General features: G+C 70.7%; 52 protein-coding genes, 1 pseudogene and 1 riboswitch (2 of these 54 running past the window's edge). Of the genes and pseudogenes, 31 read left to right on the top strand and 22 right to left on the bottom strand.

Annotated elements, in window-relative coordinates; all coding sequences use genetic code 11:
* Positions 1–830 carry the 3' portion of a histidine kinase N-terminal domain-containing protein gene (locus tag FHS07_RS01940; RefSeq protein ID WP_183418230.1) on the top strand. 667 nt of this gene lie to the left of the window's left edge, so only the last 830 of its 1497 coding nucleotides appear in the window; the start codon falls outside the window, past its left edge; the stop codon is at positions 828–830.
* Between the two features lie 317 nt (positions 831–1147).
* On the opposite strand, the gene FHS07_RS01935 is transcribed toward FHS07_RS01940, so the two are convergent.
* On the bottom strand, positions 1148–1396 hold the full coding sequence (locus tag FHS07_RS01935) for a WhiB family transcriptional regulator (RefSeq protein WP_013583608.1): 249 nt from the start codon (positions 1394–1396) through the stop codon (positions 1148–1150).
* A 210-nt stretch (positions 1397–1606) separates the two neighbouring features.
* Between FHS07_RS01935 and FHS07_RS01930 the strand changes: the two genes are divergently transcribed.
* Positions 1607–1987, top strand: coding sequence for a histidine kinase (locus FHS07_RS01930; protein ID WP_183418229.1), 381 nt, complete (start codon positions 1607–1609; stop codon positions 1985–1987).
* A 333-nt stretch (positions 1988–2320) separates the two neighbouring features.
* On the opposite strand, the gene bcp is transcribed toward FHS07_RS01930, so the two are convergent.
* From bcp to aroA, 3 genes are read right to left on the bottom strand one after another with little or no spacing between them, the layout of a single operon-like run.
* The gene (gene bcp / locus FHS07_RS01925) at positions 2321–2794 is read right to left on the bottom strand and encodes a thioredoxin-dependent thiol peroxidase (RefSeq protein ID WP_183418228.1); all 474 of its coding nucleotides are present in this window, start codon (positions 2792–2794) and stop codon (positions 2321–2323) included.
* Positions 2791–3849: a ribosome small subunit-dependent GTPase A gene (gene rsgA / locus FHS07_RS01920; RefSeq protein ID WP_183418227.1), complete on the bottom strand. Its 1059-nt coding sequence runs from the start codon at positions 3847–3849 to the stop codon at positions 2791–2793. The genes bcp and rsgA overlap by 4 nt, the downstream gene beginning before the upstream one ends.
* A 13-nt stretch (positions 3850–3862) precedes the next feature.
* Entirely contained in the window at positions 3863–5209 is a 1347-nt protein-coding gene (gene aroA, locus FHS07_RS01915; protein WP_183418226.1) for a 3-phosphoshikimate 1-carboxyvinyltransferase, read from the bottom strand.
* A gap of 88 nt (positions 5210–5297) precedes the next feature.
* On the opposite strand from aroA, the gene FHS07_RS01910 reads away from it, so the two are divergent.
* The 5 genes from FHS07_RS01910 to FHS07_RS01890 are packed head-to-tail and all read left to right on the top strand — an operon-like array spanning position 5298 to position 11368.
* The gene (locus FHS07_RS01910; protein WP_183419364.1) at positions 5298–5924 is read left to right on the top strand and encodes a sigma-70 family RNA polymerase sigma factor; all 627 of its coding nucleotides are present in this window, start codon (positions 5298–5300) and stop codon (positions 5922–5924) included.
* The gene (locus FHS07_RS01905; protein ID WP_183418225.1) at positions 5921–6163 is read left to right on the top strand and encodes a zf-HC2 domain-containing protein; all 243 of its coding nucleotides are present in this window, start codon (positions 5921–5923) and stop codon (positions 6161–6163) included. The genes FHS07_RS01910 and FHS07_RS01905 overlap by 4 nt, the downstream gene beginning before the upstream one ends.
* A gap of 52 nt (positions 6164–6215) precedes the next feature.
* On the top strand, positions 6216–7520 hold the full coding sequence (locus FHS07_RS01900; protein WP_183418224.1) for a GNAT family N-acetyltransferase: 1305 nt from the start codon (positions 6216–6218) through the stop codon (positions 7518–7520).
* 36 nt (positions 7521–7556) lie between these two features.
* Positions 7557–10070, top strand: coding sequence for a bifunctional lysylphosphatidylglycerol flippase/synthetase MprF (locus tag FHS07_RS01895; protein WP_183418223.1), 2514 nt, complete (start codon positions 7557–7559; stop codon positions 10068–10070).
* Positions 10067–11368: an alpha/beta hydrolase gene (locus tag FHS07_RS01890; protein WP_183418222.1), complete on the top strand. Its 1302-nt coding sequence runs from the start codon at positions 10067–10069 to the stop codon at positions 11366–11368. The genes FHS07_RS01895 and FHS07_RS01890 overlap by 4 nt, the downstream gene beginning before the upstream one ends.
* A gap of 120 nt (positions 11369–11488) precedes the next feature.
* Here the strand turns inward: FHS07_RS01890 and FHS07_RS01885 are convergent, their stop codons facing one another.
* Positions 11489–15181: a multifunctional oxoglutarate decarboxylase/oxoglutarate dehydrogenase thiamine pyrophosphate-binding subunit/dihydrolipoyllysine-residue succinyltransferase subunit gene (locus tag FHS07_RS01885; RefSeq protein ID WP_183418221.1), complete on the bottom strand. Its 3693-nt coding sequence runs from the start codon at positions 15179–15181 to the stop codon at positions 11489–11491.
* Positions 15182–15350: 169 nt separating this feature from the next.
* Between FHS07_RS01885 and guaB1 the strand changes: the two genes are divergently transcribed.
* Positions 15351–16811 (top strand): GMP reductase, encoded by a 1461-nt coding sequence (guaB1, locus tag FHS07_RS01880; protein WP_183418220.1) that lies wholly within the window; start codon positions 15351–15353, stop codon positions 16809–16811.
* On the opposite strand, the gene FHS07_RS01875 is transcribed toward guaB1, so the two are convergent.
* The gene (locus FHS07_RS01875) at positions 16801–17835 is read right to left on the bottom strand and encodes a glycoside hydrolase family 76 protein (RefSeq protein ID WP_183418219.1); all 1035 of its coding nucleotides are present in this window, start codon (positions 17833–17835) and stop codon (positions 16801–16803) included. The genes guaB1 and FHS07_RS01875 overlap by 11 nt on opposite strands.
* A gap of 156 nt (positions 17836–17991) precedes the next feature.
* Between FHS07_RS01875 and FHS07_RS01870 the strand changes: the two genes are divergently transcribed.
* Positions 17992–19332, top strand: coding sequence for a hemolysin family protein (locus tag FHS07_RS01870; RefSeq protein ID WP_183418218.1), 1341 nt, complete (start codon positions 17992–17994; stop codon positions 19330–19332).
* Positions 19332–20387: a hemolysin family protein gene (locus FHS07_RS01865; protein WP_183418217.1), complete on the top strand. Its 1056-nt coding sequence runs from the start codon at positions 19332–19334 to the stop codon at positions 20385–20387. The genes FHS07_RS01870 and FHS07_RS01865 overlap by 1 nt, the downstream gene beginning before the upstream one ends.
* 218 nt (positions 20388–20605) lie before the next feature.
* On the opposite strand, the gene FHS07_RS01860 is transcribed toward FHS07_RS01865, so the two are convergent.
* Positions 20606–21664, bottom strand: a complete 1059-nt coding sequence (locus FHS07_RS01860; RefSeq protein ID WP_183418216.1) for an oxidoreductase — start codon at positions 21662–21664, stop codon at positions 20606–20608.
* A 29-nt stretch (positions 21665–21693) separates the two neighbouring features.
* Between FHS07_RS01860 and FHS07_RS01855 the strand changes: the two genes are divergently transcribed.
* From FHS07_RS01855 to FHS07_RS01840, 4 genes are all read left to right on the top strand, one after another.
* Positions 21694–22551, top strand: coding sequence for an ADP-dependent NAD(P)H-hydrate dehydratase (locus FHS07_RS01855; RefSeq protein ID WP_183418215.1), 858 nt, complete (start codon positions 21694–21696; stop codon positions 22549–22551).
* Positions 22552–22636: 85 nt separating this feature from the next.
* On the top strand, positions 22637–23944 hold the full coding sequence (locus FHS07_RS01850) for a glycosyltransferase family 87 protein (RefSeq protein WP_183418214.1): 1308 nt from the start codon (positions 22637–22639) through the stop codon (positions 23942–23944).
* A 152-nt stretch (positions 23945–24096) separates the two neighbouring features.
* Entirely contained in the window at positions 24097–24423 is a 327-nt protein-coding gene (locus tag FHS07_RS01845; protein ID WP_183418213.1) for a thiamine-binding protein, read from the top strand.
* Positions 24424–24761: 338 nt separating this feature from the next.
* Positions 24762–26009, top strand: coding sequence for an MFS transporter (locus tag FHS07_RS01840; RefSeq protein WP_183419363.1), 1248 nt, complete (start codon positions 24762–24764; stop codon positions 26007–26009).
* Between the two features lie 370 nt (positions 26010–26379).
* On the opposite strand, the gene metX is transcribed toward FHS07_RS01840, so the two are convergent.
* Complete coding sequence (gene metX, locus FHS07_RS01835; RefSeq protein WP_183418212.1) at positions 26380–27585, bottom strand: homoserine O-acetyltransferase MetX; 1206 nt, start codon at positions 27583–27585, stop codon at positions 26380–26382.
* Positions 27586–27793: 208 nt separating this feature from the next.
* Between metX and FHS07_RS01830 the strand changes: the two genes are divergently transcribed.
* Positions 27794–28492: an SDR family NAD(P)-dependent oxidoreductase gene (locus FHS07_RS01830; RefSeq protein WP_183418211.1), complete on the top strand. Its 699-nt coding sequence runs from the start codon at positions 27794–27796 to the stop codon at positions 28490–28492.
* 223 nt (positions 28493–28715) lie between these two features.
* Here the strand turns inward: FHS07_RS01830 and FHS07_RS01825 are convergent, their stop codons facing one another.
* Positions 28716–30038 (bottom strand): bifunctional o-acetylhomoserine/o-acetylserine sulfhydrylase, encoded by a 1323-nt coding sequence (locus tag FHS07_RS01825; RefSeq protein WP_183418210.1) that lies wholly within the window; start codon positions 30036–30038, stop codon positions 28716–28718.
* Between the two features lie 280 nt (positions 30039–30318).
* Here FHS07_RS01825 and FHS07_RS01820 point away from each other — a divergent pair, with 280 nt between their 5' ends.
* The 4 genes from FHS07_RS01820 to FHS07_RS01805 all read left to right on the top strand — a co-directional run bounded on the left by FHS07_RS01820 (position 30319) and on the right by FHS07_RS01805 (position 33016).
* Positions 30319–31089, top strand: coding sequence for an SDR family oxidoreductase (locus tag FHS07_RS01820; RefSeq protein WP_183418209.1), 771 nt, complete (start codon positions 30319–30321; stop codon positions 31087–31089).
* A 72-nt stretch (positions 31090–31161) separates the two neighbouring features.
* Complete coding sequence (locus FHS07_RS01815) at positions 31162–31647, top strand: phosphoribosyltransferase (RefSeq protein ID WP_183418208.1); 486 nt, start codon at positions 31162–31164, stop codon at positions 31645–31647.
* Positions 31644–32330 carry a uracil-DNA glycosylase gene (locus tag FHS07_RS01810; protein WP_183418207.1) on the top strand — a complete coding sequence of 229 codons (687 nt, stop codon included), beginning with the start codon at positions 31644–31646 and terminating at the stop codon, positions 32328–32330. The genes FHS07_RS01815 and FHS07_RS01810 overlap by 4 nt, the downstream gene beginning before the upstream one ends.
* A gap of 74 nt (positions 32331–32404) precedes the next feature.
* The gene (locus FHS07_RS01805) at positions 32405–33016 is read left to right on the top strand and encodes a GNAT family N-acetyltransferase (RefSeq protein WP_183418206.1); all 612 of its coding nucleotides are present in this window, start codon (positions 32405–32407) and stop codon (positions 33014–33016) included.
* Positions 33017–33087: 71 nt separating this feature from the next.
* Here the strand turns inward: FHS07_RS01805 and FHS07_RS01800 are convergent, their stop codons facing one another.
* The 8 genes and pseudogenes from FHS07_RS01800 to FHS07_RS01765 all read right to left on the bottom strand — a co-directional run bounded on the left by FHS07_RS01800 (position 33088) and on the right by FHS07_RS01765 (position 40745).
* Positions 33088–33414, bottom strand: coding sequence for a protealysin inhibitor emfourin (locus FHS07_RS01800; RefSeq protein WP_183418205.1), 327 nt, complete (start codon positions 33412–33414; stop codon positions 33088–33090).
* Positions 33401–34459 (bottom strand): M4 family metallopeptidase, encoded by a 1059-nt coding sequence (locus tag FHS07_RS01795; protein WP_183418204.1) that lies wholly within the window; start codon positions 34457–34459, stop codon positions 33401–33403. Before FHS07_RS01795 ends, FHS07_RS01800 begins: the two co-directional genes overlap by 14 nt.
* 147 nt (positions 34460–34606) lie before the next feature.
* Positions 34607–35398 (bottom strand): ABC transporter ATP-binding protein, encoded by a 792-nt coding sequence (locus tag FHS07_RS01790; protein WP_183418203.1) that lies wholly within the window; start codon positions 35396–35398, stop codon positions 34607–34609.
* 170 nt (positions 35399–35568) lie between these two features.
* A pseudogene (locus FHS07_RS01785) lies at positions 35569–36342 on the bottom strand (ATP-binding cassette domain-containing protein); the annotation flags it as partial.
* Complete coding sequence (locus FHS07_RS01780; RefSeq protein WP_183418201.1) at positions 36339–37208, bottom strand: ABC transporter permease; 870 nt, start codon at positions 37206–37208, stop codon at positions 36339–36341. The gene FHS07_RS01780 and the pseudogene FHS07_RS01785, both read right to left, overlap by 4 nt.
* Entirely contained in the window at positions 37205–38155 is a 951-nt protein-coding gene (locus FHS07_RS01775; RefSeq protein WP_183418200.1) for an ABC transporter permease subunit, read from the bottom strand. The genes FHS07_RS01780 and FHS07_RS01775 overlap by 4 nt, the downstream gene beginning before the upstream one ends.
* Complete coding sequence (locus FHS07_RS01770; protein ID WP_183418199.1) at positions 38152–39663, bottom strand: ABC transporter substrate-binding protein; 1512 nt, start codon at positions 39661–39663, stop codon at positions 38152–38154. The genes FHS07_RS01775 and FHS07_RS01770 overlap by 4 nt, the downstream gene beginning before the upstream one ends.
* A gap of 146 nt (positions 39664–39809) precedes the next feature.
* Positions 39810–40745, bottom strand: a complete 936-nt coding sequence (locus FHS07_RS01765) for an alpha/beta fold hydrolase (protein WP_183418198.1) — start codon at positions 40743–40745, stop codon at positions 39810–39812.
* A 107-nt stretch (positions 40746–40852) separates the two neighbouring features.
* Here FHS07_RS01765 and FHS07_RS01760 point away from each other — a divergent pair, with 107 nt between their 5' ends.
* The 3 genes from FHS07_RS01760 to FHS07_RS01750 all read left to right on the top strand — a co-directional run bounded on the left by FHS07_RS01760 (position 40853) and on the right by FHS07_RS01750 (position 42727).
* Positions 40853–41362, top strand: coding sequence for a carboxymuconolactone decarboxylase family protein (locus FHS07_RS01760; RefSeq protein WP_183418197.1), 510 nt, complete (start codon positions 40853–40855; stop codon positions 41360–41362).
* Entirely contained in the window at positions 41359–42072 is a 714-nt protein-coding gene (locus FHS07_RS01755) for a tyrosine-protein phosphatase (RefSeq protein WP_183418196.1), read from the top strand. Before FHS07_RS01760 ends, FHS07_RS01755 begins: the two co-directional genes overlap by 4 nt.
* A gap of 190 nt (positions 42073–42262) precedes the next feature.
* Positions 42263–42727 (top strand): SIP domain-containing protein, encoded by a 465-nt coding sequence (locus tag FHS07_RS01750; protein WP_183418195.1) that lies wholly within the window; start codon positions 42263–42265, stop codon positions 42725–42727.
* Between the two features lie 167 nt (positions 42728–42894).
* On the opposite strand, the gene FHS07_RS01745 is transcribed toward FHS07_RS01750, so the two are convergent.
* The 4 genes from FHS07_RS01745 to FHS07_RS01730 form a co-directional block, all read right to left on the bottom strand.
* Positions 42895–43350, bottom strand: coding sequence for a Fe-S oxidoreductase (locus FHS07_RS01745; protein ID WP_183418194.1), 456 nt, complete (start codon positions 43348–43350; stop codon positions 42895–42897).
* Positions 43347–44159: an arginase family protein gene (locus FHS07_RS01740; RefSeq protein WP_183418193.1), complete on the bottom strand. Its 813-nt coding sequence runs from the start codon at positions 44157–44159 to the stop codon at positions 43347–43349. The genes FHS07_RS01745 and FHS07_RS01740 overlap by 4 nt, the downstream gene beginning before the upstream one ends.
* 66 nt (positions 44160–44225) lie before the next feature.
* Positions 44226–44981: a PspA/IM30 family protein gene (locus FHS07_RS01735; protein WP_183418192.1), complete on the bottom strand. Its 756-nt coding sequence runs from the start codon at positions 44979–44981 to the stop codon at positions 44226–44228.
* Between the two features lie 92 nt (positions 44982–45073).
* Complete coding sequence (locus FHS07_RS01730; RefSeq protein WP_183418191.1) at positions 45074–47176, bottom strand: TPM domain-containing protein; 2103 nt, start codon at positions 47174–47176, stop codon at positions 45074–45076.
* A 135-nt stretch (positions 47177–47311) separates the two neighbouring features.
* Here FHS07_RS01730 and FHS07_RS01725 point away from each other — a divergent pair, with 135 nt between their 5' ends.
* From FHS07_RS01725 to FHS07_RS01705, 5 genes are all read left to right on the top strand, one after another.
* Positions 47312–48145: a DUF3097 domain-containing protein gene (locus tag FHS07_RS01725; protein WP_183418190.1), complete on the top strand. Its 834-nt coding sequence runs from the start codon at positions 47312–47314 to the stop codon at positions 48143–48145.
* Between the two features lie 104 nt (positions 48146–48249).
* Positions 48250–48972, top strand: coding sequence for a tRNA (guanosine(46)-N7)-methyltransferase TrmB (gene trmB / locus FHS07_RS01720; RefSeq protein ID WP_183418189.1), 723 nt, complete (start codon positions 48250–48252; stop codon positions 48970–48972).
* Positions 48969–49829 carry a CPBP family glutamic-type intramembrane protease gene (locus FHS07_RS01715; protein WP_183418188.1) on the top strand — a complete coding sequence of 287 codons (861 nt, stop codon included), beginning with the start codon at positions 48969–48971 and terminating at the stop codon, positions 49827–49829. Before trmB ends, FHS07_RS01715 begins: the two co-directional genes overlap by 4 nt.
* A gap of 65 nt (positions 49830–49894) precedes the next feature.
* A riboswitch (guanidine-III (ykkC-III) riboswitch) is annotated at positions 49895–49957 on the top strand.
* A gap of 11 nt (positions 49958–49968) precedes the next feature.
* Positions 49969–50292 carry a DMT family transporter gene (locus tag FHS07_RS01710; protein WP_183418187.1) on the top strand — a complete coding sequence of 108 codons (324 nt, stop codon included), beginning with the start codon at positions 49969–49971 and terminating at the stop codon, positions 50290–50292.
* 129 nt (positions 50293–50421) lie between these two features.
* On the top strand, positions 50422–51735 hold the full coding sequence (locus FHS07_RS01705) for a hypothetical protein (protein WP_183418186.1): 1314 nt from the start codon (positions 50422–50424) through the stop codon (positions 51733–51735).
* A 64-nt stretch (positions 51736–51799) separates the two neighbouring features.
* Here the strand turns inward: FHS07_RS01705 and FHS07_RS01700 are convergent, their stop codons facing one another.
* Positions 51800–52084, bottom strand: a complete 285-nt coding sequence (locus FHS07_RS01700; RefSeq protein ID WP_183418185.1) for a hypothetical protein — start codon at positions 52082–52084, stop codon at positions 51800–51802.
* A gap of 108 nt (positions 52085–52192) precedes the next feature.
* Between FHS07_RS01700 and FHS07_RS16765 the strand changes: the two genes are divergently transcribed.
* The 4 genes from FHS07_RS16765 to FHS07_RS01680 all read left to right on the top strand — a co-directional run.
* The gene (locus FHS07_RS16765; protein WP_183418184.1) at positions 52193–53368 is read left to right on the top strand and encodes an ATP-binding protein; all 1176 of its coding nucleotides are present in this window, start codon (positions 52193–52195) and stop codon (positions 53366–53368) included.
* A 141-nt stretch (positions 53369–53509) separates the two neighbouring features.
* The gene (locus FHS07_RS01690) at positions 53510–54013 is read left to right on the top strand and encodes an SRPBCC family protein (RefSeq protein WP_183418183.1); all 504 of its coding nucleotides are present in this window, start codon (positions 53510–53512) and stop codon (positions 54011–54013) included.
* A complete protein-coding gene (locus FHS07_RS01685; RefSeq protein WP_183418182.1) occupies positions 54010–55491 on the top strand; it encodes a phytoene desaturase family protein in 1482 nt (493 codons plus the stop codon). The genes FHS07_RS01690 and FHS07_RS01685 overlap by 4 nt, the downstream gene beginning before the upstream one ends.
* A gap of 2 nt (positions 55492–55493) precedes the next feature.
* Positions 55494–56199, top strand: the 5' portion of a protein-coding gene (locus tag FHS07_RS01680; RefSeq protein ID WP_183418181.1) for a DNA-formamidopyrimidine glycosylase family protein. It continues 116 nt past the right edge of the window; the window shows 706 of its 822 coding nt (coding positions 1–706); the start codon lies at positions 55494–55496; its stop codon lies beyond the right edge, outside the window.

Here is a 56199-nt window from a genome sequence, read left to right as displayed (position 1 = left end):
CGGCGCGCATCCTCCCCGCCAAGCGCCAGGACGTCGACGAGTCGCTCCCCGTCGTCGTCAGCGGCCGCGCACCCTGGCGCGCCGACATGGAGGCGCGGGGCGTGCAGGTGTCTCTGCGCACGATCCCCCTGCGCGATCGCGGAAACCGCATCGGCGCCATCGTGCTGAGCCGCGACGTCACCGAGATTCGTCATCAGGAGCAGGAACTCATCACCAAGGACGCGACGATCCGCGAGATCCACCACCGCGTCAAGAACAACCTCCAGACGGTCGCCTCGCTGCTGCGTATCCAGGCGCGCCGCACGCACTCCGACGAGGCCCGCGACGCCCTCACGCAGGCCATGCGTCGCGTGTCGGCCATCGCCGTGGTCCACGACACCCTGTCGGAGGGTCTCGCGCAGAACGTCGACTTCGACGACGTCTTCGCCCGTGTGCTGAAGCTCGTCGCCGAGGTGGCGGCGGCCCCGAACACCCGCGCGCGCACGCGCTCGACGGGCCAATTCGGCACCCTGCCGAGTCAGTTCGCCACCCCGCTCGCCCTCGCCCTCACCGAGCTCGTCACCAATGCCGTCGAGCACGGACTCGCCGGGCAAGAGGGCGACGTCGAGATCGCGGCGGAGCGCACGGGCGAGATGCTCGAGGTCAGCGTCCGCGACACCGGCGTGGGCCTGCCCGAGGGTCAGGTCGGGCGCGGCCTCGGCACGCAGATCGTGCGAACGCTGATCCAGGGCGAGCTCGGCGGCACGATCGACTGGCACACCCTCATGGGGAGCGGGACCGAGGTCACCATCGAGATCCCGTTGCGCTACATCGGCGGTGCGTCGGCCTGAGCCGGAGCTCTTCGGGCCCGGGCGCGAGAAACGGCATCCGCAGGCAGAAACGCGACGTCGAGGCGTTTACGCCCGCCGATCGCGTTTCTCGCCGCATGGCCGGGGGCAGACCGCGGTTCTTGCGGCATGGCCGGGCAGATCGCCGGCCTCGCGGCATGACCGCGCCGGTCGCCTTTGTCGCCGCGTGCCCGCAGATCGCGTCGGTCGCGGCGCGCGAAGCTCTCCGGGCTCGCGCGGTCCTCGAGCCGGGCGTCACGGCACGCGAAGAAGCCCACCCCCGTAGGGATGGGCTTCTTCGAACGACGGATGCCGCGGTGTCAGGAGGCGCGGCGTGCGCGGGCGGCGCGGCGCTTCAGGGCGCGACGCTCGTCTTCGCTCAGACCGCCCCATACGCCCGAATCCTGGCCGGACTCGAGGGCGTACTGCAGGCAGACCTCGGTGACGGTGCAGCGTGCGCAGACCGACTTGGCCTTCTCGATCTGGTCGACCGCGGGGCCGGTGTTGCCGACGGGGAAGAACAGCTCGGGGTCGACTGTCAGGCAGGCTGCTTTGTCGCGCCAATCCATAGGGGTGCTCCTTGTTACAGAAATTTTGGTCGATTCGGCACCGGCTATCGGGTCCGGTACCCTGGTGGGAACGCGAGCGATTGCTCGCCCCACTTCGCTGTGGGAGCACACGGCTTGTTCCATGCTCCCATAGCGATTCCGCCTGATCAAGAGGTAACCGGTAGGTTTCCGGATCGTAACGGGCCAGCGGCGCCCTTCGGAGGGTTTCGGATGCCGGTTCGATTCGCGGCCGCAGTGCTCCTCGGACTCGAGGCCCTCGGCATCCTGGCGCTCGCCGGATGGCAGGTCGTCGCGCTGATCGGCGGAGACACCGACTCGGTGGTGAGCTCGATCGCCCTCATCGTCCTGACGATCATCGGCGCGGCCATCGTCGGAGCGTTCGGTGTCGGGACGGCGCGCGACGCCTCCGCGGCGCGCTCGGGCGGCATCGTGACGCAGCTGCTGATCCTGTCGGTCGCCATCGGCGCGATCACCGGGGAGTGGGCGGCCCCCACCGCCGCCCTGCTCATCGCCCTCCCGGCCGTCATCGGGCTGGTTCTGCTCGTGCTGGCCGTGCGCCGTGCCGCACCGCAGCGTCGCGACGACGACTGACCGTTCTCCAACGCCCCGCGAGCCCAGCTTCGCCTCGGCCCCGGGATTCACGTCGTCTGCCGCGCATCCCCGGCGCGCTGTGCCCGTCGTTCGCGGTGCCCTTCCTCGGCGGTCGGCGTCTCTGCCGACACGGTCCCATCCGCCCTCGAGCACTCCGCGACACAACGCAGGAGATCCGGTGCCTCGGAGGGCGGCACCCCGTGCGGGAACGGCGTGGGCCCGGAGGACCGCGACGGATCTCCTGCGTTGTGTCCGCCGCTGGGCTGTGGCCGTGCCCCCGCGACAAACCCCGCCGATCGCGAGGGCGATGGCGGGGTTCGAGGTGGATCGGGTTCAGGCGGCGGCGAGGCCGAGAGTCTTGCGCAGACGCGCGACGTGGCCGGTCGCCTTGACGTTGTAGAGCGCCTCGACGATGTTGCCGTCTTCGTCGATGACGAAGGTCGAGCGCAGCACGCCGGTCACGGTCTTGCCGTAGTTCTGCTTCTCACCCCAGGCGCCGTACGCCTCGTGCACCGTGTGCTCGGGATCGCTGAGCAAGGGGAAGGTGAGGCCGTCGCTGTCGCGGAACGCCCGAAGCTTCTCGGGGATGTCGCGAGAGAGACCGAGAACCGTGTACCCGGCTCCCTGCAGCGACGCGAGGCTGTCGCGGAAGTCGCACGCTTGCGTCGTGCAGCCGGGCGTCTGGGCGGCCGGGTAGAAATACAGGATCACGCGGCGGCCACGGAAGTCGCTGAGCGAGACGGGGTGCTCGTCTTGGTCGAGCAGGGTGAAGTCGGGGGCGGTGTCGCCCTTGTCGAGGTTCGTCACCCCTCCAGCCTAGAACGCTCGATCGCTTGGAACGTCGTCAACAGGCGGTGCAGCGAGTCGAGGCGCGCCTCGGCTCCGGAGCCCAGACGACCGGATGCCACGGCCTCGGCGATCGCGCAATCCGGTGCATCGGGGAGGTGGGTGCAGCCGCGGGGACAGTCCTCCGCCGCCTCAGCGAGGTCGGTGAAGGCGCCGAGCACGTGGGCGGGGTCGACGTGGCCGAGACCGAACGAGCGCACGCCCGGGGTGTCGATGACCCAGCCGGATCCGGCAGGTCCCCGATACCGCAGGGACACGGCAGACGATGACGTGTGCCGTCCTCGACCGGTGACGACGTTGACGTGCCCGATCGCACGCTCCGAGCCGGTCAGCGCGTTGACGAGCGTGGACTTGCCGACGCCGGAGTGTCCGACGAAGACGGTCGAGTGCCCGGCGATCGCCTCCCCGATCTCGTCCAACGGCATGGCGCCCTGTGCGCTGGTGAAGACGCGCAAGTCGATGCCGGTGAAGTGCGCCAGGAACTCGGTGGGGTCGGCCAGGTCGGTCTTCGTCACTACGAGCAGTGGACGGATGCCGGCGTCGAGCGCGGCGACGAGATATCGATCGACGAGCCGTTCGCGGGGCTCGGGGTCGGCCGCGGCGACCACGATCAGCATCTGGTCGGCGTTGGCGACGATCACCCGCTCGACCTGATCGGTGTCGTCGGCGCTGCGGCGGAGGAGAGAGGTGCGCTCCTCGATGCCGACGATGCGGCCGAGCGTGCCCTCGCCGCCGGTCAGGTCGCCGACGACCCGTGCGCGGTCTCCGTTGACGATCGGCTGCTTGCGCAGTTCGCGGGCGCGGGTCGCGAGCATGCGGCGCTCGTCGGGTCCGTCCTCGTCGACGAGCACGGTGTAACGGCCGCGGTCGACGCCCAGGACCCGGGCGATCTGCGCGTCGGCGTGGGCCGGGCGACGCTTGGTGCGGGGCCGGTTCGCCTTGGGGTTCGGTCGCGATCGGATGGACGACTCGTCGTAGGTGAGATCGTCGTCGTCGTCATCGGTGAGCCAGCTCACGCGTGCGTCCTGTTCACGCGTCGACCGAGGCGTCCGTGCCGAGCATGGCGTGCCAGAGCGCGACGAACTGGGGGAGGGTCTTGGCCGTCGTCCCGATGTCGTCGACCTGCACGCCGGGGACGCGGAGTCCGATGAGGGCGCCCGTCGTGGCCAGACGATGATCGTGGTGAGCCTTCCACTCGCCGCCGACCAGGGTGCGAGGGACGATGCGGATGCCGTCTTCGAGCTCGTGGGCCTCGCCGCCGAGCGCACGCAGATTGCCGACGAGGGCGGCGATGCGGTCGGTCTCGTGCCCGCGGATGTGACCGATGCCGTGCAGCGTCGTGGGACCGTCGGCGAAAGCCGCCAGGCCGAAGAGCGTCGGGGCGAGTTCACCCGCCGCGGAGAGGTCGAGGTCGACACCCAGGATGCCGTGGTCGCCGGCGGCGACGGTGAGGGCGCCGCCGCGGCGGCTGACGCGCGCACCCATCTCGGCGAGGATGTCGACGAGCAGAGCGCCGGGCTGTGTGCTGTGGAGCGGCCAGCCCGTGACCGTGACCGAGCCGCCCGCCACCATCGCCGCGGCCAGGAAGGGCGAGGCGTTCGAGAGGTCGGGCTCGATCGCGACGTCTTTGGCGCGGACCGGCCCCGCGGGGACGATCCACTCGCCCGGAGCCGGACGCTCCACGTGGACGGCGCGGTGGGCGAGCGCCTCGACGGTCATGTCGATGTGCGGGACGCTCGGAAGCCGCGAGCCGACGTGGCGCAGCCGCAGGCCCACATCGAAGCGCGGCGCGGCCAGGAGCAGGCCCGAGACGAACTGACTCGACTGGCTCGCATCGATCTCGACCTCGCCGCCGCGAACGTGACCGTGTCCGCGGACCGAGAAGGGCAACGCCCAGTGGCCGCCGTCGTCGATGTCGACACCCACGTCGCGGAGCGCGCGTATCATCGCGCCCATCGGGCGGTGCAGGGCGCTCTCGTGCGCCGTGACGTGCACGTCACCTCGTGCGAATCCCGCCAGCGGGGTGACGAAGCGCATGACGGTGCCGGCTTGACCGCAGTCGATCGTGGTACCGCCGAGGAAAGAGGATGGGGGAGTGATCAGCAGGTCGGGTCCGAAGGGCGAGTCGGTGTCGATCTCGTCGATCCCCACGCCCAGCGCCCTCAGGGCGTCGATCATGCGCGCCGAGTCGTCGGAGTGCAGAGGGGCGTGCAGCGTGCCCGGGCCGTCGGCGATCGCGGCGAGCACGAGTTCGCGATTGGTCAGCGACTTCGAACCCGGCACGGTGACCGCGGCATCCACGGGACCGGTGGCGACAGGCGCGTCCCACGCGCCGCGAGGCGTGGCGGCGGAAGGGGAATACCCGAGTGGATTCATCGGTTCCTAGCCTACTGAAAGGGGACGACACGTGACCGCACTTCTCGAGCGAGACAGCCCGCCGGCGAGCATCCCGGCGGCCTTCGACATGCCCGACGTAGACTGGCGCGCGATGGACGACACCGCAGAAGCGGGCTCGCAGGCCGAGCCGCGCGCACAGTTCGAAGAGCAGGCTCTGCCCTTCATGGACCAGCTCTACGCCGCGGCGATGCGCATGACGCGCAATCCCGCCGACGCGGCCGACCTCGTACAGGAGACCTTCGTGAAGGCCTTCGGTTCGTGGGCGTCGTTCACGCAGGGTACGAATCTCAAGGCGTGGCTGTACCGCATCCTGACGAACACGTACATCAACACGTATCGCAAGAAGCAGCGCGAGCCGTACCAGAGCGCCATCGACGACCTCGAGGACTGGCAGCTCGGCGGCGCCGAGTCGACCACCGCGAGCAGCGCACGTTCAGCCGAAGCCGAAGCGATCGACCACATGCCGGCATCCGTCGTCAAAGACGCCCTGCAGTCGATTCCCGAAGATTTCCGGATGGCGGTGTACCTCGCCGACGTCGAGGGGTTCGCCTATCAGGAGATCGCCGACATCATGAAGACTCCGATCGGCACGGTCATGAGCCGTCTGCACCGCGGACGACGCCTCCTGCGCGACCTGCTGTCGGACTACGCCAAGGAGCGCGGCATCAAGGCCGCGACGGGAGAGAAGAAATGAGCGACTGCGGCTGCGACAAGGCACGGCGCGATCTGGAGGAGTACCTCCGCAACGAGGTCTGCAAGACCGAGGCGAATGACATCCGTCAGCACCTCGAGAACTGTCCCGGATGCCAGGACGAAGCCCTCGTGGCCCGCACCCTGACCGACGTGGTCGCGCGGGCGTGCAAAGAGACCGCCCCCGACGAGCTGCGCGATCAGGTGCTCGCGCGCCTGCGGGCGATCCAAGCCACCCACTGACGCCGCGCGGCGCCCCCCGGTGGGTGTCGGAGGGGGTCCGTAGGCTGGGGTCATGGCATCCATCGACCCCCTGACGCTGCCCCTCGACCAGACCTCCGCCGATGACCTCGCGGCCGCCGGGCTCGAATACGCCCGGGTGGATGCCGATGGCGACGCGTATCGGCCGTTCCAACGGGCCGTGGCGCGAGGTTTCCTCGGCGGTGAGTCCACCGACGATGAGGCCGAGAACGCCCGCCTGACCCTGCGCACCCGCCGACTCACCGCCGTCTACGACCGCGACGGGGTGGAGGCCGGGGTGCCCGTAGGCACCGTCGACTCCTGGGCGACCGAGCTCACCACCTCGCCGGGGCGACAGACCGACCTCTGGGCCATCAGCGCCGTGACGGTGGCACCGACCCACCGGCGTCGGGGGATCGCCCGGGCGATGCTGGGTGGCGAGCTGCGCACGGCGGCGGCGGCCGGTTTCGCCCTCGCGGGCCTGACCGTGACCGAGGCGACCATCTACGGCCGCTGGGGCTTCTCGCCGGCCACGTGGGCCTCCGATGTCGAGATCGACACCACCCGTGCCCGATGGACGGGTCCGACCCCCGCCGGTCGCCTCGACTTCGTGCCGCGCGACGGCCTCGCCGACAGGATCGGTGCCGTCCACGATCGCGTGCGTCGGCAGCGCCCCGGATCGGTGCCCGGGTGGGATGGACGCTGGCGAGGGGTCGCGGGTGTCGCCCCCGGAGACAAGCAGGGCGAGAAGGTGCGCGCCGTGGTGTACCGCGACACAGAGGGAGTCGACCGCGGCATCGTCGTGTACACGATCGCCGATCGCGATGATTTCGCGGCGCACGACCTCGACGTGCGGGCGCTGTTCGCTGAGTCGCCCGACGCCTATGCCGCCCTGTGGAGGTTCGTGCTCGAGCATGACCTGGTCGGCACGGTGAAGGCCTGGCTGCAGGCGCCCGTGCCACCCGTGCAGTGGATGGTCGCCGACCGCCGCGCGGTCACCGCGACCCTGACCGACCACCAGTGGCTGCGGATCCTCGACGTGCCCCGTGCCCTCGCCTCGCGCGCGTACACCGCGCCGCTGCGGGTGGCGATGCGCGTGACCGATCCGCTCGGGTTCGCCGACGGCGCGTGGCACGTGGTCATCGCCGACGACGGCGAGGCTGTGGTCGAACCCGTCGCCGACGGCGACGCGATCGACGTCGAGATGACCGTCAACGCCCTCGGATCCATCCTGCTCGGCGGCACGCGCGTCACCGAGCTGGCCGCGGCGGGGATCGCCTCGGGGCAACCCGGCGCCCTCGCGGCGATCGACCGTTCCTTTGCACCGTCTATGACTCCGCTTCTCGACATCTGGTACTGATGCCCGCCCCGCTGCTTAGCTCGTAGGCTTTCGCCGATGTCCGAAACAGCCACAGCCGCGCCCGGCGCGCGCACGCCCTCTCGCCTGCGGGCGGTGGGTCCCTACCTCCGCAGGTATCTCGCCCGCAATCCCGTCGCCGTCAGCGCTGCCGTGATCGTGATCGCCGCGGCGGCGGCGACCGGATCGCTGTGGAACGACGGGGGAGCCCTCGTCTGGGGCGCAGGTCCCCTGGCCACGTTCGCGAGCGGTCGTTGGTGGACGGTGCTCACCGCGCTCGTCGTGCCGGATTCGGCCGTGGACGCGGCGGCGTCCGTGCTGCTCGCCCTGACGGTCCTCGCCTACGGTGAACGTCTGCTGGGGGCACGCCGCACGGCGCTGCTCCTGGCGGTGACGGGGCTCGCGGGCCTGCTTCTGGGCATCGGCCTGCACGCCGTGGCCTGGACGGTGACAGACCTGCGACCCGTCGTGGCCGCTGAAGTCCCCGTGCTCGACCCGACGACGCCCATCGCGGGCGCGGTCATGGCGGCCTCGGCGTTCGCGACCACGCTGTGGCGGCGCCGACTGCGGCTGGTCGGCTTCGCGCTGCTCGCGCTCTTCGCCCTGTACGCCGGCGATGCCGACTCCTGGTACCGGCTCACCGCCGCCGCGATCGGCCTCGCCGTCGGCGCGGTCCTGGCGCGGGGTCGCGAGCGGCGGTCGTGGCACCGCAGTTCCACGAGGGAGAGCCGCACGCTGCTGGCGCTGCTGGTCGCCGTGGTCGGCAGCGGGCCGATCGTCGCGTTGGTCAGCGGCGGCGGTCGTGGCCCGCTGTCCCTGGTCGTCGATGCGTACACCCAGTACGACGACGAGGTGCTCGCGCAGTGCGGAACGGTTGCCGCGTCGGTGTGCGATGAGCAGGTCGCCCTCCTCATGACGCGCGGCGCGGGGCCGGCACTGCTGGCCATCACCCCGCTCGTCCTGCTGCTGGTCGCGGCGTGGGGGTTGCGGCAGGGTCGCCGCGCGGCATGGGTCGTCGCGGTGTTCGTGCTCGTGGCATCCGCGGTCCTTCCCCTCGTCTCGCTCGCCGACGGTCGCCTGCGCATCGACCCCTGGGTCGACGGCAGCGGCGCGGAGTACGTCCTGTGGGCGATCGCGAGCGTGGTCATCCCGCTCGTGCTCGCAGCGGCGCTGGTCATCGCCCGCGCGCGGTTCTCGGTGCGCGCGACGCCGAAGGCCGCGAAAGCCGTGGCGGTCGTGCTCACGGGGGCATTCCTCGCCTGCGCGACGACGCTCTTCGCCGTCGAAGCCATCGGAAAACGCGCGTTCGATCGTGAGGTCTCCTTCTTCGACCTCCTCTCGGTGACATTGCGACGTTTCCTGCCACCCGCGTTCACCCACCCGGGAGGCTCGACCGCGTTCCCCCACAGCGGCCCCGCCCTCTTCGCCTACCAGTGGATCGGCGTGCTGTTCTGGATCATCGTGGTGGCATCGATCCTGTGGCTCTACCGCCGGGTGCAGCGCCCCGACGCGGGCGACGACGGCCGGTACCGCGATCTGCTCCGTCGCGGTAGCGACACCCTCGGATTCCTGGGCACCTGGTCGGGCAATCGTCACTGGTACTCCGAGGACGGAGAGTGCGCGGTCGCCTATCGGCTCTCCGGCGATGTCGCCCTCGCCGTCGCCGATCCCCTCGCGCCGGCGGGGCGGCGCCCCGAGGCGCTGAGAGGGTTCACCGACTATTGCGTCGAGCACGGGTGGATCCCCGCGTTCTACAGCGTGCACGCCGACACCCTGCGCGACCTCGTCGACCTGGGATGGCGCCACGTGCCGGTCGGCGTCGAGACCGTGATGGATCTGCCGGGGCTCACTTTCGCCGGCAAGGCCTGGCAGAAGGTCCGCCAACCCCTCACCCGCGCCGAGCGGGAGGGCTACACGGCCGTCTGGTCGCGTTGGCACGAGCTCACCGTGTCGCAGGCGTCGCAGGTCGTCGCCATCGACGAGGAGTGGGTCGCCGATCGGGCGCTTCCCGAGATGGGCTTCACGCTCGGGTCGCTCGACGAGCTGCGCGACCGAGACGTGCGGCTCCTGCTCGCCGTCGGTCCCGATGAGCGCATCGAGGCGGTCACGAGCTGGATGCCGAGCTGGACCGACGGTGAGATCACGGGGTGGACCCTCGATTTCATGCGACGCCGCACGGACGGTCCCAACGGGATGATGGAGTTCCTCATCGCCAAGGCCGCCCTGCAGCTGCAGGAGGAGGGTGCGACGCTGCTGAGCCTGTCGGGTGCCCCGCTCGCGGACGACCCGGAAGAGGCGGTCGAGGGTGACCCGGCCCCGCTCCGCGCTCTGCTGCGCTGGCTCGCCGAGGTGCTGGAGCCGGCGTACGGCTTCGCCTCGTTGTTCCGCTTCAAGGGCAAGTTCCGCCCGCGCTACCGTCCGCTCGCCCTCGCCTACCGCGACCCGCTGCAGTTGCCGGGCATCGGGGCAGCAGTAGGACGCGCGTACCTGCCCGACGCCTCACGACGTGAGATGGTCGCGCTCGCGCGGACGGCGTGGGAGGGGCGTCGGTGAACAGATTCATCCTCTCGCTCGAGCTGATCGACTCTCCGCTCCTGCTCGTCAGCGCCGCCGTCGCCGTTCTCGGACTGATCGCGGTGATCGTGTGGCCGCACCGACGCCTCGTCCTCACGCTGTCGATCGGGGTCGCTGCGGGGATCGTGATGTTCGTGATCGCGAAGATCCTCGAAGCGATGGACACCTTCCAGGGCCCGCTGCCGGGCGCGGCGATCTGGTGGGCGTCCGGAGCGGTCGCCGCCATCGCCGTCGGCATCGTCGGGATCTTCCGCAGCCCCCGGGTGCGCCGCGTCGCGGGCGTCGTGACGGTCATCTCGGCACTGCTTGCCGGCATCCTCGGCGTCAACACAGCGTACGGCGTGACGCACAACCTCGCCGCGATCCTCGGCGTGCAGGCACTCGACCCGGCGTCGTTGCCGCAGCAGAGCGCCGCCGCCGGTGATCCGGCGACGCTGTACAGAACGTGGCAACCACCCGCCGACATGCCCGCGAAGGGATCGGTGAGCGCGCTGACCGGCAGCACGAAGATCCCCACCGGGCAGTACGCCGCGCGTGACGCGTCGCTGTACCTTCCCCCCGCGGCCCAGGTCGCGAACCCACCGGCCCTGCCCCTGCTGGTGTTCATGATGGGTCAGCCCGGCTCGCCCGACCCCACCTCGTTGGCGAAGGCTCTCGACACCTTCGCCGCCGCGAATAACGGGCTCGCCCCGATCGCCATCGTGGTCGACCAGCTCACCGCGCCCGATCTCGACCCCTCGTGCGTCGACTCCGCGAAGTACGGAGCGGTCGCGACGTACATCAATCAGCTCGTGCCGCAGTGGGCCGAGCAGAACCTCAACATCGTCAAGGACCGCCATTACTGGACGATCGGCGGCTTCTCGAACGGGGGGTCGTGCGCCGCGATGTACGGCTCACGGTATCCCGAGACCTGGGGACAGATGCTCGACGTGATGGGCAACGAGTTTCCCGGCTCGGAGCACGTCGCCGAGACGGTCGCCGACGTGTACAACGGAGATGCGGCCGCGTTCCAGTCCGCCAAGCCGTCGGTGATCATGGGCGCCGCGCCCGCCGGGACCTACACCGGGCACACGGCGATCTTCACCTGGGGCAGTGCCGACACCACCTATGGTCCCGGGCAGCTGTCGAACTCCCAGGCGGCGGACGCCGCGGGCTTCACGACCCTGACGTACATCGTGGAGGGGGGCGGACACACGGGCGAGACGCTCGACGCGAGCCTCGCCTGGGCCATCCCGGCACTCGCCCCCACACTCGGGTTGGCCGCCCCGCCATCGTGAACCGACCGTCCTCGGTGGCGGACGCAGCGTCGTCCACCCGTGGCGGTGTCGGTCCTCCACGCCGGACACCACGACGAAAGGCCCGGTCGACGTATCGACCGGGCCTTTGGCAGCGAGGGATCAGCTCCCCAGCGCTTCTTTCATGATCGCGGCGTGCTCGTTGGCGTGCACCTTCGGCGAGCCTGTCGCCGTGGAGGCGGCGGACGCACGGGAGATACGGCGGACCGGGCGACCACCGAGCTGGTCGGCGACCTCGAGGGCGATGAACGGCCACGCCCCCTGGTTCTCGGGCTCGTCCTGCACCCAGGCAAGTTCTGCGTTCGGGTATTGCGCGAGCACCTGGTTGAGTTCGTCGATCGGGGCGGGGTAGTACTGCTCCACCCGTACGAGTGCGATCTCGGGGTTGGGGTTCTTGTCGAGCTCGGCGCGCAGGTCCCAGTGGATCTTGCCGGCGTGCAGGAGCACGCGCTTCACGGCACCGCGGTCGATGCCGCGATCGTCGTCGAGCACGGGCTCGAATCGGCCCTCGAGGAAGTTCTCGACGGGGCTCGTCGCACCGCGCAGACGCAGCATGGCCTTCGGCGTGAACACCACGAGCGGGCGGCGCGGGCGCTGGTAGGCCTGACGGCGCAGCAGGTGGAAGTACGACGCGGGCGTCGAGGGGCGAGCGACGATCATGTTGTCTTGCGCGCACATCTGCAGGTAACGCTCGATGCGTGCCGACGAGTGGTCGGGGCCCTGGCCCTCGTAGCCGTGGGGGAGCAGCAGCACGACGCTCGACTGCTGCGCCCACTTCTGGTCGGCCGAGGAGATGAACTCGTCGATGACCGACTGGGCGCCGTTGGCGAAGTCGCCGAACTGGGCCTCCCACAGCACGAGCGCGTCGGGGCGCTCGACCGAGTAGCCGTACTCGAACGCCATGGCCGCGTATTCGCTGAGCAGCGAGTCGTACACCCAGAAGCGTCCCTGGTTCTCGCTGAGGTTGGCCAGCGGCAGCCACTCCTGCCCGTTGCTGCGGTCGTGCAGCACCGAGTGACGCTGCACGAAGGTGCCGCGCCGCGAGTCCTGCCCGGCGAGACGCACCGGGGTGCCCTCCATCAGCACGGAACCGAAGGCGAGCAGCTCACCGAAGGCCCAGTCGATGTTGCCGTTGCGGCTCATGTCGAAGCGTTTGTCGAGCAGCTGCTGCAGCTTGGTGTGCACCGTGAAGCCGTCGGGCTTGTTCACGAAGGCGTCGCCGATGTGCTGCACGACCTCGCGCGACACCCCGGTCGTCTCGGGTGCACCCACGGCCGGCTCGTCTGTCGCGTCGACGGTGACGACCGGGTTGGCGCCCGTTTCGGCCTCGTGCGTGTCGGCGAAGGCGACCTCGAGGCGGTTCTGGAAGTCCTGCTTCGCCTGCTCGTACTCGTCCTCGGTGATGTCGCCACGGCCCACGAGGGACTCGGTGTACAACCGGCGGACGGAGCGCTTCGCCTCGATGAGGTTCGTCATCAGCGGCTGCGTCATCGAAGGGTCGTCGCCCTCGTTGTGGCCGCGGCGGCGGTAGCACACGAGGTCGATGACGATGTCGCGGTGGAACTCCTCGCGGTACTGGAACGCCAGTTCGGCCGCGCGGACGACGGCCTCGGGGTCGTCTCCGTTCACGTGCAGGATCGGCGCCTGGATCGTCTTGGCCACGTCGGTGGCGTACACCGAGGTGCGTGCATCGTTCGGCGTGGTGGTGAAGCCGACCTGGTTGTTGACCACGACGTGGATCGTGCCGCCGGTACGGTACCCGCGCAGTTGCGACATCTGCAGCGTCTCGACCACGACGCCCTGGCCTGCGAACGCGGCGTCGCCGTGCACGAGGATGGGAAGCCACGAGAAGGTGCCGATGGGCTTGCGGTCCTGCTTGGCGCGGACGATCCCCTCGAGCACGCCGTCGACGGTCTCGAGGTGCGAGGGGTTGGCGGCGAGATACACGGGCAGCTCATCGCCGGCGTCGCCGACGAAGGTGCCTTCGGTGCCGAGGTGGTACTTCACGTCGCCCGACCCGCGCTTGCTGCCGATGGCGACCGCGCCCTCGAACTCGCGGAAGACGTGACCGTAGGTCTTGCCCGCGATGTTGGTGAGCACGTTCAGGCGACCGCGGTGGGCCATGCCGATGGCCGCCCCGTCGAGGCCGACCGTGGCCGCGCCCTGCAGGATCTGGTCGAGCAGCGGGATGAGCGACTCGCCGCCCTCGAGGCTGAAGCGCTTCTGCCCGACGTACTTGGTCTGAAGGAACGTCTCGAACGCCTCGGCCTGGTTGAGCTTGGACAGGATGCGCAGCTGCTCGTCGTGACCGGGCTTGGTGTACTTGACCTCGACGTTGCGCTGGAACCACTGGCGCTGCACGGGGTCTTGGATGTGCATGTACTCCAGACCCATGGTGCGGCAGTAGGAGTCGCGCAGCACGCCGAGGATGTCGCGGAGCTTGGCGACGCGCTTGCCGCCGAGACCACCGGTGACGAACTCCCGGTCGAGGTCCCAGAACGTCAGGCCGTGCTGCTCGATCTCGAGGTCGGGGTGCGTGCGCTGGACGTACTCGAGCGGGTCGATGTCGGCCATCAGGTGACCGCGCACGCGGAAGGAGTTGATGAGCTCCTGCACGCGGGCGCTCTTGTCGATGCGCTCGGAGATGTCGACGCTGATGTCGGCGGCCCAGTGGATGGGGGCGTAGGGGATGCGCAGCGCCGAGAAGATGTCGTCGTAGAAGCCGCGCTGCCCGATGAGCAGTTCGTGCACCTTCTTGAGGAATTCGCCCGAGCCCGCACCCTGGATGACGCGGTGGTCGTAGGTGCTGGTGAGGGTGATCGTCTTGCCGATCGCCAGCTCGTTGAGCGTCTTCTCGCTCGCACCCTGGAACTCGGCGGGGTAGTCAAGCGCGCCGGCGCCGATGATGGCGCCCTGGCCGCGCATGAGGCGCGGGACGGAGTGGACCGTGCCGATGCCGCCGGGGTTGGTCAGTGAGACCGTCGTGCCCTGGAAGTCGCCGGGGGTGAGCTTATTGCCGCGGGCTCGGCGCACGAGATCTTCGTACGAGGCGAGGAACTCGCCGAACGTGAGGGTGTCGGCGCGCTTGATGCTCGGCACCAGCAGCGCGCGCGAGCCGTCGGGCTTGGGCATGTCGATCGCGATGCCGAGGTTGACGTGCGCGGGCGCCACGACCGACGGCTTGCCGTCGATCTCGGCGTAGTACACGTTCTGGCTCGGGAACTCCTTCAGCGCCTGGATCAGTGCCCAGCCGATGAGGTGCGTGAAGCTGACCTTGCCGCCGCGCGTGCGGGACATGTGGTTGTTGATGACGATGCGGTTGTCGATCATCAGCTTCGCGGGGATGGTGCGCACGCTGGTTGCGGTGGGCACCGTCAGCGAGTCGTCCATGTTAGACGCCAGCGCCTTCGGCATGCCCTTCAGGACCGTGACGCGATCTTCTTCGGTGCTCTCGGAGCGCGCCGAGGGAACGGCGTTCGGCGCCTGCGCCGGGATCGGCTGCGGCTTGGCGGGCTTCGCGGTGGTGCGCGCCACCGGTGCCTGACCGACGATCGGGATCGGGGCGGTCATGGGCTTGGGCTCGGAGCCCGCCTGCGCCGGAGGCGCCGCGGGCGGGGGAGCAGCGGCGGAAGACCCGTCGACGACCGGGTGGTACGCCTCCAGGATCGGCCACCAGGCCTTGTCTACGGAGTGCTTGTCGACTTTGAACTGCTCGTAGAGTTCGTCTACGAGCCATTCGTTCGCGCCGAACTCGCCCTCGCTCGAAGTACCGACGCCCGTCACCTGGCTCGACACAGTCGATCGCCTGCTTTCCTCGATGAAGATTCCTGTGGATGCAGAGACGTCCCCGTCCGTGCTCGAGCCAGCCTAGCCGAGGTTGCCGAAGCAGCCCGGGCCTTTACGGGGCCTTTACTTTCACATCCCTCAGGGTCGTTCATCCGAATCGTGTGGTGAGGTGGATGCCATGGAGTTCTCCGGCGCCCAGCCCGATGTCGACCTGACGTACTCGGACGTGTTCCTCGTTCCCCGTCATTCCGAGGTGCGCAGCCGCCTCGACGTGGATCTCGCCCCCGCCGACGGCAGTGGGGCGACCCTGCCGCTGGTCTCGGCCAACATGAACTCGGTGACGGGAACGCGGCTCGCCGCGGCCCTCGCGCGTCGGGGCGGGCTCGGCGTCCTCCCGCAGGACCTCGCCCTGCCCGACCTGCTCGACGCGGTCGAGTGGGTGAAGTCGCGGCCCGTCGCGTGGGATGCGCCCCTCGTGCTGCCTCCGAGCGCGACGGTGGCAGACGCGCGCCTCCTGCTGCCGCCGGTACCCGGTCACGGCATCGTCGTCGCCGAGACCCGAGGGGGCGGCATCGTCGACCTCGCAGACTTCCGCGGCATCGTGCCCGCCCCGCGCCTGGCGACGGCGCTTCTGGATGCCACGCTCGGCGACATCACGCGCGGCGAGACCCCCGTGATCGAGGCGCACCGTGTGGGCGACCCGCGGACGGTGTTCGCCCTGATCGAGGAGTCCGGCACCGACGTCGTCGCGGTCGTCGACGGCGACCGCGTGGTGGGGACCCTGTCGCTACGCAGCGCCCTGCGCGACTCCGTCTACCGTCCGGGCGTCGACGCCGACGGACGGCTCATCGTCGCCGCGGCCGTCGGCATCAACGGCGACGTCACCGGCAAGGCGCGCGCGCTCGCGGACGCCGGTGTCGACGTCCTCGTGGTCGACACCGCCCATGGGCACCAAGCGCAGATGCTCCGCGCACTGCGCGAGATCGCGGCTCTCGACCTCGGCATCCCGATCGCCGCCGGAAACGTCGTCACCGCCGAAGGCGTGCGCGACCTCACCGACGCGGGCGCGACGATCCTCAAGGTCGGCGTGGGACCGGGTGCGATGTGCACGACGCGCATGATGACGGCGGTGGGGCGCCCGCAGTTCTCCGCCGTGCTCGAGACGGCCCAGGCGGCGCGCAGCGTCGGCGCGCACGTGTGGGCCGACGGCGGGGTGCGCTACCCGCGGGACGTCGCGCTGGCGCTGGCCGCGGGCGCGGCATCCGTCATGATCGGGTCGTGGTTCGCCGGCACGATCGAATCTCCCGGCCGGCTCCGAACCGACGATGCGGGCCGGCTCTTCAAGGAGTCGTGGGGCATGGCATCCACCAAGGCGGTGCAGGGCCGATTCGGGCGCCTCGATCCTTTCGAGCGCGCCCGTAAGGAACTCTTCGCCGAGGGGATCTCGTCGTCGCGCATCTACCTCGACCCCCAGCGCCCGGGCCTCGAAGACCTCCTCGACATGATCACCTCGGGGGTGCGCTCCTCGTTCACGTACGCCGGCGCGTCGACGGTCGCGCAGTTCCACGAGCGCGCCCGGGTGGGCCTGCAGTCCGCGGCCGGTTACGAAGAGGGAAAGGCGCTCCCCGTCAGCTGGTGACCAGGCCCGCCACGGCCACATCGGCCTCGAGGGTGATCCACGCCCCCAGTTGCACCGAGAGATCGAGGTCTTCGCCGGTTCCGCGGGCCGCGCGTCGGGGGTCCGCGGCGAACAGTCCCGCGCGTCGTCCTCTCCACAGGGCGTCGGCGTTGCGGTGGACCAGATCGCGCGCGGTGCGGGAGACAGCGCGGTGCTCGTCGTTCGCCTCGTGGTCGGCGAACCACACCGCCGCCTCCGCGAGATAGCGAGCCAGGATGCCGGCGAACAGACCCCCGTCGCCGCCTCCCGCAGAGGGGAAGAGTCCTCCGTCAGCGTCGCACCAGCGCGCGACGGCGTGGACCAGGGATGCCGCGCGCGCCTCGTGCGCCTCCTGGGCGCCTGCGTCGGGGGCACCCCCTGCCAGGGCGAGAGCGGAGCCGATCGCGACGCCCTGGTTGTAGGTCCACAGCTCGGGGCGGACGGCGCCGTTCTCCACGCCGTCGCGCACCAGTCCCGTCGTCGGGTCGTGGAGGACCGCGGCGACCCACGCGTCGAGGTCGACCGCCGATCCCCGGCGCGCGGACCACGCCAGCGCGATCGCCGCGGGCCCGTTGGCGGGGGCGTTGTACAGCGCGCTGCCGACCGCCCACGGCAGAGCCCCCACCGTGGGATCGACGGCCTCGTCGAGCCGTCGGACGAGGCGGTCGATGCGTCGGTCGTTCAGGTCGTGGTGCTGCAACGCCAGGGTCATCCAGGCGACGTCGTCGTAGAACGGCGTGGTCCAGCGCCCCAGCGTCCGCACCGTGACACCGCGGTGCAGCGCGCGCTGCAGACGCTTGCGCCGGGGATCCGGTCGGTGCTGCTCGGCGTCGTGGAAGACGTGGAACAGGTGCGCATGCCACCAGTAGTGCCACGTGCGCGAGCCCGCGACGCCCGGTGTCGCGGCGTGCGCCCACGCGACCGGTCCGTAGCGATGGACGTAGCGGCGGACCACGGCCGATTCGGCCGCCATGGCGCGTGCCTGCGCCGGAGATGTCGCATCCATCTCCCCATCCTCCACAGGTCGTCGCGTGTGGGGGATACGCGTGCCGCTCCCTCGTGGCTGCCATAGAATCATCGGCACGATGGACGACCCTCCCAGTTGTAGACCCGAGCCCCGAAACCCCTCTTCCGCCGAGCGATCGAGCGGGGGTGACGACTGATGGAATTCGTCATGCTGGGCGTGGGGCTTCTTCTGACGGTAGGCACAGGACTCTTCGTCGCGAGCGAGTTCGCGCTGGTCAACCTCGACCGCGCCGATCTCGAGGCGCGCCGCGACGCGGGCGAGTCGCGGCTCTCGCTGACCATCGACGCACTCCGCATCACCTCGACCCACCTGTCGAGCGCGCAGCTGGGAATCACGCTGACCACGCTCCTCACCGGGTACACCATGGAACCGGCGATCTCGAGCCTGCTGCGCCCCCTCTTCCAGACGGGGGGACTGCCCGAGGCGCTGATCGTCCCGCTCGCCGCGGTCATCGGTGTCGCTTTCGCGACGGTGCTGTCGATGATCCTCGGCGAACTCGTGCCGAAGAACTTCGCCCTCGCCATTCCGCGGCAGACCGCGAAGCTCGTCATCCCGTTCCAGGTGGCCTTCACCGCCGTCTTCAAGCCAGCGATCGTCGTGCTCAACGGCAGCGCCAACGGGGTGCTGCGCGCCATGGGCGTCGAGCCCAAGGAGGAGCTGTCGGGTGCTCGCTCGGCCGAGGAGCTGTCGAGCCTGGTCCGACGCTCGGCGAACGCCGGGATGCTCGAGAAGGACACCGCCTCGCTCCTCGATCGCAGCCTCACCTTCGCGCGCCTCAGCGCGGCCGACGTCATGACCCCCCGCCCGAGCGTGCACGCGCTCGCCGCGGGCGATCCCGCCGACGACGTCGTGCAGCTCGCGCGACGCACCGGCCACAGCCGCTTCCCCGTGTACGACGAGTCGATGGACGACATCGTCGGCGTCGTCCACCTCAAGGCGGCCATCGGCGTGCCCCGCGAGAAGCGCGGAGAGGTGCCGGTCGCGGCGCTGTCGACCGAGCCGCTGCGCGTTCCCGAGACCGTCCGCCTCGACACCCTCGTTTCCGAACTGCGCTCGCGGGGATACCAGATGGCGATCGTCGTCGATGAGTACGGCGGTACCGCCGGTGTGGTGACCCTCGAAGACCTCGTCGAGGAGATCGTCGGCGAGGTCCTCGACGAGCACGACCGCTCGCGCGCCGGCGTGGTGCGTTCGGCGGCATCCCTCACCTTCCCCGGCGACCTGCGACCCGACGAGGTGCTCGACCGCGCCGGTGTCCGGGTGCCCGAGGGCGAGGTCTACGACACCGTGGGCGGATTCATCATGGCCGCGCTCGAGCGCATCCCCGTCGTGGGCGACACCGTGAACCTCGACGACGGCATCCTGGCCGTGCAGCGCATGGACGGCCGCCGTGTCGACCGGGTGCAGTTCACCCCCACCCCGCGGGAGCAGAACGTCGACGACCTCGTCCGCGCGGCGAAGGGCGGTGATCAGTGATGAGCGACTGGGCCGGAATCGCCTGGCTGGTGGTGCTCCTCATCGCCAACGCCTTCTTCGTCGGCGCAGAGTTCGCCGTCATCTCGGCGCGCCGCTCGCAGATAGAGCCGCACGCCGACCGCGGGTCGCGCGCCGCCAAGACCGCGCTGTACGCCATGGAGCACGCCACCCTCATGCTGGCGACGTGTCAGCTCGGCATCACGATCTGCTCGCTGCTGATCCTGAACGTGTCGGAGCCGGCCATCCACCACCTGCTGGCCGGTCCCCTCGGGCTCACCGGGCTCCCCGAGGCCGCGGTCGACGTCGCCTCCTTCGTCGTGGCGCTGCTGATCGTGTCGTACCTGCACGTCGTGTTCGGCGAGATGGTGCCCAAGAACCTCGCGTTCACGCTGCCCGACCGCGCTGTGCTCATGCTGGCTCCGCCCCTGGTGGCGGTGTCGAAGGCGTTCTACCCGATCATCGTCGCGTTGAACTGGACGGCGAATCACGTGCTGCGCCTGTTCCGTGTGGAGCCCAAGGACGAGGCCGCCTCGACCTACACGCTCGACGAGGTGGCGACGATCGTGACGCAGTCGCGTCGTGAGGGCGTGCTCGACGACTCCGCCGGCACCGTCCGCGCGGTCGTCGAGTTCACCGAGAAGAAGGCCGCCGACATCGCGGTGCCGATGGGCGCGCTGGTCACGCTTCCGGAGACGACGACCCCGGCCGAGATCGAGCGTGCCGTGGCGCAGCACGGCTATTCGCGCTATGTGATCGTCGATGAGATCGGCAACCCGACGGGCTACGTGCACCTGAAAGACGTGCTGCGTGCCGCGGAAGGGGCGGATGCCGACATGCTCCGACCCATTCCGGGAAAGCGCATCCATCACATGGTGTCGATGTTGGAGACGACGGATCTCGAGGATGCGCTCGCCCTCATGCGCCGCTCGGGGCGGCACCTCGCACAGGTGCGCGACGAGCAGGGCGACGTCAAGGCGGTGCTGTTCCTCGAGGACGTCATCGAAGAGCTCGTCGGCGAAGTGCAGGACGCCACCGAGCGTCGACGGTTCGTCTAGACGACGACACCGGATGCCGCGGGGCGAAGGCCTCGTGGCATCCGGTGACCCGTTCGTGCGGGCAAGAGATGACCCGCGTCCGTCGAGATGTCGCGATGCAGACGGAGAAGCGCGTGATCTCGGCAGACGCGCGAGCTCTCGCCGGGGTCGTGGGCGCCGCGGGGCGCGGGCCGGGCGGGGTCGCCGCCGCGCGGGCGGAGCGGGCCGGGCGGCGAGGGTCAGTACGCGCGGAGGTACTGCGCGGGGGCGGGCGAGTCCGCACCCAGGACCGCGGCAGCGCGAAGGGCGTAGTGGGGGTCGCGAAGCCATTCGCGTGCCGACATGACCGCGTCGGCGCGGCCGTCGGCGACGATCTGCTCGCCGAACGTCGGGTCGTCGATCATGCCGACGGCGCTCACGAGCAGGCCGGTCTCGCGGCGGACCGTCGCCGCGTACTCGACCTGATAGCCGGGACCCGGGACGATGCGCTGGTGGGGCACGAGCCCGCCGCTGGAGACGTCGATGAGGTCGGCGCCCGCCTCGGCCACGAGCCGGGCGGCGGCGACGGTGTCGGCGACGTCCCACCCGCCCTCGGCGGCATCGGTCGCCGAGAAGCGCACGAACAGCGCGGCCTCCGGAGCTGCAGAGCGAACGGCCTCGGTCACCCGCAGGAGGAGACGGACCCGGTTCTCGAACGATCCGCCATAGGCGTCGGTGCGGGTGTTCGTCAGCGGCGAGAGGAACTGATGCAGCAGGTAGCCGTGGGCGGCATGCACCTCGACGACCTCGAACCCGGCTCGGACGGCGCGGCGGGCGGCATCTGCGAAGTCGGTCACCACGCCGTCGATCGCCGCGGCATCCAGTGCAACCGGCTCGGCGTACGAGCCGTACGCCATCGCAGACGGGCCGACGGTGGTCCATCCGCCCGCGTCCCGGGAGACGGATCCGCGCTCGCCGGAGAGCGGCGACGTGGTCGAGGCCTTCCGTCCGGCATGGCTCAGCTGCACGCCCGCGACGGCACCGCGGGAACGGACCGCCGCGACGATCGGCGCCCATGCCTCGGCCTGCGCATCGTTCCACAGGCCCGCGTCGTCGGGCGAGATACGACCCTCGGGCGAGACCGCGCTCGCTTCGGCGATCACCAGGCCCGCCCCTCCCGCGGCGAATTGGGCGAGGTGAACGTGGTGCCAATCGTTCGGCATCCCGTCGACAGCGCTGTACTGGCACATCGGCGACACCCACAGTCGGTTTCGCATCTCGATACCGCGGATGGACAGGGGTGTGAAGAGGGCGCTCACGGGGGACCTTTGCGTTCTAGGGTGACGCCATGACGGCGAAGGACTGGAGCGGGCTGGACGCCGCCCGCACACTGCGGAGGCCAACCGCGGACGACGACAAGTATTCCCGCGGCGTCGTCGGGATGCGCACGGGGTCCACGCGGTATCCGGGTGCTGCGGTGCTCGGGGTCGAAGCGGCGTGGCGGGCGGGTACCGGGATGGTCCGATACCTCGGCCCCCCGCGCGCGCAGGATCTCGTGCTGCAGCGCCGGCCCGAGACGGTCACCGTCGACGGGCGCGTGCAGGCGTGGGTGATCGGTTCGGGAACGGATGCCACCGAGCGAGACGCCGCCGAGACGGCCCTCCTCCGCGGCATCCTGCAGGGCGACCTGCCGGTCGTCGTCGACGCCGGGTCGCTGGACCTCGTGCCGGGCGCCGCGGCGTCGGTCATCGTCACGCCGCATGCCCGTGAGATGGCCCGTCTGCGGGATGCCCTGGGGCTCCCCGCGGTCGCCATGGCGGACCACGACGCACGCGAGCGCGCGGCGCGGGAGACGGCGGACGCGATCGGCGGCGTCGTGCTCCTGAAGGGGGCGGTGACCATCGTCGCCGCGGCGGGCGGATGGAGTCGCCACGTGTCGACGGGGACGCCCTGGCTCGCCACCGCGGGCACCGGCGATGTACTGGGCGGAGTCCTCGGGGCGGTCACCGCCGGGGCCGTCGCCGCCGGACGCACCGACCTGGAAGAGCTGGCAGCGTGCGCGGCGACCTCGGCGTGGCTGCACGGTCGCGCCGGTACGGCGGCGTCCCTCTCCCACGGGAGCGCGGGCGGTCCGATCACCGCGCTCGATGTCGCCGACGCGCTGCCCGGCGTCGTCGCCGCCCTGCTCGGAGACTCGATCGCATAACGTTCGTGCGCTCCTCGCCCGTCCTGGCGCGAGAGCGCCCGGCCCTCGGCGGGGGCGCTCAGGCGGCCCCGTTTAGGATTACCCGGTGCTGAGGCGTGTCGTTCCCCTGTTGATCGCGTTCGTCGCCGTGCATGTCGTCGTGGCGGTGCTGGGCTACCAACAGCCCAACGAGCCGATGGGCGACGTGTACCTGGTGTACGAGCCGTGGTCGCGGTGCGCCCTGTTCGGCGGTGTCGACGTGACCTCGTGCACGCGCAGCGACACCTGGCAGTGGCCCGGCATCACCGAGAAGTGGATCTACCCGCAGCTCGCGTTCCTGCCGATGACCTTCGCCTGGGCGTTCGCATGGGCCATCAGCTACACCCCGGCGTGGGCGCTGACGGTATCGCTGTTCAACCTCGTCGCCTTCCTGGTGCTCGTCGGCGACGCTCGCTCGCGCGGACGCGTGGTCGCGGCGTGGTTCTGGCTCGCGGCCATCCTGCTGATCGGCCCCGTCGGCCTCTACCGCATCGACGGCATCACCGTGCCCCTGGCCCTCCTGGGCGGCATCTGGATGCTGCGTCGTCCGTTCCTGGCATCCGTGCTGCTGTCGATCGCCGTGTGGATGAAAGTGTGGCCGGCGGCCATCCTCGCGGCAGGGCTCGTCGTCATCCGTCGCCGCCTGGCGCTGGTATGGGGCGCGGTGGCCGTGTCGCTCGCGACGATCATCCCCGTGGTGGCTCTGGGCGGTGCCCCCTTCGTCTTCGGATTCGTCGGCGATCAGACCTCACGCGGCATTCAGATGGAGGCGCCCGTGGGCGGCCTCTACATGTTCCTCGCCGCCTTCTACGTGCCCGGCAGTGAGGTGTACTACGACGGCGACGTCCTCACCTTCCAGGTGACCGGGCCGGGAGCCGAGCCGCTGATCGCGGCGATGACACCGATCATGCTGCTCGTCATGGCGGGCGTGGCGGGCGTCGGGGTGTGGAAACTGCGTCACGGTGCGACCTTCCTGAGTCTCTTCCCGCCGTTGTCGCTCGCGCTGGTCACCGCCTTCATCGCCCTGAACAAGGTGGGATCGCCCCAGTACTACGTGTGGCTGTTCGCGCCCGTCGCGCTCGGCTTGATGCTCGATCGTCGTCGCTGGTACGCCTTCGCCGGGATGACGCTGGTGATCGCCGGTCTCACGCAGTGGATGTACCCGCTGCTGTACGACGGCCTGATGGCCACGCACCCCAACCCGTTCCCCGTGGTCGTGCTCGAGGTGCGCAACCTTCTCGCCCTGGCGCTGCTGGTGTGGGCGGTCGTGCGTGTCGTGAAAGCCCCCGTCGGGCGCGTGCGCCCACCCGCGGGGCTGCGCGAGATCGTCACGGGGCGGCGGCCGGTGCCACCGCGCGTGCCTGCCCGACCGTGACCCCGCACGCGCGATGAGCGCAGAGGCCGGCCCGCCTCGGGGCGTTCCGACCGCCTCGCCACGGGGGAGAACGGCTCGTGTGCGCATCGCCCGCCGGGGGTGGGTCGTCCGCTCGCAGCCTCCCGCCCGCAGGCGACCCGTAGTCTCGACGCATGCTCATCGCCTTCTCGGTCGCTCCCTCCGGCATCGGTTCCGCCTCGGCGGAGAATCCCGACGGGTCGGTGCACGATGCCGTCGCCGCGGCCGTCGCGGTCGTGCGCGCGTCGGGGCTGCCGCACCGCACCAGCTCGATGTTCACCGAGATCGAGGGGGAATGGGACGAGGTGTTCGCCGTCGTCAAGGCGGCGACGGATGCCGTGCTGCCCTATGGATCGCGCGTGTCGGTGGTCCTGAAAGCCGACATCCGACCGGGACGTACGGGCGAGATCGACGGCAAGATCGAGCGCCTCGAGGAGGCCCTGGAACGCCGGGCCGACTGAGGCTCCCTCCCACCTCGGCCCCGCCCTGACCGGAACCCTTCGACGCGGTCGGCAGATCCAGGCGGGCCGCTCGCGTCTACTCGGCGGACCGGCCTTCCGCCCTCCCCGCCGGTCTCACGCGGCGGGCGGGTCGTTCCCGACGCGCTGCGCGATGGCCGTGACGTCTGAGCCGAAGCGGGCCGTATCGCCGCGGCGTCGACTCTGGACGCTCTCGATCCGGGAGCTGGGCGCGCATCGACCCCTCGCTCGTACGCCGCTCTCGAAACGATTCGACGAGACGGTCGCACGCCCCCTACACTCGTCGGGTGACCTCTTCGACGACCTCGAGAGGTGCGGCGATGCGGGCGCTCCTTTCTCTCGCCATCGGCAGTTTCGGTATCGGCATGACCGAGTTCGTGGTGATGGGCCTGCTGCCCAACATCGCCCGCGAGCTCGTCCCCGGCGCGTGGGCGGCCTCGCCCGACGACGCCATCGCCCAGGCGGGCTGGCTCATCTCGCTCTACGCCCTCGGCGTCGTCGTCGGCGCCCCCACGATCGCCGGGTCCGTCGCGCGTTTCCCGCGCCATCGCGTGATGATCGTGCTGGCCGCCGCGCTGGCGTTCTTCACACTGCTGACGGTCATCGCCCCCACTTTCGAGCTCGTCGCGGCATCCCGATTCCTCGCCGGACTCCCGCACGGCGCCTACTTCGGCATCGGCGCCCTCGTGGCCGCCGACGCCCTCGGCCCCGGAAACCGCGCCAAGGGCGTCGCGTTCGTGCTGACCGGTCTCACGATCGCCAACGTCGTCGGCGTGCCACTCGGCACCCTGCTCGGTCAGCAGGTCGGCTGGCGCGCGGCGTTCGCTGTCGTCACCGGCATCTTCCTGCTGGCGACCATCTGCATCGCGCTGTTCGTGCCGAAGCACCCCGGCTCACCGGGTCGCCGATTGCGCGACGAACTGCGGGTGTTCCGCATCGGCCAGGTGTGGTTCGCGCTGGGGATCGGCGCGGTGGGCTTCGGCGGATTCTTCGCCATGTACAGCTACATCGCTCCCATGATCACCGACGTCGCCGGGCAGCCGGAGTGGAGCGTCTCCCTCGTCCTCGTGCTGGTCGGCATCGGCATGACCATCGGCAACGTCGTGGGGGGCGCGCTGGCCGACAAGAACCTGCGATTCTGGCTCTCCGTCGGTCTCGTCGCCCTCGCTGCGGCATCCGTCGGCCTCGCCCTGACCGCCGGCTGGATCGTCAGTCTCGTCCTGTTCGCGTTCCTCGTCGCGTTCTGCGGGGCGGCTCTCAGCCCGGCCATCCAGACCCGCCTCATGGACGTCGCCGAAGACAACCAGTCCATCGCCGCCGCCCTGAACCACTCGGCGCTCAACATCGGCAACAGCCTCGGGGCATTCCTGGGCGGCCTCGCGATCGCCGCGGGCCTCGGACTCGTCGCCCCCGCGTGGGTCGGCGCCGTGCTCGCCCTGGGTGGGCTCGTGGTCGCCGTCGTGTCGTATCGCATCGAGGATCGCAGCGGCCGTCATCCCGAACACCGGATGCCGGCTGCCGAGGCCGCGCAGACCGCGATCACGGGGTCTATTCCGACGCAGCGCTGAGCCGGTCCCGGGTTCCTGAGACGGGACCGACGGCGGCCGGACACGACGCAGGACTTCGCCGTGCACGTCCCGGATTCGCGACGGCCTCGGCCCAGGTCGGTGTCGGTTCTCCTGCATCCTGTCGTCGTCTCGATGGCGTGCGGCGTCCGGGGGTGGGACCGGGGACAGGGCGTCGACTCCGGGCGGAGGTCCCACCAGGACACAACGCAGGAATCAGGCCTCGCCCGACACGCCGCGGCTGGTCGTTCCGCGGCACCGAGGCCGGAACTCCTGCGTCGTGTCCGGGCACGGCACGAGAGCCCGACGCCCGGTCGTTCGGACGGCGCGGACGCCGGAAGGGATGGACGCCCGTCCCCGGCATCCGGGACCGTCAGGTGGCGAGGAGGCGACGCAGGTGCGTCGCGACCGCCGCGGTCTCGATGAGGAAGCCGTCGTGGCCGAAGTCGCTCGAGAGCACGACGGCGTCGTTTCCGTCGAGAGTCTGCGGGATGCCGCGGGCGATGCGGTGCTGGCCGTCGATGGGGAACAGTCGGTCGCTGTCGATACCGAGCACGAGGGTCGTGGCGGTGACGCGCGCCAACGCATCTTCGACCCCGTCGCGATCGCGGCCGACGTCATGCGAATTCATGGCCTCGACCAGGGCCAGGTAGCTGTTGGCGTCGAACCGACGCGTGAACTTGTTGCCGTGGAAGTCGAGGTACGACTCGACGGCGAAGCGTCCGCCCCGTCCGAGCGGACTCACGCCCGACTGCCACGAGCGTTGGAAACGCTGGTTCAACTCCGTGGGGCTGCGGTAGTTCAGCAACGCCATGCGGCGTGCGAGAGCGAGCCCGCGGTGCGGTCCGTCACCGTCACCGGCGTCGTAGTACTCGCCGCCCGCGAAGCGCGGATCGACCCTGATGGTGTCGAGCTGCACCGAGTTGAGCGCGATCTGGTCGGCCGTGGTGATCGGCGGGGCCGACAGGATCGCCGCGCGCGCGACACGGTCGGGGTGACCGACCGCCCATTCGAGTGCGTGCATCCCCCCCATCGACCCGCCGACGACGGCGAACCACCGCTCGACGCCGAGCTCGTCGGCGAGCAACGCCTGAGCGGTGACCTGATCGCGGATGGTCAGGTACGGAAAACGCGACGCCCACTCGTACCCGTCGGGCGCGATGCTCGCGGGACCCGTCGAGCCCTGGCATCCGCCCAGCATGTTGGGCGCGACGACGAAGAAACGGTCGGTGTCGATCGCGGCTCCGGGTCCGACGAGGTCGCTCCACCATCCGGCGGTGGGATGCCCGGGTCCGGCGGCACCGCGGACGTGGCTGTCGCCGGTCAGGGCGTGCAAGATGAGCACCGCGTTGTCGCGGGCGGGGGAGAGTTCCCCCCAGGTCTCGTAGGCGAGGCGCACATGTGGCAGGGACTCGCCGTTCTCCGTGCGGAAGGAGCCGAACGACGCGAAGCGGCGATCGCCCGCGGGGTCGCCGTCGCGCCACGCGCCGGTGGCCGGGGGACGGCCGAGCAGCGAACGGGCGTCGGCCTCCGTCACCGGGGCCGAGGGCACCGTGTCTTCGGAGATCTGCCAGTCCATGGCATCCATTCTCCCCGGGCGGGGCGGGGGTGTCCGTACTGTTACGGCGATGTCCATCGCGGCATCGGATGCCGGTGAGCTGGCCGAACTTCGGGAAGGCGACATCGACTGGCTGCACGAGAATGAGCGCCTTCGCGCCGCGCTGACGACGGCGTGACCGCTTGTCCAGCCCCCGATCACAGTCGTGGGGTGCGAACAGACTCGCCGGATGGCGAACTATCTGCTCATCGCGGCCTCGAGCGACATCGGCGGGGCGACGGCGACACGACTGCGCGATGCGGGCCACCGCGTCCTCACAACGGCTCGAGACTCATCCGTCATCGAGCCGGATTTCACCCTGGATGCCACCGACTTCGACGCCGTCGATCAGGTGGTCGGTGAGGCGGGCGAACTCGACGGCATCGCCGTTTTCGCGGGCTCGATGCTGCTCAAGCCCGCGCACCTCACCTCGCGCGAGCAGTACGACGGCTTGATCGCCGCATCGTTGACGACGTCGTTCGCAGCGGTGCGCGCGGCGGGGGCGCACATGCGCGACGGCGGATCCGTGGTGCTGGTGTCGTCGGCCGCCGCCCTGGCGGGCCTGCCGAACCACGACGGCATCGCCGCGGCCAAGGCCGGGGTGATCGGCCTGACGTTGTCGGCGGCCGCGAGCTACGCCGCCCACGGACTGCGCGTGAACGCGGTGGCCCCGGGCCTGGTGCAGACGCGTCTGACCGAGAAGCTGACCTCGACGGACATGTCGCGGAAGGTCTCGGAGGCGATGCATCCGCTCGGACGGCTCGGCGAACCCGATGATGTCGCGCGGGCCGTGGAGTTCCTGCTGTCGCCCGAGAACGCGTGGATGACCGGTCAGATCATCGGCGTCGATGGCGGGCTGGGGAGTCTGCGGCCGCGTCAGAAGGTCTGATCACCGGGTTCTCGACCTGCGTCGGTGCTGCCCCGCCGGGAGCGGAGGAGGTTCGGGCCGCGGAGGAGGGGCGTGGTGACATCGGTCCTCCGTTCCCTGGATCTCCTCCCGCCGACCGAGGCGTCGTTGAGCGCGGGGCCGTGACGGTCCCCTCGGGTGCGAGCTGCGAACGCGAGAACGCCCCGAACCGGGTGACCGGATCGGGGCGTTCGGCAGCGCGCGATCAGACGCGGGAGGCCTCGGACAGGCGACGCGCTGCGGAGAGGGCCTGATCGAGGTCGGCCTTGAGGTCCTCGATGTTCTCGAGGCCCACGGACAGGCGCACGAGGCCCGGGGTCACGCCGGCCGTGAGCTGCTGCTCGGGCGTGAGCTGGGAGTGGGTCGTGGATGCCGGGTGGATGACGAGCGAGCGCACGTCACCGATGTTGGCCAGGTGGCTGAACAGGCTGAGCGAGTTCACGAACTCGCGACCCGCCTGGACACCGCCCTTCAGCTCGAACGACAGCACGGCGCCGACCCCCTTGGGGGCGTAGTTGTTGGCGGCGGCGTACCAGGGCGAGGTGGGCAGACCCGAGTAGTTCACGGTTGCGACGTCGGGGTGCGACTCGAGCCACTCCGCGATCTCCTGGGCGTTCTGCACGTGGCGCTCGATGCGCAGCGACAGCGTCTCGATGCCCTGGATGAGCTGCCAGGCGCTCTGCGGGGAGATCGAGGCGCCGAGGTCGCGGAGCAGCTGTACGCGCGCCTTGATGATGTACGCGAGTCCGTCGCCCACCGCCTGCGTGTAGACGGCACCGTGGTACGAGGGGTCGGGGGTCGTCAGTCCCGGGAAGCGGTCGGAGCGCTCCGACCAGGGGAAGCGGCCGCCGTCGACGATGACGCCGCCGATCGTGGTGCCGTGCCCGCCGAGGAACTTCGTCGCGGAGTGCACGATGATGTCGGCGCCGTGCTCGAAGGGACGGATGAGGTACGGCGTGGCGATCGTGTTGTCGACGATCAGCGGCACCCCGGCCTCGTGCGCCACGTCGGCGACGGAGCGGATGTCGAGCACGTTGATCTTGGGGTTGCCGATGGTCTCGGCGAAGAACAGCTTCGTGTTCGGGCGGACCGCGGCGCGCCACTCATCGGGGTCGTCCTGGTTCTCGACGAACGTCGTCTCGATGCCGAGCTTGGCGAGGGTGTACTTGAAGAGGTTGTAGGTGCCGCCGTAGATCGAGCTCGACGAGACGATGTGGTCGCCCGCTTCGGCGATGTTGAGCACCGCGAACGTCTCGGCCGCCTGGCCGCTGGCGACGAGGAGGGCGCCGGTGCCGCCCTCGAGGCCCGCGACGCGCTGCTCGACGACGTCTTGCGTGGGGTTCTGGATGCGCGTGTAGATGTTGCCGAACTCGGCCAGCGCGAAGAGGTTCGCCGCGTGGTCGGCGTTGTCGAACACGTACGAGGTGGTCTGGTAGATCGGGGTGGCACGAGCCTTGGTCACCGGGTCGGGCTGTGCGCCCGTGTGGATCTGCTTGGTCTCGAAACGCCAGTTCTCGGGTGCCGACATGGCTGCTCCTCCGGTCGGGTGGGCCGAGGCGGACGCCGTGGCCTGCTGCGAGCGTAGACACCCCCTCCGACGCCGACAAGCGCCCCGGACACGGGCCGTAACACCGTCGTCGCCTCTGTCCGGGCGGCTGCCCGCGCCGGTACCGCAGCGTGCGGCACTCCATCGCCGGCAGCGTCCCGCAGCTCGCCCCCACGCACGGCGGCGGCCCCCACCGCTCCGGCGGGGAGGCGGGGCCGGCACGCGGCATCGGGTGTCGGAGGGGCGCAGTAGCGTGGATGCCATGACGCGACGCGCAGTGGTGACCGGGGCCAGTTCGGGTATCGGAGAGGCGGCGGCGCGGGCGTTGCGGGCTCGCGGATGGGACGTGGTGGGTGTCGCACGGCGGGCCGATCGGCTCGCGGTGCTCGAAGCCGAGACGGGTGTCGTGGCTCACGCCGCCGACCTGACCGACGGTGACGCCGTCGCGGCGCTGGCCGCGCGGCTCGACGAGACCGGCGGCGTCGACGCGCTCGTGCACGTGGCGGGGGGCGCACGCGGCAGCGATCGCATCGAAGCCGGCGACCCGGAGGACTGGCGCTGGATGTTCGAGGCGAACGTGCTGTCGGCGCAGCGCCTGGTGGCATCCCTTCTTCCGGCGATACGGCGCGCGGCCGACGTCTCGGGCCACGCCGACCTGCTCTTCGTCACCTCGACCGCCGCGCAGACGGCGTATCCGGGTGGCGGCGGGTACAACGCGGCGAAGGCCGGAGAGGCGATGCTGGTGCACGCACTGCGCCAGGAGCTGAACGGCGAGCCGTTGCGCGTGATCGAGATCGCCCCGGGCATGGTGCGCACCGAGGAGTTCAGCCTCAACAGGTTCGGTGGCGACCACGTCGCCGCCGACAAGCTGTACGAGGGCGTCGAGGCGCCCCTCGTGGCCGCCGACGTCGCCGATGTCATCGCCTATGCGCTCGATGCCCCCGGGCACGTGAACCTCGACCTGGTGACGATGCGCCCCGTGGCGCAGTCGGCACAGCACCTGCTGGCGCGGGGGCCGTTGACGACGCGCTGACCCCGCGCCGCTCCGCGGCAGTGTTCGTGAACGAACGCCCTAGGGTGAGAGCAGTCGAGGAGAGGATCCGGTGTGACGGACGAGCGCGAGCGGTTGAGCTGGGACGATTTCGGGGTCGCCACGCGCGACATCTCGCGCGCGATCGTCGCCGACGGTTTCCGCCCCGAGGTGGTCGTCGCCATCGCGCGGGGCGGCCTGCTGCCGGGAGGGGCGATCGCCTACGGTCTCGGCGTGAAGAACTGCGGCGCGCTCAACGTCGAGTTCTACACGGGTGTGGGCACGGTGCTCGATGCGCCTGAGGTGCTGCCCCCGGCGCTGGACCTGTCGTACCTCGAGGGACGCCGCGTGCTCCTCGTCGACGACGTGGCCGACAGCGGGCGCACGCTCGACCTCGCCGTCAAACTGCTCGACCGGCACGGCGCCGAAGCGCGGTCCGCCGTGATCTACACGAAGCCGACCACGGTGGTGACGCCCGACTACTCCTGGAAGGACACGACCCTCTGGATCGAGTTCCCCTGGTCGCACCTCGGATCTGTGCACGAAGAAGACGCGGCGTGACGGCGAAGTCCCTCGCCGAACTCGCCGACGCCGGCCTGATCGACTCCACCTGGGTGGAGCCCCTCGCCCCGGTCGCCGACGACATCGCCGCGCTCGGTGAGCGTCTGCGTCAGGAGGGTAAGCCGTACCTGCCGGCCGGCGAGCTCGTGCTGCGCGCCTTCCGCACGCCGCTGGACGACGTCCGGGTGCTCATCGTCGGACAAGACCCCTACCCGACGCCGGGTCACCCGATCGGGCTGTCGTTCGCGGTGGACCCGCACGTGCGGCCCCTGCCGCGAAGCCTCGCGAACATCTACCGGGAGCTCTCCGACGATCTGGGCATCGCGCCCGCCCCGCACGGAGACCTCTCGGCCTGGGCGGCGCAGGGTGTCATGCTGCTGAACAGGGTTCTGACGGTGTCGCCGGGGTCGCCGGCGTCCCATCGCGGCTGGGGGTGGGAACGCGTCACCGAGCATGCCATCCGGTGTCTCGTCGAACGAGATGCGCCGCTGGTCGCGGTGCTCTGGGGACGGGATGCCATCAACCTCACGCCTCTGCTCGGCAGCACGGCCATCGTCTCGTCGCCGCACCCGTCGCCGCTGTCGGCCAGTCGGGGCTTCTTCGGCTCGAAGCCGTTCTCGCGGGTCAACTCCCTGCTGGTCGAGCAGGGCGCGGACGCCGTGGACTGGCGCCTTCCGACCTGACGGCGTCGTCATCCGGCCCGACGTCGCGGCTCGGTGACATACGCGGGAAACGGCGCCGCCCGTAGAGTTACGACGTGCTGGAAGAGGAGTACGAGAAGAGCCGTCGGCGACCACCCGCGCATCTGCGCCGTGCCCCCGAGCCCGAGCGGCCGTTCTCCTTCGAGATTCGCCCGGCGACGGAAGCCGACATCCCCGACATCCGGGAGATCTACAACTACTACGTGCGCAACTCCGTCGTGACCTTCGACGAGAAGGCATGGACCATCGCCAGATGGCGCGACAAGTTCGCCACGCTCCAGAAGCTGAAGCTGCCCTTCCTCGTGGCACAGTCGCCCAGCGGGCAGATCCTCGGCTATGCCCTCGTGCAGCCGTGGCAGTCCAAGTCCGCCTACCGGTACACGGTCGAGAACTCCATCTACCTCGGTCAGGCGGCGGCGGGCAAGGGTCTCGGACGAGCGCTGCTCGAAGCCCTCATCGCCGCCTGCCAGGATCTCGGCATCCGCGAGATGGTCGCCGCGATCAGCGACAAGGGCGCCGACGCATCGATCGCCCTCCACGAGAAACTCGGCTTCACCGAGGTCGGCCGGATGGGTCGCGTCGGTTTCAAGTTCGGCCGATGGCTCGGGGTGGTCTACCTGCAGAAGAGCATCCCGTCGAAGAAGAAGCGCCGGAAGCTCTTCGGCTGACGGGCCGCCGTCAGACGGGGAGGACGGCGGGATCTTCGTCGGGGTGTCGACGCGCCTGGCTCCGAGGCGGTTCAGCGACCGCGCGGCTGCGGGTGGGCCGCCTGACGCACTTCGTCGACGAGCGTGCGCCACGCCCCCTCGATCTGTCCGTCGCCCAGGCGTGCCTGGTGCACGGGTGCCTCGCCGTGATGCACCTCGATGCGCCATTGATAGCGGTCGGCCCCGGCCGTCGGCACGGGCGCGGCGTCCCAGGGGCAGCTCTCGACGAGTTCTCTCCAGCGCGGCGCATGGTCGGCATCGGCCTCGGCCCGCCACTGTCGTGAGAGCCCGGCGATTCCGCCCGAGCGCACGACGATGATCGTGAGACGGTCGTCGCTGTCGGCTTCAGGCTGCGGCATCCTCCACGACGCCGACCCCGGCCCATGCGGCGCGGACGGCGGCGACCTCCTCCGACTCCTCACCGTACTCCGCAGCGGCCGCCGCCAGGGTGGCGGCCGCGAAGGAGGTGAAGTCCGCGGTGGGCGAGAGGGTGCCCGCGGTGAGCGTGCGGTACCAGATCAGACCCGCGCGTTCCCAGGCCTTGCCGCCCAGGGCGGTGGCGGCGAGGTAGAACGCCCGGTTCGGGATACCCGAGTTGATGTGCACGCCGCCGTTGTCGTCGTCGGTCTCGACGTAGTCGCGCATGTGCCCCGGCTGCGGGTCTTCGCCGAGCACGTCGTCGTCGTAGGCCGTGCCGGGCGCCTTCATCGATCGCAGGGCCTCGCCCTGGACGTCGGGCGCGAAGATGCCCGCCCCGATGAGCCAGGTCGCCTCGTCGGCCCGCTGGCCGAGGTGGTGCTGCTCGGCCAGGGCTCCGAAGACGTCGGACAACGACTCGTTCAGAGCTCCGGACTGACCCTGGTATTCCAGGCCGCCGGCGGCCTCGGTCACCCCGTGGCCGAGCTCGTGCGCGATGACGCTGAGGGAGCGCGTGAATCCGACGAACACCTCGCCGTCGCCATCGCCGAAGACCATGCGTTCGCCGTTCCAGAACGCGTTGTCGTAGTCGTCACCGAAGTGCACCGTGGCCAGGAGCGAGCCGCCCGCGGCGTCGATCCCGTCGCGCGAGAAGGCGTCCCAGAAGAAGTCGTAGGTCGCTCCCAGGCCGTCGTAGGCCTCGTCGACGGCGGCGTCGCCGCTGGGGGCGTCGTCTTCGCTGCGCACCCGGCGGCCCGGCAGGTTCTCGGTGTTGCCGGCGTCGGAGACGATGCGATCGGGGACGGGAGCGGCCTCTGCCACGAGCGCATCGCCGTCGATCGACAGGCGCAATCGTGTGCGTGCGGGCCGCGGAGGACGCGGCATGGCCAGCGTCTTGCGGGCGGCGGCGGCGGCCCGTGCGAGACGGGGGTCGTCGGTCTGGGCGAGACGGTCGAGCAGGAACGGGGGGACGATGCCGGCGATCATGCGCCCGAGGCTAGCGCGCACCTCCGACATCACGGCATCCCTTGATCTCGGCCGGGGGCGGATTCCCCCTCGCTCGCGTGGGGGAGGAGCCTCACGCGTCGCGACGATCTGCGCGGCGGCGGATTCCCCGCCGCGAGAGGGGGCGCGTCAGCGAGGCAGAGTCGGGATGGATGCCAGCAACTGGCGGGTGTATGCGGCTTGCGGCTGCAGCAGGACCTTCTCGGTGGGCCCCTGCTCCACGACGCGGCCGTCCTTCATCACGACGACCTGATCGCAGACGTTCTGGACGACGCCGATGTCGTGCGACACCAGCACGAGGGTCACCTGCTCGTCGACGCGCAGCCGCGCCAACAGGCGCAGGATCTGCGCCCGCACCGTCACGTCCAGCGCCGACAGCGGTTCGTCGCCGACGAGAATGCGTGGCCGATGCACGATGGCACGGGCGATCGCGATGCGCTGTCGCTGTCCGCCCGAGAACTCGTGGGGGAAGCGTGCGGCCATGTCGGCCTCGAGTCCGACCTGCGCGAGGACCTCCCGCACGCGTGCGCGGCGATCTCCCTCCATGCCCAGCGCCCACAGGGGCTCGCCCACGATGCGTCCGATGCTCATGCGCGGGTCGAGCGAGGCGTACGGATCCTGGAAGACGACCCCCGTCGTGCGACGGAGCCAGTGCAGCGACCGCGCAGACCCCCGCGCGTCCACCGCGCGTCCGTCGACCTCGACCGTCCCCGCGGTCGCCGTATCGAGTCCGAGCAGCAGGCGCACCAGGGTGGACTTGCCCGAGCCCGACTCGCCGATGATCCCGACGGCGGAACCCGCGAGCACCGAGAGGTCGACGTCGATGACACCCGGGGTGCGCTCAGCGCGCCCGAATCCGCGAGTGCGGGGGGTCGGGTAGTCACGGGTGAGTCCGCGCGCCCGCATGATCGTCTCGGTCATGGCGTCCGCTCCGGATCCGTGGCGTCGGGTTCCGCAGGCCCGGGCGGTGGTGCGGTGTCGTCTCCTCCTGCCACGGCGGCATCGAGCGATGAGCCGCGCGCCGGGGCGAGGGTCGGTGCGTCGTCGACGGCCACCGCCACGGCATCCGAGATCGATGGATGCGAACGCTCGGGATGCCACAGCGTTGCCGTCGCGTCGCGAAGCAGGGCCTGCGTGACCGGCGACGACGGCGCGCGCAGCAGGTCGGCGACACCGCCCTGCTCGACCACCCGGCCCTTCTCGAGGACGACCGCGTGGGTGGCTACCTGCGCGAGCACGGCGAGGTCGTGGGTGATGAAGACGAGCGACATGCCGGCATCCTGAACGAAGGTGCGCAGCAGCGCGAGGACACCCGCTTGGATCGTCACGTCGAGCGCGGTGGTCGGCTCGTCGGCGATGAGCAGGCGCGGGCGGCAGGCGAGTGCCATGGCGATGGCGACACGCTGGCGCTGGCCCCCGGACAACTGGTGCGGGTACCGCGAGACGATGCGCTCGGGGTCGGGCAGCGCGACGCGCTCCGCCTCGGCGACGGCCCTCACCAGCGCCTCGCGACGCGAGACGCGCTCGTGGATGCGCACGGACTCGCCGATCTGCCGGCCGACCGTACGGATGGGGTTCAGTGCGGTGCGGGGCTCCTGGAACACCATGCCGATGTCGTCGCCGCGCAGTCGCGCGAGCTCCCGGTCGGGGAGGCCCAGGATCTCGCGTCCGTTCCACCGGACACTTCCGCTCGCCCGCACCCCGTCGGGCAGGAGACCGAGGATCGCCAGGGCGGTGAGCGACTTGCCCGAGCCGGACTCGCCGATGATGCCCACCCGAGCGCCGTCGGGCACCACGAACGAGACCCCGTCGACGACCGGGCGTCCGCCGATCTCGATGCGCAGATCGCTCACCTCGAGGCTCACGCGACCACCCCCGGCACGTGCAGGCGGGCGGCGGGCGCACGCTCGGAGAGGGTGGGATCGGCGGCCTCGCGCAGGGCGTCGCCGAGCAGGTTCAGGCCCAGCACGGTGAGGGTGATGGCCAGTCCCGGCCACACCACCGTCAACGGGTGCACGGCGATGTACGCCTGCAGATCGCTCAGCAGCACGCCCCACGAGGGCTGAGTGACCGGGGCGCCGAAGCCGAGGTACGACAGTCCCGCCTCGGCGAGCACCGCCACCGCCATGCCCCACGACAGCTGCACGATGAACACCGGTGCGACGTTGGGAAGGAGGTGCCGCGTGAGGTTCTGCCACGTCGTCAGGCCGCTCGCGCGTCCGGCGAGCACGTAGTCGCTGTGCAGGACACGGCGCAGTTCCGGTCGCGTCACGCGGGCGACGTTCACCCCGAAGCCGATGCCCACCGCCCAGATGACGACGGCGAGGGAGCCGCCCCACACCGCCGAGATCATCATGGCGATGATGAGGACCGGGAAGGCGATCAGGATGTCGACGAGCACCGCGACGCTCTCGCGGACCCACCGCGCGGTGAGCGAGCCGAGGGCCGCGAGGGCGATTCCGAGCACCGAGGCGACCACCCCCGCCCCGACGGCGACGATCACCGTCGTGCGCGCCCCCGCCATCAGGAGGCTCGCGATGTCGCGACCGCTGTTGTCGGTGCCCAGCACATGCGGCCAGGACGGATCGCTCCAGCGCTCGCGGGCATCGACGGCGGCCGGATCGAACGGTGTCCACACGAGCGACACCAGCGCGGTGACGAGCACGAGAACGACGATGAGGATGCCGAACCGCCCGGTTCCGAGCCCCCACAGACGCCGCAGGGTGGTCATGCGGCCTCCCGCTGTCGAGGGTCGACGAGACGGTGGACGAGATCGACGAGGAACCCCACGAAGAGGACGAAGCCGGTCAGCGCGAGCAGCTCCCCCTGCACCTTCGGCAGGTCGCGCGAGGCGACGTCGCCGACGAGCATGCGGCCGATCCCCGGAAGCGTGAACAACTGCTCGATGATCACCGCTCCCACGATGACGCCAGCGACCTGCAGCCCCAGCACGGTGATGATCGAGAGCCCCACATTGGGGAGACCGTGGCTGAGCAGTGCGCGCGTGCGGGTGAGGCCCTTCGCGGCGGCCGTGCGCACGTAGTCCTGGCCGAGAGCCTGGAGCGTGGCGCTGCGCACGAACCGCAGGAGCATGGCGCCTTCGACCACGCCGATGGTCACCGCGGGGAGCACGAGAGCGCGGAAAGCCGCTGCGGGGTCGTCCCACCCGGCCCGGGGGAAGCCCTGCGGCGGCAACCAGCCCAACCACACCGAGAACACCACCACCAGCATGAGACCCGCCCAGACCACGGGGACGGCCGCCAACGCCTGCGCCACGACACTCACCGCGGTGCCGCTCGCGCGGTGACGTCCCAGAGCCGAGAGCACGCCGAACGGGATGCCGACGAGCAGGGCGACCGTGAGCGACATGGCCGCGAGGGGAACGGTAACCCGCGCTTTGTCGGCCAGCTCCGCCGCGACCGAGGTGCCCGTGACCAAAGAGGTGCCGAGATCGCCCCGCGACAACCCGCCGATCCAGTCGCCGTACTGCGACCACAGCGGGACGTCGAGGCCGAGGCTCGCGCGCACCGCGGCGATCTGCGCGGGCGTCGCTTCGGCGCCGGCGATGAGCTGCGCGACGTCACCCGGGAGCACGCGCAGTGAGAGGAAGATCAGCACGCTGGCCACGGCCAGGCCCAGCACGAGCAGGCCCAGCCGTGTCAGCGTGTAGCGGATCACTCCGACGAGACCGTCACACCGGCCAGCGGCAGGCGCACGTTCAGGGAGTTCTTCGGGAAGTTCGACACGTTCGTGCCCACCGCGGTCAGCGGAGTCGAGAGGAACAGCCAATCGGCCGCGTCCTCGTCGCTGACGATGCGGGCGGCCTCGGCCAGTAGGTCGGACGACTGTTGCGCGTCGGTCGTGGCGAGTGCCTGCGCGTACAGGCTCTGCACCTCGGTGTTGTCGTATCCGAAGTAGTACGACGGGTTGGCCCAGTTGCCGAAGTCGCGGGCCTCGACGTGACGGACGAAGCTGAGGTCGTAGTCCTTGTTCGTGTAGACGTCCTGTAGCCAGGCGCTGAAGTCGACCTGCTCGACCTGCAGCGTCACGCCCACGTCGGCGAAGGACGACACCAGGAACGTGGCGATCGTGCCCGGGTAGACGTTGGGCACGGTGAGCGTCAGATCGAGGTTCTGCGCGCCGGCCTCGGCGAGAAGCTCGCGCGCCCGGTCTGGGTCGAAGTCGAGCGAATCCGACAGGTCTTCGTAACCGGGGTCGAGCGGCGGGATGGGGCCGGAGAGCGTGTCGCCGTAGCCGAGGGTGTCGACGAGCGCGTCATGGTCGATCGCCAGGCGCAGGGCCTCGCGTACGCGCTGGTCGTTCAAGGGTGCCCGCTGGTTGTTGAAGGCGAGGGTGCCCTTGTCGGTCGTCAGGCCCGACTCGATCGCGAAGGCGCCGCTGTCCTCGAGCTGACCACGCAGCTCGGGGTCGATCTCGAGCGCGACGTCGAGGTCGCCGTTGACCGCGGCGTTGATGGCGGCGCTGTTGTCGGGGATGTAGTCGAGCACGACCTCGGCGACGCCGGCCTTCTCGCCCCAGTACCCGTCGTACCGCGCGAGCGTGAGGCTCTGACCGGTGTTCCAGCTCGCGACGGTGAACGGTCCGGTGCCGTTGGCGGCGGTCTGGAAGTTCGTGGCGTCGCCGCTGTTGAAGACGAGGCCGACTCGCCCGGTGAGGGTGAAGAGGAAGTCGATGTTGGGTTGTGCGAGCGTCAGCACGACGGTCGACGCGTCCGGGGAGGCGATCGAGGTCACCCCGGCGAGGTCGGAGCTGTCGGCGATGGTCGCGTCGTCTTTCGCTGTCTGCAGGGAGGCGACGACGTCGTCGGCGGCGAGTTCGCTGCCGTCGTGGAAGGTCACACCCTGCCGCAGGGTGAAGGTATAGGTGAGGCCATCGGCCGACACGTTCCATTCCGTAGCCAGGGCCGGGGTGATGGCGTTGTCGTCGTCGGCGTTGCGGGTCACGAGTCCCTGGTAGACGTTGTCGACGAGCGCCTGCTCGAGCGCAGCCCCACCGGTGCGGCGGATGTCGAGGTTCGACGGCTCGAGCGACAGGCGCACCGTGAGAGCGGCATCGGGATTCGCCTCGCCCGTGGGGCTCTGTGCGGTGTTCGAACCGGTGCACGAGCTGAGGAGCAGGGCTCCGAGGAGAAGCGCACTCGTGGCGAGGGTGGTGCGGCGCAGCATTGCGGGGTTGTCCTTTCGCAGGCCGAAGGCATCGGGGGTGCTGTGGATGCCGTGCAGGGGTGGGAACAGCCTACTTTCACCCGTATTCCCTCCCCTCCGCGCGTGACGGTGAGCGACGGCCCGCGACACGGGGGAGGGGGCGCCTCCTAGGGGACCGTCGGTGCTCCGTCGTTCGACAGGGCGTCGCCGATGACCGCGGCGAGCGCGCCAGGGCCCTCTTCCTGGGCGTTGTGGCCGGTGGCGAGGGAGCGCACCTCGGCGCCCGGCACGCGACGCGTGAACTCCTCGGCATCCGCGGGCGTGACGAAACCGCGCTCGCCGCGGACGAGGGTGATCGGACGGGTCACGGCGGCGATGTCGTCCCATCCCGTGGCGGTCAGCACCGCCCGCACGGCATCGGGGGTCGTCGGGTCGGCGCCCGCTGCCGCTGCGGCGGCCGCGAGGTGGGCGAAGTGGTGCTTCCACTCCACCCGCCCGTCGGGTCGCACGCGGGAGTTGAGGAAGACGCCGCGCGTGGCCGCCTCGCGCGTGCCGCCCAGGCCGAAGGAGAGCGCGCGGTCGACGAGTTCGTCGCGCGATGCCCAGTCCGTCGGGCCGGCGAAGAAGGCTCGGATCTGCGCGGGTCCTGCGCTGGGATCGACGCCGGGGGTGATGTCGACGATCACGAGCTGCGACACGAGGTCGGGCCGGGATGCCGCGACCGCGGCCGCCGTGAGCCCGCCGAGCGAGTGGCCGACGAGCGTCTGCGGCCGGTCGCTCCAGGCCTCGATCGCCGCCACGACATCGGGCGCCAGGACGCGGGCGACGTAGGCGGCGTCGTCGCGCCACGAGGAGTCGCCGTGGCCGGGCAGATCGAGCGCCAGGGCCGGCACCCCGAGATGCAGCAGCGTCGTATCCCAGGTGTGGGCGTTGAGTCCGGCTCCGTGCAGCAGCGTGACGCGCGGGGGCGCGTCACCCCACCGCAGACCGCTGAGGGAGCGGCCGTCGGAGAGTGTCAGGTGGACGCGGTGCGCCGTCGGCGCCGCGCGTCCGAGGGAGGCGGCCTGCGCGGGCAGGAAGGAGAACTCGTCGAGCTCGGGCATGCCACCCAGCCTGTCACCGCGCCCGACGACCACGCCACCGCCGTGTCGTGGGCCCCGCGCCCGCGCATGCTGGCCCGCGGATCCACGTCGGCCCATAGGCTGTGGCCATGGCCGAGGAACGCGTGCACCTGTCGAGGAAAGCCCCCGAGGCGTACGCGGCATTGCGGTCGTTCTCGACGACGGTCGGCCGGCTCGCCGCCGACGCCGGGCTCGACGCTCGCCTGCGCGAGATCGTGCAGATCCACGCGTCGCAGCTGAACGGCTGCGCCTACTGCGTGCGCGTGCACGTCGAGTCGGCCGTCAAAGCCGGACTCGACGCCGACGTCATCGCTCAAATCGCGACGTGGCGCGAGTCGGGCGTCTTCGACGACCGCGAGCGCGCCGCGCTCGAGCTGACCGAGTCGTTCACCTTCATCCACGAGGACGGCATCCCCGACGACGTCTACGATCAGGCCGGCGGCATCCTGAGCGAGCGCGAGTACGTCGCCCTCAGCTGGGTCCTCGTGGCGATCAACGCATTCAACCGCGTGGCCATCGCCGGCCGCTATCCGGTGCCGCCGCGCTCGGACGCGCCCGCCGCCCAGGCGCCGCACGGACACCGCGAGCACGACGCATGACGGCGTCGTTGGTCTCGGGCGCGACGAACTTCCGCGACGTCGGCGGTCTGCCCGCCGGCGACGGACGCACGCGCGAGGGGGTGCTCTACCGGTCGGGCAACCTCGTCGCCGTCGATGACTCCGGCGTCCGCACGCTGCGGCAGCTCGGCATCAGACGCGTGATCGACCTGCGCGACGACGCCGAGGTGGCGCACGCGCCGAGCCGCCTGGACGACCTCGCCATCGACGTGCAGCACGAGCCGCTCTTCCTCGGCTCCGTTGCGTCGTTCTTCGCGAAAGACGTGAGCCTCGACGATCTGTACGCCGCCATCGTCGACGATTCCGCGGAACGCGTCGTGGCGGTGGTTCGCGGCATCCTGGGCGCGCAGCCCGCGCTCGTGCACTGCACCGTCGGCAAGGACCGCACGGGAGTCACCGTCGCCATCGTGCTGGACGCGGCCGGGGTCGACCGCGAGGCCGTGATCGCCGACTACGCCCGCACGGAGCAGCTGCTGCCGGCCGAGCGCAACGCCGCCGTGCTGCGGGCCATCCACGCCCTGCACCCGCGCGCCGTGCACGCGGAGGCGTTGGCGACGCGGTCCCCGGCGCCGGTGATGCGCACGCTGCTCGAACGCCTCGATCGTGAGCACGGCTCCCCGGCCGGATACCTGCGCGCGCACGGCGTGACCGACGACGAGCTGCGCCGGCTGCGCGAGCTGCTGATCGTCTGACCCCTCGCGAACGCGCGGCGCCCGATCGACGGCAGTGGGTCGCACGACGGGCGGTCGACGTCTCGTGCGAGGGGGCGTGCGGGGGATGCGGTGCGGCCGGGGCTCGTGTCCGGCGACCGCCTCGACGTCGAGATACAGGGCGTGAACTCAGGTTAGGCAACCCTTTGCCGGGGGTATAGTGGATGCCATCATGACCACGTCTACCGAGCACAACGCCGCCGCCTGCCGCGCGTCGCGTCACACGCGTGTGCAGCATCTCGTGACGGCCGACGAGACCTCGCTCGTCGAGCTCGAGACCCTGTTGGCTACGCTGCCCATCTGCTCGACCGGACGGGTGTTCATCGAGGTGCCCGACGAATCGTGGACGGGTCTCGTCACCGCCCCGCCGCGCATGACGTTGACCTGGCTCGACCGCTCCCGTCGGGCCGGCGCACCCGGAACCGGTCGCGGCTGCGCCCCCGGAGAGGCGCTCGCGCGCGCCGTCTCGGGCTGGGCCGGCGAGATGCTCTGCGCCGACGACGACGCGACCCGCGTGGTGCTGCTGGGCGGTTACCTCGGCACGGCCGAGATCGTCGACGACTTGACGAGCCGCCACGGCGTCGAAGCCTCGGCCATCCATACTCCCGAGCGCTTCGGTCTCGCGACCGCGCGCTGACGTCGGACCCGGCGTCCACGCGCCCGAGGAGGGACACAGAACCCGGCCCCGCGGACAGCCGTTCCACGACGTCCGAAGGCGATCCAGCCGGGCGAGGACGCCCGTCACATCTCGTCCGTGGTTGGTCGCCGCGTCTCGTCGCGGGCGTTGCGGCGTGGGTCTCCGCGTCAGCTGCCGCGCGGCACGTAATTGCCCTCGATCAGGCCCGCCTCGATCTCGAAGCGGTTGCGCAGGGGATCACGCCCGGCGAGTGCGTAGAGCACCGGCATGAGGAATCCGTAGCGGCGCCACTGGCGCCGATGCGCGGCCTCGTGCCCGAGCACCGTATCGGTCGGACGGTCGTCGCCGGTCAGAAAGCATGCGCCCACGCACACGCCGCCGCGGGGGAACGCCCACGGCGGAAGCCCGCGGAAGACCCACAGACCCGCCCGCTTCTCGATGCGGCCGGTGCTCCACAGCGCTCCCCAGGTCCACCCGACGGCGCAGCCGTACCAATAGCCGATCCGGCTGACGCGCGAGTCGAGCAGCACGGCCGGGATGAAGCGGTCGAACCGTCTCCCGCGAGCGACCGCGCGGTCCGCGCGCTCGCGCCACCCGGCCGGAGGTCGGGGGATCGGGCTCATGCGAGGGCTCCCACGAGTCGGAGGATCGTGCCGAGATCGTCGATGGCGGCCTCCGGCGACGACGGCGAGAACTCCGTCAGCGTCGCGCCGGCGAGGGGGAGTCGTTCCCGCAGTCGTCGGATGGATGCCACGACGTCGACGGTACGGACTCCGAAGGGCTCGGGCAGGGCGACGCCCGCCATCTCGGCGGGGTCGAGCACGTCGAGGTCGACGTGGACGTACACGCGGGTCGCTCCGGTGGCGATCACGGCGTCGGCCAGCACGTCGGGGTCGGCCATCTCGCTCGGGGCGACGACCCGCACGCCGTGGTGCGCGATGAAGCGCTGCTCTTCGGCATCCAGTGACCGCGTGCCCGCGAGCACGAGGCGCGCGGGAGGGATGCCGGGCTCGAGGCGGAGAAGACTCTCGCCCTCTCCGGTGATCGCGCGCAGCACCATGCCGTGGAAGGCGCCGCTGGGGGAGGTCTCGGGGGTGTTGAGGTCGGCGTGCGCGTCGATCCACACCACCGCCAGATCGTCTCCGGCGACGGGCGTGAGCGACCCCAGGGCGACTCCGCAGTCGCCCCCCACGACGACCGTGGCCTCGTCGGATCCTCGGACGGCGTCTTCGATCCTCTCGCGCATGCGCACGAGCGCGCTGAGGCGGTGCACCCCCGTCCCCTGCGCGTCGCCGGCCTCGGTGGGCACGTCGAGCACGGTGGTCGAGCTGCGAGGCAGGTCTCCCGCGATCGCCTCGGCGCCGTCGATGAGCTGCATGGCTCGCGACGACGACGATCCCTGCCATTGCGGGGCGACGATGAATCGGGTCACGGGTGCTCCTCGGCGAAAAAGGTGAGTGCACCGCCCGGACGAGCGGGCGGTGCACTCACGAGGATGTCAGACCTGGTCGGGGCTGGGCGCGTCGATCGCGGCGCGCTGGGGTCCGCCGACCTTCAGGGCGGCCAGTCGCGCCTCGACCTCGGTGAGCTCGCCCACGTCGTCGAGCGCGTTGAACTGGGCGTCGATGCTGGAGGCGGCGAGCTCCTGCTTGCCCGCCGCCAGGGCCTCTTCACGACGGATCTTGTCTTCGAAACGGCCGAGCTCGCTGGTGGGGTCGAGCACGTCGATCGACTTGACGGCGTCGTGCACCTTGTTCTGCGCTTCGGCGACCTTGGCACGAGCGGTGAGCTCGTTGCGCTTGGCGCGAAGCTGCTCGAGCTTGCCCTTCATGCCGTTCAGGCCGTCTTTGAGCTTGTCGACGACCTCGGTCTGCGCCGCGATGGTGGGAGCGGCCGACTTCGCCTCGCCCTCCGCCGAGATCTGCCGCTGCAGGGCGATCTTGGCGAGGTTGTCGAACTTATCGGCTTCGCCGGCGTTGCCGGAGGCGCGGAGTTCGTCGCCCTTGCGGCTGGCGGCGAGGGCCTTGTTGCCCCACTCCGCCGCGGCCTGCATGTCTTCCTGGTGGTCGCGCTCGAGCAGGCGGAGGTTGCCGATCGTCTCTGCGATCGCCGACTCGGCCTCGGCGATCGAGTTCGAGTAATCGCGGACGAGCTGGTCGAGCATCTTCTGCGGGTCCTCGGCCTGGTCGAGGAGCGAATTGATGTTCGCGCGGACGAGGGTCGAGATGCGACCGAAGATGGACTGCTTGGCCATGCGGGGTGTTCCTTCCTGAGGGCGACGATGTCGAGTCTGGTGTCGAATGCTACGAATTCTCTGTGATCGTGCGGGGTACCGCGAGGGGTGGACTAGCGGCGTCTGCCGCTCCCCCCGCCGGTTCGGCTGCGTCCGCCGCCGGAGAAGCCGCCCCCTCCTCCGGCACGGCTGCGTCCGCCGCCCGAGAAGCCTCCGCCGAAGCCTCCACCGCGCGAGCGCCCGCCCGTGCCGCCGAAGCCCCCGCCCAGGCCCCCCAGTCCGCCTCCGCCGAAGCCGCCGCGGCGCTGCCCGCCGCCGAGCAGGGCGTCGACGGCGATGCCGCCGAGGATGGCGCCCATCATGCCGCCGCCCCCGCCGCCCGTTCCGCCGAAACCGCCCCCGCCGCCGAAGCCGCCGACGTCGTTCTGAGCGAGGGAGGCGGCCTCGGTGGCCAGCTGGGCGGCGCGCTGGGCGGTTGCGAGGGCGGCCACGGGGTCGGTCGCGCGCAGCTGCTGCGCCTGCACGACGGCAGCTCCGGCCTCTGCGAGGCGCGTGCGCGGGGTGGGCCCGACGGCTCCACGCCGCGCGGAGATGTAGTCCTCGGTCGCGGAGACCTGCGCGCGCGCCTGCGCGAGAAGGGCGTCGAGTTGCTTCTCGGCGCGCTGACGTCGCTCGGCCTCGTCGCGGACCGCGTCGAGCACGGTGTCGATCGTGGTGTTCGCCTGCTGCAGCATGTCGACCGCCCGCAGCGGGCTGGTGCGGGCGCCGCCGAGTGCTCCGCGGGCGGCGTCGAGCTGGGTGCGCGCCGATGTCGCCGCAGCGGCGACGCGTCCGTCGGGATCGGGCAGACGCGCGGCCGCGGCCAGATCGCCCTCGATCTCGGCGACGAGGGCGGCCGCGCGCTGCTGCGCGTCGGCGAGGTCGTCGCCCCGCGTCGCGATGGCACGCTCGAGGGTCTCGGCCTGGGAGACGGCGGCCTGAGCTGCGCGGATCGCCACGGCGGCCTCGCCGGTGCGCCCCTCGCTGAGGGCGGCCTCCGCGGCGCGGGACTGCGCCGTGCCGAGGTCGAGACGCTCTCGCGCCTGCCCGGGGTTGTCGGCGACGGCCTCGAGGGCGTCGTCGGCGAAGCGTTCGCGCAACCGCGCGAGGCCGGCCTCCGCGGTCGTCAACGCCGCGTCGGCCGCCGCATGCCGCTCCCGTGTGGTTGCGAGGGCCGCCGGGGCATCGGCCTCGAGGGCGCGGAGCTCGTCGAAGGCTGCGGCCTTGGCATCCAGTGCTTCGTCGGCGCTGGTGCACAGGCGGATGATCTCGGCGTACGCGGCGCGCTGCTGCTCGGGGGTCTCGGGCACATCGTCGTCGAGCTGCTGTTGGAGGGAGAACGCCCGGTCGAGGTCGGCCTTCGCCTGTGTCAGCACGTCGGTGAACGGCGCCGCGGCCTGGTCGCCGAACTGGGCGCGGGCGAAACCGAGCTCCTGCTCGCTGGTCTTGACGGCGTCGTCGGTGGCGACCAGCGCCGAGCCCGCCCGCCGCGACAGGTCGTCGATGGTCTCGGTGGGGGCGTTCGTCGTGCCGGTGGCGGCCTGCTTCCGACGTCGCAGCGCGAACCACACCAGACCGATCGCGATGGCCAGCAGCAGGAGTCCGACCAGCACGATGGGACCGAGAGCGGGTCCGCCGGAGCCTGCGGGCGAGGGGGGAGGGGCGGGCTCGCTTCCGCCGGCCTCGGTGTACGCGGCGCGGATCCCGTCGGCCGCCGAGATGGCCGCTCCCGCGTCGTCGCCGGCCTCGAGGGCGGGCTGCACGCGGTTCTGCTCGATCTCGCCGAGCTGCGCGGCGGACAGCACGCCGTCTTCGGCGTCGCCGGAGAGGTAGTAGGCGAAGGTGTCGCCGCTGATGGCGATCGCGAGCACGTATTGATCGGCGCCCAGCTCGTTGCGGTTCGCCGTTTCGTTCGCCCAGTCGGCGGCGCCGGGCGGTTCGCTGAATTCGGGAACGTATACGACCCAGAGGTCGAGCCCGGTCTGGTCGCGCAGGGCCACCATGCGGCTCTGGACGGAGGCCTCTTCGGCGTCGGTGAGCGCGTCGGCCCGGTCGATCACGTAGCTGGATCCCAGCGACGGTGGGGGGACCGCGCTCGCACTCAGCGGGGCGAGGAGCACGCCGACGAAAACGATCAACAGCGTGGCCAGCACGTGTGGCGCCCTGGGCTTTCGCATGCTTCCCCCTTCGGTCGCCGGACTGTCCCACCCTACAAACGACCTCCGACATCCGGGCGTCTCCCGCGAACGGATCGGCGCGTCCGCTGTCAGCGCACAGCACCGCCGCCTAGGCTCGGGCGTTCGGAGGTACAGATGGACGACCGCTACGGCACCGATGTGCTCGCCCGCGGCTGGCGCGACGCCGGACGGAAGAAGCCGGCGCAGATCGCGGCATCCGCCGACCTGGTCGTCGAAGTCGCCGGCGACGGATTCGTCGGGGCGGTGACCCGCGTCGACGGCATGAACGTCGAGTTGGAAGACCGTTTCGGCAAACGTCGCCTCTTCCCCCTCGGGGGAGGCTTCCTCGTCGACGGCGCGCCCGCGGTGCTCACGGCTCCGGGCCCCGCTGCGAAGGGCCGTACGCGCACGGCATCCGGATCCTTCGCCGCCGCCGACCAGCGGGCACGCACCGCGCGCGCCAGCCGCATCTTCGTCGAGGGAAAGCACGATGCCGAACTCGTCGAGAAGGTCTGGGGCGCGGACCTGCGCGCCGAGGGCGTCGTCGTGGAGTTCCTCGAGGGCGTCGACCTGTTGGAGCAGACCCTGGATGCCGAGCCCCCCACCGCCGAACGCCGCTACGGCGTGCTCGTCGACCACCTCGTGCCGAACTCCAAGGAGTCCCGCATCGCTGAGAAGGTCGCCCGCGGACGCCACGGTGCCCACGTGCGGATCGTCGGGCACCCCTTCGTGGACGTCTGGCAGTGCGTCACCCCGCGCGCCCTCGGCATCGCCGCGTGGCCCGAGGTGCCTCGCGGGATCGAATGGAAGATCGGGGTGTGCCGCGCTCTCGGATGGCCCGCCGAGGAACAGGCGGACACCGCGCGCGCGTGGCAGCACATCCTGTCGCGCGTCACGACCTTCCGCGACCTCGAGCCCGCCCTCCTCGGCCGCGTCGAGGAGCTCATCGACTTCGTGACCGTGCCGTGAGCGGCCGCAAGCGTTCCCTTTCTCGTGAGGGGGCGGAATCTGTCGCCTCCGCGGCGGCTGGGCGACAGGAAGCGACCTCTCACGCGGCGGATAGCCTAGGAGACATGGATGCCGCGCCCGTCTTCCGCGACAAGCCGGTCTCGTTCGTGCGTCGCAGCGGCCGCATGTCGGAAGCCCAGGATCGCGCATGGGCCGAGCTGTCGCCGTTCTACCTGCTGCCCGTCGAGCGCGCAGCCGCAACGACCAGTGTGAAGGCCGGTACGGCTGTCGACGTCGGAGAGGTCTACGGCCGCCACGCGCGACTGGTCGTGGAGATCGGCTCCGGACAGGGCCACCAGATCGTCTCGGCCGCCGCCGGCGATCCCGACAGCGATTTCCTCGCCGTCGAGGTGTTCACGGCGGGACTCGCCCGGACGATGCTCGACGCCGACCGCGACGGCGTGAAGAATCTCCGCCTCGTCGAGGCGAACGCGCCCGAGGCGCTCGAACACCTGCTGCCCGCGGCATCCGTCGACGAGCTCTGGGTCTTCTTCCCCGATCCGTGGCACAAGAACAAGCACACGAAGCGCCGTCTCGTCGCCCCCGACTTCGCCCGCATCGCGGCCCAGGCCCTCCGCCCCGGCGGCATCCTGCGTCTGGCCACCGACTGGCAGGACTACGCCGACCAGATGCGCGACGTGCTCGATGCCGCGCCCGGCTTCGAGCGGGCGTTCGCGGGGGAGTGGGCCGACCGCTTCGCGGGGCGGGTCCTGACCGCCTTCGAGAACAAGGGTCTGCGCGTCGGTCGTGACATCCGGGACCTGACCTACACGCGGGTCTCACCGTGACCGCGCACACGGCGGTGCCCGAGCGCGAGCGTTCCACGCTCACGCCGAAGCTGATCCCGGCGTTGCTGGTGTGCCTCGCGGCCCCCGCGCTCTTCGTCGTGCAAGTCGTCTGGCTCGGGTGGGTGCTCCTCGCGCTCGCCGTGGCGTCCGGGGTGCTCGTCGACCGTCGCGCCGGGGTGCCGCTCGCGCGCGGCGAGGAGCCGAGCATCGCCCGCGACGTGTCGTTGATCGCGATCGGGCAGTTCATCGTCAGCCTGATCCCGCTGCAGGCCGAGCTCGACAACGCGGCCTTCGTGCGCTTCACGCTCGCCCTCGGCGGTGCGGTGGTGGTGCCCTACGTCATCTCGCGCTTCGTCTACCGCGACTACGCGATCCGCTTCCCGTGGCGCGGCGGTGGGCGGTGGACGTGGTGGCAGTGGGCGTGGCTGGCCGGCGTCATCGTGCTCGGGTACCTGATCCTGCCGTTCTACTTCATCACCTCGGGCGTCTACATGAACTGGCCCGTCGTGAACACCCCTGACCTCATCGCGCGACTGTTCGTCGGCGTCGGGGCCGTCGGCATCTGGGACGAACTGTTCTTCATCTGCACGGTCTTCGTGCTGTTGCGGCGGCACTTCCCCGACCTCACCGCCAACCTGCTCCAGGCGATCGTGTTCGTGTCGTTCCTGTGGGAACTGGGCTACCAGGCGTGGGGACCGCTGCTGACCGTCCCCTTCGCCATCGTGCAGGGCTTCCTCTTCCTCAAGACGCGGTCGCTCTGGTACGTCGTCACGGTGCACCTGCTGTTCGACGCCGTCGTCTTCGGTGTGCTCGTGCACGCCCACAATCCCGGAGCGGCATCCATCTTCCTCATCTGATCCCGGATGCCGTGGCCCCCGCCGACCTGCACGGGTACTGCCCAGGTGTGTTCGCTAGCGTGGTCGCCGGACGCCCACCGCGTCACCGGACGAGGGATCAGTACCCGGACAGCGACAAGACTGGCCAAGGAGCACTGTCATGTCGTGGTTCATCCTCATCCTCTCCGGCGTCCTCGAGGCCGTATGGGCCACGGCCCTCGGTCGGTCGGAGGGTTTCACCAAGCTCTGGCCGAGCGTGATCTTCGGTGCGGCCCTGGTGTTGTCCATGGGCGGCCTCGCCTTCGCGATGCGCGACATCCCCACCGGTACCGCCTACGCGGTGTGGGTGGGAATCGGCGCGGCGCTGACCGTGGTGGTGGCGATGGTCACGGGCGCGGAGGCGATCTCGGTGGTGAAAGTGCTGCTCGTGTTGGGCCTGGTCGGCTGCGTCATCGGTCTGAAGCTCGTCGGAGACGCCCACTGATCAGGGGGTTTCCCTGAGAGTCAACGGGATGGAATGCACATTTCCATCCGGTACCATCTGGTTTCCTGCACTTATCCGGGCCCGACACCGTCGTCACTCGCCCACATCTTCCCTTGTGAAAGGTTCCGAGTGAGCGCACCGCCGAGCGAGCTTGCCTCCCCGACACGTCCTTCGCGTGTCATCGCCCCACCGCGTCGCCTCGATCGCCTCCGCGATTCGCGCATCGGTCGCTCCCTGCGCCAGTACGGCCACGACGTCCTGCGCAAGCCCGAGGGCATCGTCCCCATCGAACGGGGCGCCTTCACACGCATCCTGCTGCTGTGGGCCGTGGCGCGTGTCGTCAACTTCGGGATGCTGTGGGGCTACTACTCGATAGCGAAGGCCGCGCGCTGGGGATTCGGTCCCGACGGCGAGCGCCTCGGCACCTTCTTCGACTATCTGACCGGGTGGGATGCCGACCGCTACGGGCAGATCGCGGCCGAGGGCTACCCGATGTCGCTCCCGATGAACGTCTCGGGCGACATCCTGCCCAACAACTGGGCGTTCCTCCCCGTCTTCCCCACCCTGGTACGCGTCATCTCGGGCGCGACGGGTCTCGGATGGCAGCCCGTCTCGGTGTTGCTCAGCCTGGGTGCGAGCCTCGGCGCCACCTGGTTGCTGTTCGTGCTCATGCGCACCCTCACCAAGCCCCAGCCGGCCTGGTGGGCGGTGGTGTTCTTCTCCTTCGCGCCCATGTCGTTCCTCTTCGTGATCGGCTACAGCGAAGGCCTCTTCATGCTGCTGATGTTCGCCGGCATGCTGCTGGCCATCAAACGCCGGTACCTGTGGATCCTGCCGATCGGCGTCCTCACCGCGTACACGCGACCCGGCGTGCTCGCGCTCGGACTCGCCCTGGGCATCGTGTTCCTGGTGCGCTTCTTCCGTCGCAGGGTCGATCCGTTCCCGATGAAGGAATGGGCGCCTCTGATGGCCTCCGGTCTCGCCATCGCGGTGACGGGACTGTCGTGGAACCACATCGCCCAGTACGTCACCGGCACCCACAACGCCTACATCCGTACCGAGCTCGGATGGTGGCTCGACTACGTCGGAAACGACGAGTTCACCCCCTTCACCCCGTGGTTCCGGCAGGCCGGGACGCACCTGGGTGTCGTAGGTATCATCCTCGTCATCGCTCTCATCGTCGGCTTCCTCGCCCTGATGTGGTCGCGACCGGTGCGGAAGCTCGGCCTCATGGTCGTCGCCTACGGCTTCAGCTATGGCGTGTACATCCTCGCGGTGTTCCTCCCGCAGCAGAGCACGTTCCGCCTGCTCATGCCCATGGCACCCCTGCTCGGCGACGAGCGCTGGTCGTCGACACCGCGTCGACGGGTGGCGATACTCGCCGGCTGCGTCGTGCTCCAGGCCGTGGCGATCCTGCTGCTGTGGACCCGCGGCAACCCGTGATCCTCACCTGACGAAGAAGAGGGCGGAGCCGTTCGGCTCTGCCCTCTTCTTCGTCGCGGGGTGGTCAATCGGGACTGCCGCCCGGGTCGACGGAGTCGATCACGTCCTGTTCGACCGCGTTGTCGGCGTGCATCTCCGCGGAGCCGACGGCGGAGGTGTCGTCTTCCTGCGGGGACGCGTCGGCGGCGTCGTCACTCGATGAGGGCGCGGGCGCCGTCTCGGGCGGGAGGGGGATCGTGGGCTCCGCCGGGGTGGGCGCCGTCGGCTCGCTGGGGGTGGGCGCGACAGGCTCCCCGGGGGAGGGGGCGCCGGGCTCGGACGGTGTCTGGGGGAACGCAGGGGTGCTCATGAGCCGACTCTTCGTGATCCGCCCGACGCGCGCGAGCCCCTTCCCGATCCGCCGCGGACGGTGTACCGCGACCGTTAGGCTCGAAGAAGACGACCGCGAGGGGATGACGTGTCCACGGCACAGGATGTGACCCGGCGGGAGGCGATCGCGCAGTACCGCGTGATCGGCGAACCCGCCGAGCCCGACCTCCAGGGCCTCGTGGAGCTCGCGGCGACGGTGTGCGGTGTGCCGACGGCAGTGATCAACATCATCGACGACCGGATGCAGCACCAGGTCGCCGCCGTCGGCGTCCAGGCGGCGTCGTGCGCCCGTGCGGATTCCATGTGCGCAGCCGTGATCTCCGACCTCCGCCGCATCGTCGTGGCCGACGCCCGTGCCGATGTCCGCTTCGCCACGAACGCGTTCGTGACGGGGGAGATCGCCTCGACGCGTTTCTACGCGTCGAGTCCGCTCATCACCCCGGAGGGCGTCGCCATCGGCACGCTCTGCGTGTTCGACACCGAGGTCGGCGAGTTGTCGGATGCGGCGGCCCACGGTCTGGACCTTCTCGCGAGGCAGGTCATCGACGTCCTCGAACTGCGCCGCGTGCAGCGGGATCTGCTGCAGTCGAACGCGATGCTCGAGGATTTCGCGGCGCAGGTCAGCCACGACCTGCGCAACCCGCTCACGGCACTGGTCGGTTTTCTCGAGCTCGCCGCCGACAGCCCCGAGATGGGCCAGGCGCCGCGCGCTGCGCAGTCCCTCGCCCGCGCGGAAGCCGCCGCCGCACGCATGTCGTCGATGGTGAGCGACCTGTTGGATTTCGCGCGCATCGGCGGCACGCGGCCGCACCTCACCGACGTCGACATCGCCGACACGGTGGATGCCGTGTTGGAAGACCTCGACGGCGCGGTCGTTCGCGCGGGAGCCCGGGTGTCGGTCGACGCCTCGACCTTCGTGCGCGGCGATGACACCCTGCTGCGCGTGCTGCTGCAGAACCTCATCGCCAACGCGGTGAAGTTCACCGTCGCGGCCGAGAGGGTCCCCGTGATCCGTGTGAGCGTGGAGACGCTGCCGGACGGATGGCGCGTCAGCGTGGACGACAACGGTGACGCCGTCGCCCCGGAGCTGCGAGATCGGTTGTTCGAACCGATGCAGCGCGGACACGGCTCCGAGGTGCAGGGCATCGGCATCGGTCTGGCGACCTGCCGACGCATCATCGATGCGCACGGGGGATCGATCGGACTCGACGTCTCGCCGACGGGCGGTACGCGTGCGTGGTTCGTCCTTCCTACAGCGGGGTGAGGCATCCCGGGCGGCGTTACCCGGCCGCGCGTCGGGGCGCAACCTCCGCGACCGCTGACGTCGGCGGGCCGTAGCGTGGGCGGTGTCGGGACGGCCGCGTCACGGCATCCGTCCCATCGCACCGACGAGGAGGAACAGTCCATGGCACGCAACGTCCGCCTGATGCACTGCACCCCCGACGACGTGTTCCGCGTCCTTTCGAACGGGTGGCTGTACCCCCTCTGGGTCGTCGGCACCTCGCGCATGCGCGACGTCGGCGACATCTGGCCCGCCGAGGGGGCGACCCTGCACCACTCCTTCGGCTCGTGGCCACTGGTGGTGAACGACATGACGGTGATGCGCGTATGGGATCCGCCGCACCGTGCCGTACTGGAGCCGCACGGCGGGCCGATCGGTGTCGCCCGTGTCGCGATCGACGTCAAACCGCGCGGCGATGCCTGCGTCGTCCGCATCCAGGAAGAACCGGTCACGGGCCCCACCAGGATCCTCCCCGACACGGTGTTCGATGCGATCACCCGCTGGCGCAACGCTGAGACGCTGCACCGCCTGGCCTATCTCGCCGAAGGAGGGGCTCCCGGCACCAACGGCGGTGCCGACGCCATCGGGCACGAGTCCACCGCCGAGAAGGAGCCGATCGACCGATGAGCGAGAGCTACGACGCGATCGTCGTCGGTTCGGGCCCGAACGGCCTGGCCGCGGCCGTCACGCTCGCGCGGTCGGGGTTGTCGGTGGCGGTGTACGAGAGGTCGGCGACTTTCGGGGGAGCGTCCTCGACGGCGGAGCTGACGCTCCCGGGCTTCCGCCATGACGTGGGATCGGCCGTTCACCCGCTGGCCCTGGAGTCGTGGTTCTTCCGCGAGTTCGGCCTCGATCGGCGCATCCGCCTGACCGTTCCCGAGATCTCGTACGCCCACCCGCTCGACGGGGGGCGGGCGGGCCTCGCCTTCCGCGACCTCGAACGGGCGTCAGCCGGTCTCGGGGTCGACGGGCCCGCCTACGAACGCCTCATGCGCCCACTCGTCGATCACCTGCGCGGGGTCGCCGACTTCACCGGCAATGCGCTTCTGCGCGTTCCGGGTGACCCGCTCGCGGCGTTCTTCTTCGGCATCCGGGCTCTCGAGCAGGGGGGTGCCTGGTGGAATGCGCGCTTCCGCGAAGAAGTCGCACCGAGCTTGATCACGGGTGTCTCCGCCCACACGATCCTGCATCAGCCGAGCCTCGCGGCCGGGGGCGCGGGACTCGTGCTCGCCACGTACGGGCACGGTCGCGGGTGGCCGATCCCGGTGGGTGGCAGTCAGTCGATCGCCGACGCCATGATCGCCGACATCCGGGCGCACGGGGGAGTCCTGCACGCCGGCGTCGAGGTCACCTCGCTCGACGAGCTCCCGCCCGCTCGGGCGGTGCTGCTCGACACCACGCCGCGCGCTCTGATCGCCCTGGCGGGGGAGCGGATGCCGGCGGCCTACCGTCGGGCCCTCGACCGCTTCCGCTACGGGGGCGGTGTCGCCAAGGTCGACTTCGCGCTGTCGGAGCCCGTGCCCTGGACCGATGCCGACGTCGCGCGGGCGGGCACCGTGCACCTGGGCGGCACCCGAGCCGAGATCGCCGCGGCCGAGAACGCCGTCGCTCGCGGGGATCTGCCGGATGCGCCGTATGTGCTGGCCGCGCAGCCGACGCTGTTCGATGCGACGCGCGCGCCCGCAGGCAAGCACGTGTTCTGGGCCTACACGCACGTGCCGGCGGGCAGCCCCGCCGATCGTGAGGCCGCCGTCGTTGCGCAGGTCGAACGCTTCGCTCCGGGTTTCCGCGACACCATCCTCGCCACCGCGTCCCGCACGGCGGTGGATGTCGAGGCGTGGAACCCGAACTTCCCCGGTGGGGACATCTCCGCAGGGGCACCGACCCTCACGCAGCTGCTCGGCCGACCGGTGTACAGCCCCGATCCCTGGCGCACGCCCATGAAGGGCGTCTACTTGTGCTCGTCGTCGACGAGTCCCGGTCCTGGCGTGCACGGCCTCGCCGGCTGGCAGGCGGCGCTCAGCGCACTGCGCCACGAGTTCGGAACGCGCCTCCGCCCCGACCTGGCCCCGCGTGATGATCAGCTCGCCGCCGCGGCGTCCTGACCGTGCCCGAGGGCGACAGCGTCTACCGCCTGAGGGAGCGCCTGGATGCCGCGACCCGCGGCGCCCGGGTGGTCGACGGCGAGCTGCGGTCGGGTAACGCCGCCGGGCTTTCGCTCGCGACGCGGACGATCGTCGCCTACGACACCCACGGCAAGCATCTGCTCACGCGGTTCGACGACCTCTCGTCCCTCCACACGCATCTGCGGATGCAGGGCAGCTGGACGATCACGCGGGCGGGTCGAGCCCTCCCCTCCGCCGAGCGGGGGAAGGCTCGCGTACGCCTCCGACTGGCGGACGGCCGCGAGGTCTGGGGTCTCGACCTCCCGGTCGTCGAGCTGGTCCCCACCACACGCGAGCGCGACATCCTCGGGCATCTCGGTCCCGACCCCTTGAGGGACGACTGGGACCCGGCCGAGGCGATTCGTCGACTCTCGGCGCGTACCGACCGGCCGTTCGTCGCGGCGCTGCTCGATCAGACGTGCATCGCGGGACTCGGCAACCTGTGGGTCAACGAGCTGGCGTTCTTGCGCGGCATCCATCCCTTCGCGCCGATCGGGTCCACCGATCTGGACGCGCTGGTCGCGCTGGCGGCGCGGTGCCTGCGGATCTCGGCGACGGTACCGGGCATGTACCAGGTCACCACTGGTGACCGCCGTAAGGGATCGTCGCACTGGGTCGCCGGTCGTGCGGGGCGGCCGTGCCTCCGCT

Origin of the sequence: Microbacterium proteolyticum, assembly GCF_014192415.1 — a bacterium.
Taxonomy (GTDB): domain Bacteria; phylum Actinomycetota; class Actinomycetes; order Actinomycetales; family Microbacteriaceae; genus Microbacterium; species Microbacterium proteolyticum.
The sequence above is the reverse complement of the archived record's forward strand: the minus strand, read 5'-3'. Positions and strand labels throughout refer to the sequence as shown.

What these genes read in the sequence shown, in the direction of transcription:
- FHS07_RS01760 (WP_183418197.1), top strand. Translation starts at nt 40,853, where the DNA reads ATGGCCGAGGAACGCGTGCACCTGTCGAGGAAAGCCCCCGAGGCGTAC.
- FHS07_RS01750 (WP_183418195.1), top strand. Translation starts at nt 42,263, where the DNA reads ATGACCACGTCTACCGAGCACAACGCCGCCGCCTGCCGCGCGTCGCGT.
- FHS07_RS01725 (WP_183418190.1), top strand. Translation starts at nt 47,312, where the DNA reads ATGGACGACCGCTACGGCACCGATGTGCTCGCCCGCGGCTGGCGCGAC.
- FHS07_RS01790 (WP_183418203.1), bottom strand. Translation starts at nt 35,398, where the DNA reads ATGACCGAGACGATCATGCGGGCGCGCGGACTCACCCGTGACTACCCG.
- FHS07_RS01935 (WP_013583608.1), bottom strand. Translation starts at nt 1,396, where the DNA reads ATGGATTGGCGCGACAAAGCAGCCTGCCTGACAGTCGACCCCGAGCTG.
- trmB (WP_183418189.1), top strand. Translation starts at nt 48,250, where the DNA reads ATGGATGCCGCGCCCGTCTTCCGCGACAAGCCGGTCTCGTTCGTGCGT.
- FHS07_RS01690 (WP_183418183.1), top strand. Translation starts at nt 53,510, where the DNA reads ATGGCACGCAACGTCCGCCTGATGCACTGCACCCCCGACGACGTGTTC.
- guaB1 (WP_183418220.1), top strand. Translation starts at nt 15,351, where the DNA reads ATGGAGTTCTCCGGCGCCCAGCCCGATGTCGACCTGACGTACTCGGAC.
- FHS07_RS01830 (WP_183418211.1), top strand. Translation starts at nt 27,794, where the DNA reads ATGGCGAACTATCTGCTCATCGCGGCCTCGAGCGACATCGGCGGGGCG.
- FHS07_RS01710 (WP_183418187.1), top strand. Translation starts at nt 49,969, where the DNA reads ATGTCGTGGTTCATCCTCATCCTCTCCGGCGTCCTCGAGGCCGTATGG.
- FHS07_RS01845 (WP_183418213.1), top strand. Translation starts at nt 24,097, where the DNA reads ATGCTCATCGCCTTCTCGGTCGCTCCCTCCGGCATCGGTTCCGCCTCG.
- FHS07_RS01765 (WP_183418198.1), bottom strand. Translation starts at nt 40,745, where the DNA reads ATGCCCGAGCTCGACGAGTTCTCCTTCCTGCCCGCGCAGGCCGCCTCC.
- FHS07_RS01700 (WP_183418185.1), bottom strand. Translation starts at nt 52,084, where the DNA reads ATGAGCACCCCTGCGTTCCCCCAGACACCGTCCGAGCCCGGCGCCCCC.
- FHS07_RS01855 (WP_183418215.1), top strand. Translation starts at nt 21,694, where the DNA reads ATGACGGCGAAGGACTGGAGCGGGCTGGACGCCGCCCGCACACTGCGG.
- FHS07_RS01755 (WP_183418196.1), top strand. Translation starts at nt 41,359, where the DNA reads ATGACGGCGTCGTTGGTCTCGGGCGCGACGAACTTCCGCGACGTCGGC.
- FHS07_RS01685 (WP_183418182.1), top strand. Translation starts at nt 54,010, where the DNA reads ATGAGCGAGAGCTACGACGCGATCGTCGTCGGTTCGGGCCCGAACGGC.
- FHS07_RS01865 (WP_183418217.1), top strand. Translation starts at nt 19,332, where the DNA reads ATGAGCGACTGGGCCGGAATCGCCTGGCTGGTGGTGCTCCTCATCGCC.
- FHS07_RS01795 (WP_183418204.1), bottom strand. Translation starts at nt 34,459, where the DNA reads ATGATCGCCGGCATCGTCCCCCCGTTCCTGCTCGACCGTCTCGCCCAG.
- FHS07_RS01840 (WP_183419363.1), top strand. Translation starts at nt 24,762, where the DNA reads ATGCGGGCGCTCCTTTCTCTCGCCATCGGCAGTTTCGGTATCGGCATG.
- FHS07_RS01930 (WP_183418229.1), top strand. Translation starts at nt 1,607, where the DNA reads ATGCCGGTTCGATTCGCGGCCGCAGTGCTCCTCGGACTCGAGGCCCTC.
- aroA (WP_183418226.1), bottom strand. Translation starts at nt 5,209, where the DNA reads ATGAATCCACTCGGGTATTCCCCTTCCGCCGCCACGCCTCGCGGCGCG.
- FHS07_RS01800 (WP_183418205.1), bottom strand. Translation starts at nt 33,414, where the DNA reads ATGCCGCAGCCTGAAGCCGACAGCGACGACCGTCTCACGATCATCGTC.
- FHS07_RS01900 (WP_183418224.1), top strand. Translation starts at nt 6,216, where the DNA reads ATGGCATCCATCGACCCCCTGACGCTGCCCCTCGACCAGACCTCCGCC.
- metX (WP_183418212.1), bottom strand. Translation starts at nt 27,585, where the DNA reads ATGGACTGGCAGATCTCCGAAGACACGGTGCCCTCGGCCCCGGTGACG.
- FHS07_RS01820 (WP_183418209.1), top strand. Translation starts at nt 30,319, where the DNA reads ATGACGCGACGCGCAGTGGTGACCGGGGCCAGTTCGGGTATCGGAGAG.
- FHS07_RS01770 (WP_183418199.1), bottom strand. Translation starts at nt 39,663, where the DNA reads ATGCTGCGCCGCACCACCCTCGCCACGAGTGCGCTTCTCCTCGGAGCC.
- FHS07_RS01905 (WP_183418225.1), top strand. Translation starts at nt 5,921, where the DNA reads ATGAGCGACTGCGGCTGCGACAAGGCACGGCGCGATCTGGAGGAGTAC.
- FHS07_RS01870 (WP_183418218.1), top strand. Translation starts at nt 17,992, where the DNA reads ATGGAATTCGTCATGCTGGGCGTGGGGCTTCTTCTGACGGTAGGCACA.
- FHS07_RS01780 (WP_183418201.1), bottom strand. Translation starts at nt 37,208, where the DNA reads ATGACCACCCTGCGGCGTCTGTGGGGGCTCGGAACCGGGCGGTTCGGC.
- FHS07_RS01735 (WP_183418192.1), bottom strand. Translation starts at nt 44,981, where the DNA reads ATGGCCAAGCAGTCCATCTTCGGTCGCATCTCGACCCTCGTCCGCGCG.
- FHS07_RS01825 (WP_183418210.1), bottom strand. Translation starts at nt 30,038, where the DNA reads ATGTCGGCACCCGAGAACTGGCGTTTCGAGACCAAGCAGATCCACACG.
- FHS07_RS01730 (WP_183418191.1), bottom strand. Translation starts at nt 47,176, where the DNA reads ATGCGAAAGCCCAGGGCGCCACACGTGCTGGCCACGCTGTTGATCGTT.
- FHS07_RS01895 (WP_183418223.1), top strand. Translation starts at nt 7,557, where the DNA reads ATGTCCGAAACAGCCACAGCCGCGCCCGGCGCGCGCACGCCCTCTCGC.
- FHS07_RS01875 (WP_183418219.1), bottom strand. Translation starts at nt 17,835, where the DNA reads ATGGATGCGACATCTCCGGCGCAGGCACGCGCCATGGCGGCCGAATCG.
- FHS07_RS01745 (WP_183418194.1), bottom strand. Translation starts at nt 43,350, where the DNA reads ATGAGCCCGATCCCCCGACCTCCGGCCGGGTGGCGCGAGCGCGCGGAC.
- FHS07_RS01910 (WP_183419364.1), top strand. Translation starts at nt 5,298, where the DNA reads ATGCCCGACGTAGACTGGCGCGCGATGGACGACACCGCAGAAGCGGGC.